The sequence below is a fragment of the Methylobacterium sp. yr668 genome (assembly GCF_900116245.1).
Taxonomy (GTDB): domain Bacteria; phylum Pseudomonadota; class Alphaproteobacteria; order Rhizobiales; family Beijerinckiaceae; genus Methylobacterium.
This window is the reverse complement of the sequence record NZ_FOZY01000003.1, coordinates 225,068-280,120: the sequence shown is the minus strand read 5'-3', so window position 1 is coordinate 280,120 and position 55,053 is coordinate 225,068. Positions and strand designations below refer to the sequence as shown.

Sequence of the window (55,053 nt, the reverse complement as noted above, 5' to 3'; positions counted from 1 at the left end):
GAGCCCGCGGTCACCGGCCGCACCGCGTGCGGGGCGAGCCGGTCCGGGGCGAACAGGTCGAGGGTGACTCGCTCGATCCCCGTCACGTGGGCGCGCAGATGGGTCTGATCGAGGTAGATCCGCCGCCGAGTCGGCGCCGCCCGCGTGCCGCCCGCATTGTCGCCGGCCACGTCGCCGGCCACGCCGCCCACCGTTTTGCCGGCCCTGTCGCCGCGGGCCGTCACGTCTGGCTCCGGCGCAGCGCGCCGGCGAGGTAGAGGCATCGGCGCACGAGGAGCGGCATCCGACGCCCGAAGACCATCTGCTTGGCCCGCCGCAGCCGGCGCACGAGCGGGCGCGAGACCGCCGGGACGGTGCCGGCCGCGCCCGCCCGCAGGTCCGCCGCGAACGGGAAGTGCCCGAGCATCCCGGGGGCGAAGCGCGGGCCCGTCGACGCGCTCGGCAGACCGTGACGCCGGAAGACCGCGTCCAGCGACAGCGCGGAGGCGGCCGGGCTGTAGCGGCTCTCCAAGGCGATGCGCGCGAAGGCGCCGAGCCGCGCGCGCGCCTCGCTGTCGCCGACCAGCGCCGCCAGCGCCTCGGCGAGGGCGCCCGGCCGCACCGGCACGAGGCGGCCCGACACGCCGTCGATCACGGCCGAGGTCAGGCCGGAGGTGCGGTAGGCGAGCGTCGGCACCCCGCACAGGCCGGCCTCGATCGGCGTCTGCCCGAGGGTCTCGTGACGGCTGGCGGTGACGTGGAGGTCGCAGGCCCCGTACCACGCGGCCAGGAGCGCCTCGTCGGCGATGAGGCCGGGCGCGTACAGGTTCGCGACGCCGAGCCGGGCCGGGTCGTCGAGCCGGCCGATCGCCACCACGCCGACGCCCGGGCCCGCCACGGCCTGGAGCGCGGCCCTGAGGTCGGCGAAGCCCTTGTCGGGCCCGTCGACGATGACCGAGGAGACGAGGATCAGGACGTCGTCGGCCGGCAGGCCGAGCGTGCCGCGCAACGCCGCGCGATCGCCGGGCCGGAACACGGCGGTCGGGAAGGCCAGCCGCACGGGCTCGATCACGCTGCCGGGCGGGGCGAGTTCGCGCGCCCGCGCCAGCGTCCAGTCGGAATTGGCCAGCAGCCAGGGCGCGGAGGGTCGCCTCGGGGATCCGGGCGCGGCGCCGGCGAGCACCGTGCGCTTGCGCTCGTGCATCCCGGCGATCCGGCCGGGCGCCAGCTCCGGGTACTCGTCCGGGCCGGGGCAGGCGGCGTCGCAGCCGGAGGCGGCGCGCCCGCAGTCGCGGGGGTGGGCGCACCGGCCCGTCAGGGGGAAGAGGTCGTGCAGCACGAGGCCGACCGGACCGTGCCGAGCCAGGCGGCCGACGACGTCGAGGCTGCGGGTGGCGCCGTGCAGGTTGCCGGCGAGGACGAGATCGGGGGCGGCCGCCGCGACCGCGGCCTCCGCCTGCGGGAAGTCGTCGCGCCACTCGGCGGCCTCCGGGCGTCCGCTCAGCGTCACCTCCGCGACCCGGTGGCCCGCGAGCGTCAGCGCCTCGGCGAGGCGGCGCTGGGCCACGCCCGCGCCCCCGCGGGTTCCGGTCCCGGTCAGCGACACGATCGACAGGCCGGCGGCGGGCGGGGGCGGCGGCGCGTCGAGCCTCTGGAGCAGGATCGGGCGGCCGATCAGGCTCCGCCGATCGGCGGGGATCGCCGACCAGGCGGAGGCGGCGTCGAGCGTCCCGTCGGCGTCGAGGATCGCGTGCGCGAGGGCGTCCCGCCGCCAGAGGATCCCGCCGTCCGCGGCCCCGGGGCCGTCGAGGCCGCGGACGGCGTCGTCGAACAGGACGCGCAGCCCCGCCACCGCGTCGGCGCCGGTGAGCGCGGCCTCCAGCGCCAGGGCGGTCAGCGCACCGGGCGCGAGCAGGTCGCCGGCGCGGAGCCAGAACAGGTGCTCCGGATCGGGAACCGACAGGATGCGCGCCGCCGCGGCGCGGCCGGCCGCCGGGTCGAGCAGGTCGTGCCGCAGTTCTGGGTAGCCCTGGCGCAGGACCGACGCGACGGTCTCGGTGAGCGCGGCATCCGCGCCGGCCACCGTGACGACGCGGATCCGCGGCCACGGACGCCCGTCGGGGAGCGACGCGGGACGGGCCGGCGCGCCGGCGCTGCGCCCGAACGGCCAGCCGGCGACGCCGTGGGCGGGCGGTGACATGTCTGCGGCGTCGGTCACGGCGGCTCTGGCGGCGGCTCGGGTCTCGTGCGGGGCGGCAGAGTGGACGGGAAGGTTGAAGATTGCCTCTCGGGGCGGGCGGCCCGTCAGGCCGCCACGCGGATCCGCGCCGGGCCGGCCTCGATCCGGCCGATCCGGGCCGCCGCCGGGTAGCCGGCCGCCCGGATGCGCGCCAGGATCGCGTCGGCCCGGTCGGCCGAGCAGGTCACCAGCAGCCCGCCCGAGGTCTGCGGATCGGTCAGGAGGTGGCGGCGCCACTCGGGGAAGTCGGCCGGCAGGTCCACGGCCTCGCCGAACGCCGCCCAGTTGCGGTGCGAGGCGCCGGTGACCGCGCCCGCGCGCGCCAGCGCCTCCGCCTGCGGCAGCAGGGGAAGGGCGTCGGCCTCGAGGGTGAGCGTGAGGCCGGCGCCGCGGGCGATCTCCAGGCCGTGCCCCAGGATGCCGAATCCGGTCACGTCGGTCAGGGCGTGCACGGCGGGCTCGGCGGCGAGATCGGTCCCGATCCGGTTGAGCAGCGTCGTGGTCGCGATGAAGTCGCGGTAGCCGGCCTCGTCGAGGGTCGCCCGCTTGATCGCCGCCGAGTAGACCCCGACCCCGAGGGCCTTGGTGAGCAGGACGGCGTCCCCGGCCACCGCGTCGGCGTTGCGCCGCACCGCCTCGCGGCGGCAGGTCCCGATCACCGCCAGACCGTAGATCGGCTCCGGCGCGTCGATCGAGTGGCCGCCCGCCACCGGGATGCCGGCCGCGGCGCATTGCTCCGCGCCGCCGCGCAGGATCCGCGCGACCACCTCGGGGTCGATCTTGCCGAGCGGCATCCCGAGGATCGCCAGCGCGAACAGCGGCCGGCCGCCCATGGCGTAGACGTCCGAGATGGCGTTCGTCGCGGCGATCCGGCCGAAATCGACGGGGTCGTCCACCATCGGGGTGAAGAAGTCCGTGGTGGCGATGAGGCAGGTGCCGTCCTCCAGTTCCCACACCGCCGCGTCGTCCGCGGTCTCGTTGCCGACGAGGAGCCGCTCGAACGGGCCCGCCGCCGGCTGCTGGGCGAGGAGCTGGCGCAGGGTGGCCGGATCGAGCTTGCAGCCGCAGCCGCCGCCGTGGGCGAGACTGGTCAGGCGGGGGGCATCGCTCATGGCCGAACTCCGTTCCGGATAACCTGGGGTCTTCGCGGGGTCTTCGCGGGGTCTTCGCGGGGTCTTCGCCGGGTCTTCGCGGAGTCAGTAGCGCGTCGTCACCGCGTTGAGCCAGTCCGGCGAGGCCGCGACGGCCGCGGCCTCGACCCGCTTGTCGAGGCCCGTCAGCACCAGCAGCCCGAGCACGACCATCACGGCGCCGAGCGCGGCCTTCGCGGCCCGACCGGCCGCGGCGAGGCCGCCGCGCCAGCGCAGCAGCGCCTCGCGGGAGACGAGGCCCAGGAGCATCAGCGGGGCCGCGGCGCCGATCCCGAAGGCCAGCATGGTCAAGGCGACGCCCCCGAGATGCTCGCCCCGCGCCGCCATGAGCGAGGCCGCCCCCAGGGTCGGTCCCACGCAGGGGCTCCAGGCCGCGCCGAGCAGCAGGCCCACGGCGAACTGGCCGGGCAATCCCCCGGAGCCGACGCCGCCGAAGCGATCCTCCACCCAGGCGCCGACCGGGCCGGCCGCCGTCGCGACCCGTGCCTGGAGCCGCGGCAGCATCAGCACGACGCCCAGGAGCACCAGGAGCACCGCGCCGGCGCGCCGGAACACGTCGCCGTCGAGCCCGACGGTGAAGCCGATCGTCGCGACGAACAGCCCGATGGTCGTGAAGGCGATGGCGAGGCCGGCCGCCAGAGCCGCCGGACCCAGGCGATGCTCGGCCGCCGCCGTGCCGAGCACGATGGGGATCAGCGGCAGCACGCAGGGCGAGAGCACCGAGAGCAGGCCGGCCAGGAACGCGAACCCCACCGTTCCCAGCATGCCCCGTGCCCTCCCGCTGGCGCCTCGCCCGACGAGGCTTCGACCCTGGCGCGCGGGCCGTCAACGCGCCAGGCGGACGCGGGCCGGCGGGAACAACGCGGCCGCGCGCCGCTTTCGGCGGCAGTCCGGCGGCGTTGCCGGGCGAGGCGCCGAGGAAGGCGCCGAGGAAGGCGCCCAGGAAGGCGCCGAGGCGAGGCGGAGCGGACCGGTGACCATCTTCTTCACGGGCGACACGCATTTCGGCGATCCGCGGGCGCTGCGCTTCGACCACCGGCCCTACCCGGATCTCGAGGCCCACGATGCCGGCCTGATCGCGGCCTGGAACACGACGGTCGCGCCCGGCGACACGGTCTGGCACCTCGGCGATTTCGCCCTCGGCCCGAGCGGTGACCGGATCCGCGCGATCCTCGCCGGACTGAACGGCGAGAAGCACCTGATCGCCGGCAACAACGACGGGCCGGACACGCTCACGGCGCCCGGCTGGGCGTCGGTCCGGCACTACGCGGAACTCGCCGTCGAGGGGCGGATGGTGGTGCTCTGCCACTACGCGTTCCGTACTTGGAACGGCATGAGCCGGGGCGCGCTGAACCTCCACGGCCACAGCCACGGCAAGCTCAAGCCGATGCCGAAGCAGTACGATGTCGGCGTCGATCCGATGGGTGCGGCCCCCGTGCCACTCTCCGCAATCCTGACCTCCCGACTGCGCCGGAAGCGGTGATTCGGGGCGGAACTTTCACGTCAGCTTCACTGTTTCAGCGGACAGAGAAGGAGTGGACCTGAGCCGCTCCGAGAAGCCCGGCAGGACCGCCCGCGGATCTGCCATCACGAACCGTGTGTGAGTGTTCCCGTGAGTGCCAAGTCGGTCACTCTGACCCGCTGCCTCGCCAGCCTGCTGGCAGGCCTCGCCCTGACTTCCGCCGCGTCGGCCCTGCCGTCCTGCATCGAAGCCCAGCGCAAGGTCGACGAGGCGAACGCCCTGCGCTTCCAGGCGCGTCAGGAAGCCCGCCTGGGCAACCATGACCGCGTCTGCGACACGCTCGACGAGGTGGGCGACCGCTACGACGATGCCCGCGACGCGTTCGAGCGATGCGGAGAGGGCGTCGTGGCCATCGACCTCCGCAGCGAGCTGCGGGGTCTGCGGATCGCCAAGAAAATCAACCGCTGCGACTGACCGGGTGCGCGATCGCACCTCGGCCGTCCCGTTCCTGAAGCATCACCCCGATACGCGCGACGCTGGTCGCCGAGAAGGTTCTGCGCCGATGACCCCCGCCACGCTCTCGAACGACATCGAGCCCACCGTCACCCGCACCGGTCCGTCCTTCGCGGCCGCCCTGTGCGGTTTCGTCAGCACCACCGTCGCCACGACGATGCTGCTCATGCTGATCGGCACGTTCTGATTAGGGTGCGACCGACCAGAATCTCTGGCGGTTGAACAGCATCTCCTGGGAGCCGATCTTCGGGGTCGGCTCCGTCCTCCGGCCGCAATCGGGCTCGGCCGGTTTCGTGACCGCCGCCAGGGTCGCCGGCGCCACCGGCACGAGGCCCAGTCGGGACTGCACTTCGGGTTGCCGTGCCGCCGCGATGGTCAGCACGCAGGCGATCAGGCCGCCGGCAACAGTTCCGAGAACGAAATTCAACATCGGGGTTGGGGTCCGGGGGCCGGTTCCTTTCGGCCGCACAGCGTCGTCGATAACCAACCCGGCGGCATCATGGCGGATGCGGCGCTCACGCGCTTTTAACTCCTGATCTGCGACAGCTACGCGCTAGCTTGCCTCAGTGGCAGGCCCGACGACGGGGCTGGACCGCCTATGAACTACGCCGCCAACGCCTACGCCAAGACCTCCCACAGCGCGCTGTCGCCCCGCGAAGCCGAATCCGCCGTGCTGCTCAAGGCAGCGCAGAAGCTGATCGGCGCCAGCCAGGGGCTCACCAGCGGCGACGCCGGGCGCATCAACGAGGCCCTGTCGTTCAACCAGCGGGTCTGGACGCTGCTGACCTCCGAGGCGACGTCCGCGGAGAACCCGCTCCCCGCCGACGTGAAGCAGGGCGTCGGACGCCTGGGCGTGTTCGTGCTCCAGAGCTGCATCGACACGATGATCGCTCCCACGCCAGAGAAGATCGCCACGCTGGTGTCGATCAACAATCACATCGCCGCCGGCCTGCAGGGCAATCCCGGCTGAGGCCGCGTACCGGTCAGCGAGCCGCCGCGGCGTCCGGCACCTCGGCCGGCGATTCGGCGCCGGCCGCCTCCCACTCGACGAGCTTGCGGCTCAGCTTGAGCGACCGGTAATACTCGCCGGCCTCGACGGCCTGGGCGATCGCGGCGATCTGCCCGGCGGCGGCCGGCGCGAGTCCCAGCAGATCCGTGGCCTGCCGGAAGAACAGGTCGATGCCCTGCGTCGGGTCGTCGGCGAGGTAGATGACCGTCAGCGTCAGGTGGAGACGCTTGCAGGCCGTGTCGGCCTCGCTCTCCGTGATGATCTCGCTCTCGCGCAGAAACTTGCACTGCGTCTCTATCAGGAAAGTCGAGCGACGGTCGCCGTTGCGGAGCAGCGCGCCGTTGATGATCAGCCGCTCGAACGGCTTGAGTTCCAGGCGCAGGGGCATCGGGTGTTCCTTTCTAGAAGACCCGGCGATCTCATTCGCGAACCGTTAACGTTTCGCGAATGGGGGACGGCCGCGTTGCCGTTGCCGCGGGTGGCCACCGTGATAAACTCAGACAAATTCCGGCCGGGCGAGCCACGTCGAGGAGGATCGATGACGGCGACGGGCGATCAGCGCGCGCGGTATCCCAGCCTCGCCGGCAAGCGCGTCCTCGTGACCGGCGGTGCCTCGGGCATCGGCGAGGGGCTGGTCGAGGCCTTCGTCGGGCAGGGCGCCCGCGTCCTGTTCTGCGATATCGCGGACGATGCGGCCCGCGCCGTGGTGGCGCGCCTCGCGCCCGGCGCCGCGCACGCCCCGCTCTACCGGCGCTGCGACCTGACCGATATCGAGGCGGTCCGCGCGCTGGTGGCCGATGCCGACACGGCCCTCGGCGGGCTCGACGTCCTGATCAACAATGCCGGCAACGACGACCGCCACGCTCTCGCGGACGTGACGCCCGCCTGCTGGGACGACCGGATGGCGGTGAACCTGCGCCACCTGTTCTTCGCGGCCCAGGCGGCGGTCCCACCCATGCGCCGCGCCGGCGGTGGCGTGATCCTCAATTTCGGATCGATCAGCTGGCATCTCGGGCTGACGGAGATGCCGCTCTACCAGACCGCCAGGGCGGCGATCGAGGGCATGACCCGGGCGCTCGCCCGCGACTCGGCCGCGACAACATCCGGGTGGCGGCGATCGTGCCGGGCAACGTTCAGACGCCCCGCCAGGAGCGATGGTACTCGCCGGAGGGCGAGGCGGAGATCGTCGCCGCGCAGTGCCTGGACGGTCGGATCCAGCCGGCCGACGTCGCCGCGCTGGTCCTGTTCCTGGCCTCGGACGATGCCCGGATGTGTACGGCCCACGCGTACTTCATCGACGCGGGCTGGCGCTAGGATCGGCGCCGGGCAACCAAGCGGCCGGGCAAAGGATCGGCCGGGCGGAGGCGTCGACGGCGCTCCGGCCCGGCCCGCTTCCCTGCCTCAGTCGCAGGTCTCCTTCTTGACGGTCTTCGAGTCGCCCATGTCGTTCTCCTTGCGCACCGTCTTGGTGACGCAGCCGTCGCCGTGGTCGTGGACGGTCACGGACTTCGACTCGGAGGCCGGGCGGTCGACGACGACGGCCGGGCGGTCGCGCTCGATCACCGTGGTCTGGGCCTGCGCGGCGGCGCCGAGGCTCAACAGGGCGGCGGTCGCGAGCAAGGTCATGCGCATGCTGAAACTCCAATACCGATTTCGGTAGCGGATAACGGCAATGCCAGCTTGGGCGTTCCGCGGCGTGTCGCGTCCTGAGGCGGGCCGAACCCGTAGAGAACTTGGCTCGGCCCGCGCGCCGTTCGGCATGAGGTGCAGCCGGAGCGACGGCGCCAATGACCGCGGAAGCCGACCCGAAGCAACCCCGGCGAACTACGTGCGCGGCGCGGCCGGGTCTCAGCCGCCGGTCATCGGCGGGAAGAAGGCGATCTCGCGGGCCCCCGCGATCGGCGCGTCCGACTTGGCGTGGGCCCGGTCGATCGCGGCACGGACGACGCCGGGATCCTCGAAGGCGTAGGCGTATTCCTCGCCCCGGCCCCGGAGCCAACCGACGAGATCGGCGACGGTGGCGACCTCCGGCGGCGGCGCCAGCTCCTCCTCGGAGCGGCCGATCCGCTCGCGGACCCAGGCGAAATAGACGAGCTTCATCGCATCACCGTACCGGAGACAGGGCAGGGACCGCGCGTCCCGGAGACGGATCCCTCAGCGCGGATCGTCGATGACGTGCTTGATCCCGGCCCGCATGTAGTCCCACCCGGTCCAGAGCGTGAGCGCGGCGGCGAGCCACAGGAGCGTCAGGCCGATCGGCTCGGTTCCCGGGAGCACCGTCTCGCCCGCCGGACCGGCCACCAGGAAGCCGAGGGCCAGGAGCTGCACGGTGGTCTTCCACTTCGCGATCCGGCTGACCGGCACGCCGACCTTCAGCTCCGCCAAATACTCGCGCAGGCCGGAGACCAGCACCTCGCGGCACAGGATCACGATGGCCGCCCAGATATTCGAGCCGACGATGGTGTGGTCCGCCGCCAGCATCAGCAGGCATGCCGAGACCAGGAGCTTGTCGGCGATCGGATCGAGCATCCGGCCGAGCGCCGAGCTCTGGTGGTAGGTGCGGGCGACGTACCCGTCGAGGTAGTCGGTGATCGCGGCCGCGACGAACACCCCCAGCGCCGTCCACCGCGCCGTGTGGGATTCGGGCCAGAACAGCAGCGCGACCATCACCGGCACGGCAACGAGGCGCCCGTAGGTCAGGCAATTCGCGAGCGTCCAGGCCGGCGACCGTCGTCGGGGAAGGACGGCGTTCATCGGAGGGGTGAAATCAGAGTGGGCCCCGGGCGTCAACGCCCCAGACTCCGCCTCGGCCATCGCGGCCGGGTTCTCAGGCGCCGGCATGAAAGAAGTCGTAGACCGCCCGCGCGGTAGCGGCGTTCACGCCCGGGGTCTTGGCCAGATCCTCGAAGGCGGCGCGCTCGATCGCCTTCACGGTCCCGAAGTGGTGCAGCAGCGCGCGCTTGCGGCTCGGACCGATGCCGGCGATCTCGTCCAACGGATTCTTCACCATCTCACGCTTCCGCTTGGCCCGATGGCTGCCGATGGCGAAGCGGTGCGCCTCGTCGCGGAGCCGCTGCACGAAGTAGAGCGTCGGGTCGCGCGGCGGAAGCTTGAAGGGTGGCCGGCCGGGCACGAAAAACGTCTCCCGGCCCGCATCCCGGTCGCGGCCCTTGGCGACGCCGACGAGCGGCACGCCCGCCACGCCGACCTCATCCAGCGCCGCCCGCGCGGCGTCGAGCTGGCCCTTGCCGCCGTCGATCAGCACGAGGTCCGGCCAGGCCGGGAACGCCTCGCTCTCCTCCGCCGGGGCCGGCACCGGCTCCGGCACGCCGCCCTCGGCGGCGGCCACGGCCGCCTCGCGCTCCGTGCGCGGCGCCTCCTTCACGAGCCGCTTGAAGCGCCGCTGCAGCACCTCGCGCATCATGCCGTAATCGTCCCCGGGGGTCAGATCCTCGGACTTGATGTTGAACGTGCGGTAATGCGCCTTCATGAAGCCCGTCGGGCCGGCGACGATCATGCCGCCGACCGCGTTCGTGCCCATGATGTGCGAGTTGTCGTACACCTCGATCCGGCGGGGCGCCCCGTCGAGCCCGAAGGCCTGGCCGAGGGCGGCGAGGAGCTTGCCCTGCGAGGCCGTGTCGGCGAGGCGCCGCGCCAGCGCCTCCTTGGCGTTGCGCTGGGCGTAGTCGACGAGGTTCTTCCGCTCGCCGCGGCTCGGCCTGTGAATCTCGACGCGGTACTCCACCCGGCTCGACAGGGCCGCCGCGACCAGCTCCGCGTCCTCGATCGCGTGGCTCGTCAGCACGGTCCGGGGGGCGGGCTTGTCGTCGTAGAACTGGCCGATGAACGAGCCCAGCACCTCGTCGGGTGTCATCGTCCGGTCGGCCTTCGGGAAATAGGCGCGGTTGCCCCAGTTCTGGAAGTTCCGGAAGAAGAACACCTCGATGCAGAACTGGCCGGCCTGCTCGTCCAGCGCGAACACGTCCGCCTCTTCGACGCCCTGGGTGTTGACCCCCTGCACGCCCTGGATCGCCGACAGGGCGGCGATGCGGTCGCGGAACCGGGCGGCGCGCTCGAACTCCATCGCCTCGGACGCCGCCTGCATCTCGGCGCGCATCCGGTCCTTCACGGCGTTCGACTTGCCGGCGAGGAACGCCCGGGCGGAATCCGCCATGGCGGCGTAGTCCTCCGCGGCGATCTCGCCCGTGCAGGGGCCGGAGCAGCGCTTGATCTGGTAGAGCAGGCAGGGCCGGGTGCGGTTCTCGTAGTAGCTGTCGGTGCAGGTGCGCAGCAGGAAGGCGCGCTGCAGGGCGTTCACCGTCCGGTTCACCGCCCACACGCTGGCGAACGGGCCGTAATAATTGCCCTTCCGGCGCCGGGCGCCCCGGTGCTTGACGATCTGCGGGGCGGGGCCGTCGTCGGTGACCAGGATGTAGGGGAACGACTTGTCGTCCCGCATCAGCACGTTGAAGCGCGGCTTCAGCTGCTTGATCAGGTTGGCCTCGAGGAGGAGCGCCTCGGTCTCGGTCGCCGTGGTGACGAACTCCATCGCCGCCGTCTGCGAGATCATCCGGGCGATGCGGTTCGAGTGCGCCTGGCCCCGCGCGTAGGAGCCGACCCGCGCCTTCAGGTTCTTGGCCTTGCCGACGTAGAGGACGTCGCCGCGATGGTCGAACATCCGGTAGACGCCGGGCGAGGACGGCAGGGTCGACCAGAACCGGCGGATCACCTCGGTTCCGGCCTGGACGGCGCCCGGCTCGAAGTCGAAATCGATCTCTGGCGCCTCCGTCTCGGGGAGGCCGGCTTCCGGCTCGTCGGCGGTCTCGTCCCGCTCGGCGTCGCGGCCGTCGTCGAAGGTGTCGGGGGGCAGGTCTGAGAGGGCTCTGCGGCTCATACCGCAGATCTAAGCGTTCCGGACCGCCAGGGGGACCGGGGCGGCGACAAAAATCGCGCGCCCGGTCGGCTCGATCAGTCGAACAGCGAGTCGATGTCGCTCTGGTCGACGTGGCCGATGTCGTGGTCGAGCTTGGGCCCGTTGAGGAGCGAGCTCTCGTCGTCCAGGGACGTCGGCACCGGCATGACGGTGATGAGCTCCTTGAAGCTGTCGAGTTCCGACCACGTGGCGATGAGCCGGTCGAGATGCTCCTCGATGAACTTCATCACGCTGACGATCTTGGTGATCCGCTGGCCGGTCAGGTCCTGGAAGTTGCAGGCCTCGTAGGCGGTGATCACGCGCTCGAGGATCACGTCGACGTGCTGCTTCGTGCCGGGCGGCAGCGTCGCGGCGTTGAGCATGCCGGCGTGGCTCTCGATCTCCTCGATCGCGCCGAGGAGCTGTGTCGTGGCGCGCTCCGTCGAGTCGACCACCGCGTCGAGCTCGTCGGCCGCCCGGCGCATGCCCTTGCCGGTGTTCTCGGTCCGGTGCAGCGTCGCCAGCTCCGACTTGGTGCGGGTGATCGCCTCCTTCATCACGTCGAGCTCGGTGCGCATCGCCAGCGCCTCGTGCAGCTCGCGGCGGCACGACTCGATGGTCTCGCTCGCGCTCATCTGCGTGACGCGGCGCAAGTCCTGGATGGCGTTGAAGATCTCCTCCAGGCGCTCGCTCGAGGCGGACGCCCCGGGTCCGGGAGGGGGAGCCGCGGGAAGCCCGAGACTGTCTTCGATGCGATAGCGCTTCTGGGTCATCGTCCGGGCGTGAGCGTTCGGGTTCCGTCGCCGCGACTGTCTACCATAACGGTTAGCGGACTGTGACTGCCGAGCTTCTTACCGCCAGCCGCCTGCGCCTGGGGGCCCAGGGTCCCGTCGGGGCTTAACCGCCGATTCACGCTGGTCGCGACGGGCCGGGGACGGGCCGGGCCGCCCCGGCGATTCACCACGTTCGTTCACCGGATTCGGTAAAATTCGACGGGATCGTTCGCGGGCCGGGAGCACGGGCACCGGCTCGGGAGCATGCGACGATGCGGCGTTCAGTCCGTCTGGGAATGGGTGTGGCCGCGGCCGCGTTCGTGCTGTGCGGCCCCGCCCGGGCGCAGCAGGCGCGCTACGCCGAGGGCGGCTACGGCGGCGGCCTGATCGAGTATCTCGTCACCGGCAGCGCCGGCGGCGCGCCCGGGCGCGGCTGGCCGCAGCGCGCGGCGCCGCAGCAGCGCGTCGCGGCCTATTCCGGCGAGCTGGTGCCGGTCGAGCCGGAGCCGGCGCAAGGTTACGGGCAGGCGTACGGGCAGGCTTACGGCCAACCCTATGGCCAGGCTTCCGGCGCCCCTCAGCCCTACGGTGCGCCGCCCGCGGCCGCCTACGGTGCGCCCCAGGGAGATCCGGGCCGGATCGGCCGCGCGGTCTCGCCGGAGTACCAGCGCCAGGAAGTGGCCTTCACGGGGCGGCAGAAGCCCGGAACGATCGTGATCGACACCGCCGGAAAGCATCTCTACCTGGTGCAGGCCGGGCAGCGCGCCCTGCGCTACGGGATCGGCGTCGGCCGCCCCGGTTTCGCCTGGAGCGGGCTGAAGACGGTCAGCCGTAAGGCGGAGTGGCCGGACTGGACGCCGCCGGCCGAGATGCTGGCCCGCCGTCCCGACCTGCCGCGCCACATGGCCGGCGGCCCGGAGAACCCGCTGGGCGCCCGCGCCCTCTACCTGGGATCGTCGCTCTACCGGATCCACGGGACGAACGAGCCCAACACGATCGGGCAGTCGGTCTCGTCGGGGTGCATCCGCATGATGAACGACGACGTCATCGACCTCTACGAGCGCGTGCCGGTGGGGACGCGGGTCGAGGTCCTCTGAGCGGCCGACGCGGCCCCGGTCGCGGATCGGACCTTCCGGATACGAGAAAGGCCCGGCCGCGCCTGACGCGACCGGGCCTTCCGCTGCGTCTCAGGGACGATCAGGTCCAGTCGCTGTCGTCGCCGCCGCCGAGGTCGCCGCCGAAATCACCGCCCGGATCACTGTAGCCGGCGTCCTGGAAGCTGCCCATGTCGCCGCCGCTGTTGTCGAGGGCCGAGCCGAGATCTTGGTTGCCGCCGCCATCGCCGTAGTAGTTGTTGACGACGGTCTCGCCCCCGCCGCCGAGACCGGCGGCCGCGGCGCTGCCGAGGCTCGAATGGCCGCCCGCGAAGGCGTTCGACAGGGCGCTGCCGAGGAGCATGCCGCCCGCAGCGCCGGCCGCCATGGGCAGGGCCGTCGCCATGAAGCCGCCGCCGCGCGCCGGGGCCTGGGGCTGGCCGCCCCACGGGCCGCCCTGCTGCTGCGGGTAGCCGCCCTGCTGCGGGTAGCCCTGCTGCGGATATCCCTGCGGCGGGCCGCCCTGATTGCCCCAGGGCTGGCCACCCGGACGCGGCTGCCCGTAGCCGGGCTGGGGCTCCTGGCGCTGCTGGCTGCCGCCGCCGAAGATGCTCGACAGGAAGCCGCCACCACCGGAGGACTGGGCCGGGGCCGCTTGGCTGCGGGCCTGCTCCAGCTGCTGGTTCAGGCTCTTGATCGCCTCTTCCTGCACGTAGATCAGCTGCGCCATCGCGTAGGGCGCGTAGGGCTGCGCGCGGAGCTTGTCGGCGATGAAGCGCTCCGCCTCCGCGTCGCGGGGCTGGGTCTGCGCCTGCTCCAGCCGCTGGAAGATTCCCGAAATGACGTCGCGTTCTTCGCTGTTCATGGAGTCGTCCTCCTCGAATCTCACCCGCGGGCCCGAACGCGCCGCATGGCAGCTAGGACATGGGTGCGCGGCGACGCTTTGTCAGGGGGATTGCGAAAACTTCATCCGCCTATCCGGAAACGCGAGAAGCCCGACCTGCCGGCCGGGCTTCCTGCATGCCGAGTGTGGGGCGCGGCCGCGGCCGCGCCGACGCGATCCTAGAACGTGCCGAACTTGTAGTTCAGGCCGGCGCGGACGACGGCGAACTGGTCGTCGCGGCGGCCGACGCCGCTGTAGACGACCGGGAAGTTGTTGGCGGCGTTGATGACGAACGCGCCCTGGTTGCGGGTGCCGCGGTCGAGGTTGACGTACAGGCCTTCGACCTTGAGCGTCACGGCCGAGGAGCGGAAGAAGTTCAGGAACGAGTCGGTGGGCAGGGCGTACTCGATGCCGCCGCCGGCGGCCCAGCCGGTGCGGAAGCTGTCGTTGCCGGGGTTGCCGGCGAAGTTGTGGTCGGCGCTGCCGGAGCCGTAGGCGAAGCCGCCGGTGCCGTACACGAGGGTGCGGTCGAAGGCGTAGCCGAGGCGGCCGCGCACGGTGCCGAAGAAGTCGAGGCTGGAGAGGCCGCGCGGGTCGGTGACGTAGTAGCCGGGGGCCAGCGCGCCGGAGATGAAGGCGCTGTTCCGGCTGCGGCCGAAGTCGAGGTACTGGGCGTCGGCCTCGAAGCCGATCACGACACCGGAGCCCGGGGTAAACTGGTAGTTGTAGCCGATCTGACCACCGCCGGAGAAGCCGTCCTGGCTGCGGTTGCGGAAGGAGGCGACGGTGCCGGGGGCGGCGTAGGGGAAGGGGACGGCGAAGGTGTTGCCGGTGTTGCGGTCGCTGGCGTCGAAGGCGTAGCCGGCGTTGATACCGAAGTAGGCGCCGGTCCAGGTGAAGACCGGGACGGGGGTGAACACCGGCGGCGGGGCGGCGCGGCGCGGCAGGTCGGCGGCGAAGGCCGAACCCGCGAAGGCGACGCCCGCGAGGGCCGTGGTCACACGGAGCATGGATTTCATGATCTGGTCCTCACTGGTGGTCCGCGCCGTCCCACGGGCGGACGGTTGCGGAACCGGATCTGGCTGCGTTCCAGCGGTTCCAGGGTTGCTTTGCGCTCCGCGGTGTCGCCGACCGCTCTCGCGGCCCCTTGTGGCAACCCGCCGTTTTCCCCGGCACCTTGACCCCTAAACGCGGTCGAATGGCCAAGGTTCATTTACGGCTACGCTTTTTTTCGGGCCGAGGATCGACAAAGTGTCGCAGCCCCTTTCCGAGGCCGCACTGGCTCGTCAGGGCACCAGCGTGATCGCGGAGATCAGGCGGCCGTAATCCGCCTCGCCGCGATGCGTGGTCCGCCGGTAGCTGTAGAACCGCTCCGGATCGGCGTAAGTGCAGAGATTGAGTGCGGTGGCCTCGCCGATCTCGGCCTCGCCGAGCCGGGCCAGGATGAAGCCCGGAAGATCGAACTGGGCGTGCCCCGGCTGCGTGCCGGGGCCGAGGAAGCGCTCCATGCCGGGGGCATCGCTCCCGAAGCGCGCGACGAAGTCCGGACCGACCTCGTAGGAGGCCTGACCGATCGTCGGTCCCAGGACGGCGACGATGCGGCTGCGCCGCGCCCCGAGCGCCTCCATCGCCGACACGGTCGCGCCGATCACGCCGGTGAGCGCACCCTTCCAGCCGGCATGGGCGGCGCCGACGACGCCGTTCTCGGGATCCGCGAACAGGATCGGCCCGCAATCCGCGGTGGCGATGCCGAGCGCCAGGCCCGGAACCCGCGTCACCATGGCGTCGGCCTTCGGCCGCTCCGCCGCGAAGGGGGCCTCGACCGTGACCACGTCGGCCGAGTGGACCTGATACAGGCTCACGAGCCGGTCCTGCGGCAGGCCGAGCTGCGCGCACATCCGCGCCCTGTTCTCGGCGACGCGCTCCGGCGCGTCCTGGGAGCCAAGGCCGCCGTTGAGCGACGCGTACAGGCCCTCGGAGACCCCGCCGACGCGGGTGAAGAAGGCGTGGCGGACGCCCGCATGGGCGGAGAGTTCCGGCGCCTCGATGAACATGCCTGCGGTCACGGTCGGCCTCGCGCTTGCCCCTGTCGCGCCCCGATAGCGCAAGGGCGGACCCTTGACGATGTCGTTCAACCGTCAGATTCTTGCTGCATTGCAGTACGGAGCCGATCCGGCCCCGCCTTGAGAAGGATCGCGATGTCACGAGGGATCGAGACCGACGCCCTGCCCGAGACGCCCGAGGCCGAAGAGCCCCGGATTCCGAGCGCGCCTGCCCACCCCGTCACGGGAGAGCCCGCCGCCTTCGACCCGACCGACCTCAACCCGCCCGCGCCGCCGACTCCGCGGCCCGCCAGCCAGACCGATTCCGGCTTCGGCTCCTTCGGCTGAGAGTAGCCGGCCCGTACGGGGCCGCGCATCGTCCCGGCGGCTCAGAGCCCCGGAAATCCCGGGAGCGGCCCGACGGACGGGCCGCTCACCGCCAGCACCTTGAACAGGCTTCCCATCCCGCCCCGGGCCGGATCGGTCAGGCGCGCGGTCGCAGCGTCGATCGCGGCGGCCTGCGCGGGGCTCGCCCGTGCCTTCAGACGCTCGGCACGGGCTCCGAGTCCGAGGGCGGCCAGGAAGTCGCCCTGATCGACGGGGCCGTGGATCGCGGCGCCCTCGGCCCGCGCCGCCTGGGCGAGGGCGGCGAAATCGACATGATGCGTCAGGTCCGCCTCGCCGGGCTCCGCCAGCGGGTCGGCGAAGCGATGTCCCGCCAGCGCCTGGAGGGTGTCGCCGAAGCCCGGACGCACATGGCCGTAATCGATGGCCAGCAGGGCGCCGCCTTCGGAACACAGCCGCCGCGCCAGCGCGCGGATCAGCGCGAGCCCGGCCGCCGGCACGCTCATCAGCGCGCCGTCCGGGCCGTCCGCCGCGAGGCCCGGGACCGGCTCCGGCGACAGGCCGAAAGCGAGGCCGCCCGCCGGATCGAGACCGATCTGCCGCTCGTGCCAGCCCGACGGCCGGCGCTCGAACTGGCGCACCGGCAGGCAGTCGAAGAACTCGTTGGCCAGGATGATCGCCGGCCCCTCGGGCAGCGTCTCGACGCTGTCGTGCCACGCGGCACCGGTCCCGGCGAGGGCGCGCGCCTGCGCGGCCCGCAGCACCGGGCTCGTCTCGACGAGGTGCGGTGCCACGCGCACCCCCGGGAGCGCTGCCCGCAGCGCGCGCAGCGCGTCCGCCATCAGCGTGCCGCGGCCGGGCCCCAGCTCCACCAGGAGGAGCGGATCCGGCGACCCGATCGGGCCGCGGACGTAGGCTGTCCAGGCACCGAGCAGTTCGCCGAACATCTGGCTGATCTCGGGCGCGGTGGTGAAGTCGCCCTGGGCGCCCAGGGGATCGCGGGTGCGGTAGTAGCCGTGGACCGGGTGGCCGAGGCAGAGGGCCATGTAGCGGTCGACGCCGATCGGCCCGTTCTGCCGGATCAGCGCCGCGATCTCGGTTCCGAGGGGGGTCACGCCTCGACGGCCGCCTTGCGGGCGGCCTCGGCGGCCGGCGCTTCCACCGGATGGCGGGGCCGTGTCCGGCCGGTCGCGGCCAGCACGATGTAGGTCAGGCCGACGATCATCATCGGCACGCACAGCAGCATGCCCATGGTCACGCCGCCGCCCATCGGACCGAGATGGTCGCCGAACAGGAAGCCGAGCTGGCGATCCGGCTCGCGGAAGAACTCGCAGACGGTCCGGGCCAGCGCGTAGCCGAGGACGAAGATGCCGCCGAGGAGCCCGGGCTTGCGGAAGCCGAACCGGCGGACGCTGACCGCCATCACGATGAACAGCAGCAGGCCCTCGGTGGCGGCCTCGTAGAGCTGGCTCGGGTGGCGCGGCAGCGGGCCGCCGCTCGGGAACACGATCGCGTAAGGGAAGTCCGGCGCCACGCGGCCCCAGAGCTCGCCGTTCACGAAATTAGCGATCCGGCCGAAGAACAGGCCGATCGGCACCACCACGGCGCCGATATCGAGGAGCGTGTAGGCGTTGAGACCTTTCCCGCGGGCGAACAGCACGAAGGCCAGGATGGCCCCGATGAAGCCGCCGTGGAACGACATGCCGCCGTTGCGGATCGCCAGGATCTCCCACGGATCGGCGATGTACATCGGCAGATTGTAGAACAGCACGTAGCCGATCCGCCCGCCGAGCACGACGCCGAGCGCCACCCAGACGACGAGGTCGTCGATGTCGACGACCTGCGGGCGCTTCACCACGCCCCAGAGGCTGTCGGCCATGACGAGGCGGCGCGCGTAATACCAGCCGCCGATCAGGCCGGCGATGTAGGCGAGCGCGTACCATTTGATCGTGATCGGCCCGATCGCGATCGCCACCGGATCGATGGCCGGAAAGGGCAGGGCGAGGAGCGGCATCTAACTCACCTCCGGGGCGGCCGGATTGGACGCCGGAGGGGCGACGCGTCAAGCCCGGAGCACGCTCGCGGCGCGGAGGCCTCAGCCGCGCACGAACAAGAAGCCGTGTCCGTCCGGGCCGGCGCAGTAGGCCGCCGCGCCGTCGGCGGAGGTCCGCGGCGTTCGCCCGCTCTCGCGCAGGCGCCGCGACAGGGCCCGCGGATCCGCTGCGGTGAACAGGTAGCGGGTGGCGGCCCGGTCGGCGGGCTCGACGACGAGCCGCCGCTCTGTCGCGGGCGTGCGGTAATGCAGGAGCTCCACGTGCGGCGCGGGGTCCGGCGGCGCCAGGGCGATCACGTCGACCTGCGGATCGTCGACGCCGTCGAGGCGCGCCTGCTCCGGCCCGCGGTTCAGGCCGCGCTCCGACACCGCCAGTCCGAGGGGGCCGGTCAGGAAGGCCAGGGTGGCGTCGAGGTCGGTGACGGTGATCGCCGAGTGATCGATCCCCAGGAACAGGCCCGGCGCGTCGCGCCAGCGGGCGGCTGCGGGGCCGTCGGGGAAGAAGATCAGCTCCAGGGGATGCCCGTCGGGGTCGCGGAACTTATAGGCGGTCACGCCCCCCGTGGAGGCCGGCAGGCGCTGCGGCCCGCCACGGCTGATCGGCGTCGGGGCGAGCCGTGCCAGTCGCGCGGCCGCGGCTTCCATGTCGCGGACCGGGATCGCGAGGTGCTGGAAGAACGGGTCGGTCGCCGCGGGATCGGCCGGGTAGGGCGCGCCGGGCGGATCGACCGCCAGGAAGGTCACGGTCTGCCCGCCGAGGCGCATGCGCAGCTGGGTGGCGCGCCGGTCCGCGAGCCCCATCGCCTCCGCCTGCGCGGCGGGAACCGGCTCCGGCGGGGCGGCCCGCGCGAAGCCGAGCCCGTCCCGGTAGAAGGCCTCCGTGACGGCGAGGTCCGCGACCGTGCGGCCGAACCCCGCGAGGGCCCGCACGCCGCCCTCGGGAGCGGTGCCGCTCACAGGAGCGGTGCTCCCCGCACGTTCACGTAGATCGCGTAGAGCGCCTGCGAGGCGCACAGGAACAGGCGGCTATTGTTGCGTCCGCCGAAGGTGAGGTTGGCCACCGTCGCGGGCACGAAAATCTTGCCGACCAGCTCGCCGCCGGGGTCGATGCAGTGGACCCCGTCCCCGGCGCTCGACCAGACATTGCCGTGCTCGTCGCACCGGATGCCGTCGGCGTTACCGGGCGCGATCTTGAAGAGGACCGCGCCGCCCGACAGGCTGCCGTCCTCGGCCACGTCGAAGACGCGCACGTGCTGGAGCGGATCGGTGTCGAACTGCAGCCCGGTCTCGACGATGTAGAGCCTGCGCTCGTCGGGCGAGAAGCAGAGCCCGTTCGGCCCCTGGAAGTCGTCGGCCACCACCCGCAGCGAGCCGTCGCGCGGATCGAAGCGGTAGACGGCGGCGGGCAACTCCGATTCCTGCTTGCCGCCCTCGTAGTCGGTCTGGATGCCGTAGGGCGGGTCCGAGAACCAGATCGTCCCGTCCGACTTGCAGACGATGTCGTTGGGCGAGTTCAGGCGTCGCCCCCGGTAGCGCTCGACCAGGCCGGTGACTCGCCCGTCGAGCTCGGTCCGATGGATGCGCCGGCCGCGGTGCGAGCAGGACAGCATCCGCCCCTGGCGGTCGCGGGCGTGGCCGTTCTCGAAGTCGCTCGCCTCGCGGTAGACGCTCAGGCCGGCGGATTCCGACCAGCGCATCACCCGGTTGTTGGGAAGGTCCGAGAACAGGAGCTCGTCGCGGTCGCCGAACCAGACCGGGCCCTCGGTCCAGCGGAACCCGTCCGCGAGCTTCTGCAGCGGCGCGTTCGGCAGGATGTAGGCCTTGAAGCGCGGCTGCGTGAGTTCGAAGCCGTCCATGGAACCGCCCCTACTTGAAGCGGCCGGGCTGATTGACGGTCGGCTCGACCTGGAGCCCGGTCACGATCATCGTGCAGGGCTCGTCGCCCACCGTGCCGGACAGGTGGCCCTTCCGGCCGTCGCGCGCCTTCGTGTTCTGGTCCTCGCCCATCATCAGCTCGCCCGGGCCCATCTCGACCCGGTGGCCGTCCATCGTCTCGACGAACCAGCGGCCCGACAGGACGGCGATCCATTGCGGCCGCGGATTCTCGTGCCACTCGCCGACCCAGCCGACCGGCAGGACCGTGAAGGTCACGACCGACGGCGCCGGGTCCATCTTGTCGTTCCACTGCGGCGCGGTCTCGGGGTTGATCCCCTCGAACTTGAACCGCTCGAGGTGGAACAGCTCCTGGCGGCTCACACCCTCCGCATCGGTGTAGACGTGCCAGTACGGCATCTTCGGAGGGGTCGGCTCGCTCATCGTCGCTCCTGCCGCGGCGGGACACACCCTCCCACAACGGCCGGGCTTGGCGATGGTTCGCGGCTCCCGACGAAGGCCAGAACGACCGGGACATCGCTCCAAGTCCTGGTCAGCAAAGCTCCTCACCGTCCTTGCGAGCGCAGCGAAGCAATCCAGCCGGCGCCACACTCGGCGATCGCGCGCCGGCCCGGCTCGCCTCGCCGCGCTCGCGATGACGGCGCGACGCTCACATCTGCTCGGGGATCCGGTCCGTCTGCGCGAGGTTCGAGAACCGGGTGATGTTCGCGTCGAACTGCAGCTCCACGGTGCCGGTGGGGCCGTGACGCTGCTTGCCGAGGATCACCTCGGCCTTGCCGTGGACGCGCTGCATCTCGGCTTCCCAGGCGAAGAACTCCTCGGTCCCTTCGCGGGGTTTCTTGTTCCCGACGTAGTACTCCTCGCGGAACACGAACATGACGACGTCGGCGTCCTGCTCGATCGAGCCCGATTCGCGCAGGTCGGCGAGCTGCGGACGCTTGTCGTCGCGGTTCTCCACCTGACGGGAGAGCTGGGACAGGCCGATGATCGGCACCGCCAGCTCCTTGGCGAGCGCCTTCATGCCCGTCGTGATCTCGGTCATCTCCTGCACGCGGTTGTCGCTGCGCTTGCCCGAGCCCGAGAGGAGCTGGAGGTAGTCGACGATCAGCAGGTCGAGGCCCTTCTGGCGCTTCAGGCGCCGGGCCCGGGCGGCGAGCTGGGCGATCGAGATGCCGCCGCTCTGGTCGATGTAGAACGGGATCGTCTGCATGTCCCGGGCCGCGTCGGTGATCTTGTAGAAATCTTCCGGACGGATATCGCCGCGGCGGATCTTGTACGAGGGCACGCCCGACTGCTCGGCGATGATACGGGTGGCGAGCTGCTCGGCTGACATTTCCAGCGAGAAGAAGCCCACGATGCCGCCGTTGACGGTCCGGGTCGTGCCGTCCGGCTGCTTCTCGCCGCGATAGGCCTTGGCGATGTTGAAGGCGATGTTGGTCACCAGCGAGGTCTTGCCCATGGCCGGGCGCCCCGCGAGGATGATCAGATCGGAGGGCTGCAGGCCGCCCATCTTGGCGTCGAGGTCGGACAGACCCGTGGCGATGCCCGAGAGCTTGCCGTCGCGCTGGTAGGCCTTGGCCGCCATGTCGACCGCGGCGGTCAGCGCGTCCGAGAATTTCTGGAAGCCGCCGTCGTAGCGTCCGGCCTCGGCCAGCTCGTAGAGCCGGCGCTCGGTCTCCTCGATCTGGTCCCGGGGCGCCTGCTCCACCGGCGCCTCGTAGGCGCCGTTCACCAGATCCTCGCCGATGGTGATCAGCCGGCGACGGATGGCGAGGTCGTAGATCGTGCGGCCGTACTCGCCGGCGTTGATCACCGTCGTCGCGTCGGCGGCGAGGCGCGCGAGGTACTGCATCACCGTCTGGCCGCCGAAATCGGCGTCGCCCAGATAGGTCTTCATGGTGATGGGCGTGGCGAGCTTGCCGGCCTTGATCAGGGAGGCCGCCACCGTGAAGATCTGCTGGTGGGCATCCTCCATGAAGTGCTCGGCCAGCAGGAAGTCCGACACCCGATAATAGGCGTCGTTGTTCACCAGGATCGCGCCCAGCAGCGCCTGCTCCGCGTCGATGTTGTGCGGGGCGACGCGGTACTCGGCCTGGACCGCTTCGAGCTTGGCCGTGAGCGCATTGGGCAAGGCCATCGGCGGACGACTCCGTATCAGGCGCCGCGGCGGGCGCGCCAGGATCACACCGCACGACCTTGGCGCCGGTATGGTTACCGAAGCCTAGCCGACGGCCGGTTCTCCCGGGCCGGGGCGCGGAAAAGCGGACGCCCGCCGACTCTCGCGAGGGGCGGGCGTCCATGCTGGAACAAAACTGGAACGTGTCAAGTCTCGGGGACCATCATCCCCAGTGTTCACCGGTATACACGGCGGGGTCGGCCTCGCGGCTCGGCCACGCCGCCGCAGGCCCGACCGGCCGGTTGGCCGGCCGGTCGAGCCTGCAACCGGGGATCAGCCGCGGTCGTCGGCGCCCTCGCCGGCATCGGCCAGCGCCTGACCGACCTCGAGGCCGAGGTCGTCGAGGTTGAACGCCTCGCGCTCGGTCACCGACTCGCCGCGGGCCTGACGCTCGGCCTCCTCGGGGCTGCGGGCGACGTTGACGGTGATCTCCACCTCGACCTCGGGGTGCAGCACCACCGGGACCGTGTGAAGGCCCAGCGTCTTGATCGGCTGGTTCAGGGTGAACTGACCGCGATCGACCGTGAAGCCCTCCTTCGCGACGACCTCGGCGAGGTCGCGGGTCGAGACCGAGCCGTACAGAACGCCGGTCTCGCCGGACTGACGGATGAGGACGAAGCTCTGGCCGTTCAGCTTCTCGGCGACGACCTCGGCGTCCTTCTTGCGGTCGAGGTTGCGAGCCTCGAGCTGGGCGCGCTGGGCCTCGAAGTGCTTCTTGTTGGCTTCCGTCGCGCGCAGGGCCTTGCCGCGGGCGAGCAGGAAGTTGCGGGCGAAGCCCGGACGGACATTCACGGTCTCGCCCATCTGGCCAAGCTTGGCCACGCGCTCGAGCAGGATCACTTCCATGGTCTTTCTCCTTCAGGTGTTCGGCCACGCGGGCCGGGGTCTCACGGCGCCGGATCGCCCTTGGGGCGTCGGCGGTCGAGGGCTGTGTCGGCGAGGCCGAACAGGGTCAGGGCGACCAGGGCGATGCCCTGGGTCACGAACAGGATCAGGTACATGCCGAACAGCATGAGCCCGCGCCCCGGCCGGCCGCGGGAGCGGTCGTGGAAGGCGGCGAGCCCCTGGAGGGCGAAGGCGGCGCTGAACGCGCCGAGCAGCGCGACCCCGAACACGCCGACATAGCCGGGCGCGAAGCACATCCCGACGGCCGCCGCGACCGCCACGAGCGTGCTGCGCGGCATGGCGGTCGAGGGGATGTCGGGCCAGGGCCGCGGCAGGCGGCCGGAGATCTTCACGATCCGGGCCGACGCCCAGAGGTAGAAGGCCAGCAGCAGGGCGAGGCCGTTCGCCGCGAAGGCGGGCACGACGCGGGCGAGGGCGTCCGCCACCTCGGCCCGCGTGACGTCCGCCGGGTCGGCGTCGGCCTGCGGGGCCGGACCGGGCGTCGCCGCCCCGTCCTTGCCGGCCGCCTCGCTGCCGGTCGAGGGCGCGTCGGCGCGCGGGGCATCTGCGCGCTGGGCCTCGGCGCGCGGGGTCTCGGGGGACGGGCGGGCGGAGGGCAGCCGCGTCTGGACCAGGGTCTGGGCGAGCCCGCGCAGCTGCGCGTCGAAGGCGGCGTGGTTCGGCGACGACAGGACCGCGATGGCGATGAAGGCGAGGGCGGCCGTGGCGGCGATCCAGCCGAGCAGGCGGCCGGTCGGGTACCATTCGAGGCCGGCGGGCGTCTCGCGCCCGAGGAGCGCGAGGTAGGCGAGCCACCAGGCGGGCAGGGCGATGTAGGCCGCGAAGGCTAGTCCCAGGAAGGGCGCGATCACCAGGACCAGCGCGAGGCTGCCGGCGGCGGCCGCGGCGAGCGCGGCCTTGTGGCTCCAGCCCAGGCCGACGATCAGGATCGGAAGCGGCGCCACGAGGTAGAGCAGGATCGCGAGCGGCGTCGCCTTCAGCAGCACCCCGAACAGGAGTGCGGAGACGAGGCCCGCGCCGATACCGATGCCGATGTGCTGTGCCATGAATTCCGCTGTCCCGCTGCCGGTACGGCAGGGTTAGAGGCGGCTACGCGCCCCAACGATCGGGCGGCGCGAGCCGCCCTCTGGGAGGGCCGGCCCGGGCAGATGCCGGGCCGGCGGGTTCTGATGGCCTACTTGATCACGTAGGGCAGCAGGCCGAGGAAGCGGGCGCGCTTGATCGCCTGGGCGAGTTCGCGCTGCTTCTTGGCCGAGACCGCGGTGATCCGCGACGGCACGATCTTGCCGCGCTCGGACACGTAGCGGGACAGGAGCTTGACGTCCTTGTAGTCGATCTTCGGCGCGTTCGCGCCGGAGAACGGGCAGGTCTTGCGACGACGGAAGAAGGGACGGCGTCCGCCGCCCGCACCAGCACCGAATGCCATGGGTTAGCCCTCCCCGCCGAAGCTGCGCTCGCCGCGGTCACCGCGATCGCCGCGGTCACCACGGTCGCCGCCGAAGCCGCCACCGCCGAAGCCCTCGTCATCGCGACGACGGCCGCGCTCGCGATCCTTGCGGTCGTCGCGGTCGCGCTTCTGCATCATGGCGGACGGCTCGGAATCGAGCTCCTCGACCCGGATGGTCATGAAGCGCAGCACGTCCTCGGAGATCTGCATCTGGCGCTCCATCTCGGCGATGGCGGCCGGCGGGGCGTCGATGTTGAGGAGGGCGAAGTGCGCCTTGCGGTTCTTCTTGATCCGGTAGGCGAGGGACTTCACGCCCCACATCTCGATCTTCTCGAGACGGCCACCGTTCTGCTCGATCACACCCTTGTAGGTGTCGATCATCGTCTCGACCTGCTGGGACGTCACGTCCTGGCGGGCCAAGAGCACATGCTCGTAGAGAGGCATTGTCGGGCCTTTCATCGTCAAAAGGAGCCCGGCCGCCGGAAGGCGGCTGATTCGGGCCGGTTCATCTCGCGCTACGCTCGGCGCCAAGCCCTTCGAGCCGATTTTCAGGCCCGAGCGGTTGATCGAAGGCGGAGACACCGGACGACGGGATCTGGGAGAGCCCTGTGCCGCGAGCGGCACCGTCCGTTCAGCCCCCGGCCGGAGCGAACGCGAGGGGCGGCGCATAGTCGGTTTTTCGCGACCTGGCAAGGTCGTGGCAAGGTCGCGGCGTGGGTCGCGGCGTAGGTCGCGGGCCCGAACTGCCCGCGGCCGCGGGGATCGGGCCGCGCGTCCCGTGCCGGGCCCTGCCGGGACGGCCCCGCCTGTTGTGCGTAACACGCCCACGGGCGCGTGCCGCGCCGCGGCGCGACCCTGTCCGGCACCGCTCAAGCTTGCCGCTCGGGCGGTTCGATGACACAAGCGCGGCGCGGCTGGGGATCCCCGGCCGCACTGGTTTTCGGTAATCCTCCAGATCCGCGATGGCAGAGGCCCCAGCTTCCGGCCCGTCCGAGGTCGGTCCCGTGCTGATCACCGGCGCGAGCGGCTTCCTCGGCTCAGCCCTGGTCGACGTGTTCCGCCGGGCCGGCTTCCCGGTGCGCATCCTCGTGCGCGCGTCGAGCCCCCGCCGCAACCTCACCTGGACCGACGTCGAGATCGCCGAGGGCGACATGCGCGACCCGGCCGCCGTGGCGGCGGCGATGCGCGGCCAGCGCTACCTGATCCACGCCGCGGCCGATTACCGGCTCTGGGCGCCGGACATGGAGGAGATCGTCCGCACCAACCGCGACGGCACGCGCCTGATGATGCGCGCGGCGCTCGAGGCCGGCGTGGAGCGTGTCGTCTACACGTCGAGCGTCGCGACGATCAAACCGCCGGCCGACGGCGTCACGCCCTCCGACGAGACCATGCCGCTGACGCCCGAGACCGCGATCGGCGCCTACAAGCGCAGCAAGGTCGTGGCCGAGCGGGTGGTCGAGGAGATGGTCGCCCGGGACGGCCTGCGGGCGGTGATCGTCAACCCGTCGACGCCGATCGGTCCCCGCGACGTCAAGCCGACGCCGACCGGCCGGATCATCCAGGAGGCGGCGCTCGGCAAGATGCCGGCCTTCGTCGATACCGGGCTCAACCTCGCCCACGTGGACGACGTGGCCCAGGGGCACCTCCTGGCGCTGCGCAGGGGCCGCATCGGCGAGCGCTACATCCTCGGCGGCGAGGACGTGTTCCTCTCGCAGATGCTCGCCGACATCGCCGGCATGGTCGGGCGCAAGCCGCCGACCGTGAATCTGCCCCGGGCCGCCGTCTACCCGGTGGCGTTCTTCGCGCAGCTCGCCGCGCGGGTCACCGGCAGGCAGCCCTTCGCGACGATCGACGGGATCCGCATGTCGCGCTACCGGATGTTCTTCTCGGACAGGAAGGCGCGCGCCGAACTCGGCTACACGGCCCGGCCGTACCGCGAGGGCCTGTCGGACGCGATCACGTGGTTCCGGGAGGCGGGCTACCTCGCATGAGCACCCTCGATTCCGCCACCGCGACGCGCTCCGGCAAGGGGCACCGCGACGAGAACTTCCCCGTCGCCTCGCACCTGATCCATCCCCGCCACCGGGGCGCGATCCTGGCGTTCTACAACTTCGTCCGCGCCGGCGACGACGTGGCCGATCACGCCGCCCTGTCGCCCGAGCGCAAGATCGAGCTGCTCGATCGCCTCGCCGACGCGCTCACCGGCGCCGGGCCGTCCGATCCCGAGGCCGAGCCGCTGAAGCGCGAGCTCGCGGCCCGCGGCCTGCCGCCCCGGCACGCCCTGGAACTCCTCGACGCGTTCCGCATGGACGCGCGCAAGAACCGCTACGCGGACTGGGACGGGCTGATCCACTACTGCCGCTACTCGGCGATGCCGGTGGGCCGCTACGTCCTCGACGTGCACGGCGAAGACCCGGCCCGGGTCTACCGGGCGTCCGACGCCATCTGCGCGGCGCTCCAGGTGATCAACCACCTCCAGGATTGCGGCAAGGACTTCGCGGCGCTCGACCGGGTCTACCTCCCGCAGGATTGCCTCGACCGCCACGGCGCCACCGTGGCGATGCTCGGCGAGGCCGAGGCGCCGCCGCAGCTCCGGGCCGCGATCCGCGAGCTGGCGCAGCGCTGCCTCGACCTCCTCGACGAGGGCGCGGTCCTGCCGGACCTGATCGACGACCTGCGCCTGTCGCTGGAGATCGCCGCCATCCACCGGCTCGCCGTCGTGCTGAGCCGGGGCCTGCTGGAGCGCGACCCGCTCTCGGAGAAAGTCCATCACGGCAAGGCCGCCTTCGCGCTGACGGCGCTGGGCGGCGTCGCCGCCACCCTGGCGCGCCGGCCCTTCCGCGGCCGGACCGTCCGGGCCGCGGCTCAGGGAATCCGCTCGTGACCGCCACCGCCACGCCCGCCCAGGACCACGCGAGCGCCGCCCCGGCGCTGCCCGCCGCCGGCTCCTCCTTCTACACGGCGATGCGCCTGCTGCCGAAGGAGCGGCGGGAGGCGATGTACGCCGTCTACGCCTTCTGCCGCGCCGTCGACGACGTCGCCGACGACGGCGGCACCCGGGCCGTCCGGCAGGTCGAGCTCGACCGCTGGCGGGCCGATATCGACGCGCTCTACGCCGGCCGCCCGGCCCCGCGGGTGCGCGACCTCGTGGAGCCCGTGCGCCGATTCGGCCTGAAGCGCGAGGATTTCCAGGCGGTCATCGACGGCATGGCGATGGACGCCGTCGAGGACATCGTCGCCCCCGACGCCGAGACCCTCGACCTCTACTGCGACCGGGTCGCCAGCGCGGTCGGCCGGCTGTCGGTGCGGATCTTCGGCATGCCGGAGGCGGACGGCATCCGGCTGGCGTGGCACCAGGGCCGCGCGCTCCAGCTCACCAACATCCTGCGCGACATCGACGAGGATGCCGAGCGCGGCCGCCTCTACCTGCCGCGCGAGAAGCTCCGGGCGATCGGCCTCACCGACCCGACGCCGGCAGAGGCGATCGGCCACCCCCGCATCGGCGAGGTCTGCATCTCCCTCGCCCGCGAGGCCGAGGACCATTACCAGGCGACCTGGGAGATCATCCGGCGCAGCCCCCGCAAGGCGACCAAGGCCGCCCGGCTGATGGCCGCCGCCTATCACCTCTACCTCAAGGCGGTCCTCGCGCGCGGCTGGGCGATGCCCCGCGCCCGGGTGAAGCCCGGCAAACTCGCGCTGCTGGGCGTCGTCGTCCGGCACGGCCTGATCTGATGGGCACCGTCCACGTCGTCGGCGCCGGCCTCGCCGGCCTCGCCGCTTCCGTCGCGCTCGCCGAATCCGGCGCCCGGGTGGTCCTGCACGAGGCCGCCAAGCAGGCCGGCGGCCGCTGCCGCTCGTACTACGACCCGGCCCTCGGCCTGACCATCGACAACGGCAACCACCTGCTGCTGTCCGGCAACGCCGATTCCCTCGGGTTCCTCCGGACGATCGGCGCGCCGGCCGACGCCCTGGTGGGGCCGGACGTGGCGGAGTTCGACTTCGCCGACCTGAAGACCGGCGAGCGCTGGCGGCTTCGGCCCAACGCCGGGCGGCTGCCCTGGTGGGTCATGAGCCCGGCCCGCCGCGTCCCCGGCACCCGGGCGCGGGACTACCTCGCGCCCCTCGGGATCCTGCGCGCGGCCTCCGGCAAGGCGGAGGGCGCGGGCGGCACGATCGGCGCCCACATGGCCTGCGAGGGCACGCTCTACCGGCGCCTCTGGCACCCGGTGCTGCTCGCGGCCCTCAACACCGAGCCCCGCGACAGCGACGTCGGGCTGGCGGCGCGGATCCTGCGCGAGACCCTGGGGGCGGGCGGCAAGGCCTGCCGCCCGCTCGTGGCCGTCGAAGGGCTGTCCTACGCCTTCGTGGATCCGGCGATCCGCTACCTCACGAGCCGCGGCTGCGAGATCCGCCTCGGCCGGCGCCTGCGCGGCCTCGACCTCGCGGACGGCCGCGTCGGGCAGCTCGTGTTCTCGGACGGTGCCGAGACCCTCGGTCCGGAGGACGGCGTCGTGCTGGCGCTGCCGCCGTGGGTCGCCCGGGAGGTGTTGCCCGGTCTCCTCGCACCGGTGGAATTCCGCTCTATCGTGAACGCGCATTTCGCGCTGGTGCCGAAGCCCGGCAGCCCGCTCGTCCTCGGCGTGGTCAACAGCCTCACGGAGTGGCTTTTCGCCTATCCCGACCGGTATTCGGTCACGATCAGCGGTGCCGACCGGCTCCTCGACCTGCCCCGCGAAGACCTCGCGCGGCAGATCTGGGCCGAGATCGCACAGTTGTGCAACCTTGCACCCGACCTGCCCAGCTGGCAGATCGTAAAGGAGAAGCGTGCGACCTTCGCGGCGACGCCGGCGGAAGCCGCGCGGCGCCCGAAGGCCGAAACCGCCTACGACAATCTCGTCCTGGCAGGCGATTGGACCGCCACCGGCCTGCCGTCGACGATCGAGGGAGCGATCCGCTCTGGTCAGACGGCCGCACGTTCCTTGCGTGCGGGATCTGCCGCGCGTGCTGGAACCCAGGTGCGCGGCGCAGCTTGAGGCATGGCGTCCGCCGCGAGGCGGTCGTTCGAGGCGAGGACTATGAGAGAGGCCGTTAGCAAAGTCGAGGCGCTGCAGCGCTCGAAGACTCAAGGGATCTCGCTCGAGGACGTCGAGCGCGGCGTGGCGCAGGCGACGCGCGCGCTGACCGCCCTGGCGCACGACGACGGGCACATCTGCTTCGAGCTCGAGGCGGATGCCACGATCCCGTCCGAGTACATCCTGTTTCACCATTTCCGCGGCACGCGGGTCCCCGGGGACCTCGAGGCCAAGATCGGCAACTACCTCCGCCGCACCCAGGGGCGGCACGGCGGATGGGCCCTCGTCCACGAGGGGCCGTTCGACATGAGCTGCACGGTCAAGGCGTATTTCGCCCTCAAGATGATCGGCGACGACATCGAGGCGCCGCACATGCGCCGGGCGCGCGAGGGCATCCTGTCCCGCGGCGGCGCGGCCAACGCCAACGTGTTCACCCGCTTCATGCTGGCCCTCTACGGCGAGGTGCCGTGGCGCGCCGTGCCGGTGATGCCCGTCGAGGTGATGTTCCTGCCGAAGTGGTTCCCGTTCCACCTCGACAAGATCAGCTACTGGGCCCGCACCACCGTGGTGCCGCTGTTCGTGCTGCAGGCGACCAAGCCCCGGGCGCGCAATCCCCGCGGCATCAGCGTGCAGGAGCTGTTCGTCACCCCGCCGGAGAGCGTCCGCTCCTGGCCGGGCTCGCCCCACGCCACGTGGCCCTGGACCCCGATCTTCGGCTTCATCGACCGGGTGCTGCAGCGGGTCGAGAACCACCTGCCGCGCAAGAGCCGGCAGCGCGCCATGGAGATGGCGCGCGCCTGGGTGAGCGAGCGCCTCAACGGCGAGGACGGCCTGGGCGCCATCTTCCCCGCCATGGTCAACTCGGTGCTGATGTATGAGGTGATGGGCTACCGGCCCGATCACCCGCAGGTCCGCGTCGCCTGCGACGCCATCGAGAAGCTCGTCGTCGAGAAGGCCGACGAGGCCTACGTCCAGCCCTGCGTCTCGCCGGTCTGGGACACGGCGCTCGCGAGCCACGCGCTGCTCGAGGCCGGCGGCCCCGAGGCCGAGGCCCAGGCCCGCGCCGGTCTGGACTGGCTGAAGCCTCGGCAGGTGCTCGACATCGTCGGCGACTGGGCGGCGCGCAAGCCGAAGGTCCGGCCGGGCGGCTGGGCCTTCCAGTACGCCAACGCGCATTATCCCGACCTCGACGACACCGCCGTGGTGGTGATGGCGATGGACCGGGCCATGCACCAGCACGGCCTCGTCGCCGGCATGCCGGACTACAAGGCCTCGATCGCCCGCGCCCGGGAATGGGTCGAGGGGCTGCAATCCGAGGACGGTGGCTGGGCGGCGTTCGACGCCGACAACAACCACATGTACCTCAACCACATCCCGTTCTCGGATCACGGCGCGCTGCTCGACCCGCCGACCGCGGACGTGACCGCGCGCGTGGTCGGGATGCTGTCCCAGCTCGGCGAGACCCGGGAGACCTCCCGCGCCCTCGACCGCGGCGTGAACTACCTCCTGAACGATCAGGAGGAGGACGGCTCGTGGTACGGCCGCTGGGGCATGAACTTCATCTACGGCACGTGGTCGGTGCTCTGCGCCCTCAACGCCGCCGGGGTCGACTCCGCCGATCCGCGCATCCAGAAGGCCGTGTCCTGGCTGATCCGGATCCAGAACCCGGATGGCGGCTGGGGCGAGGACGCCTCCTCGTACAAGATCGACCCGGCCTTCGAGCCCGGCTCGTCCACCGCCTCGCAGACCGCCTGGGCGCTCCTCGCCCTGATGGCGGCCGGCGCGGTCGACGACCCGGCCGTGACCCGGGGCATCAACTTCCTGACCCGCACGCAGGGCGCGGACGGGTTCTGGAAGGAGGAGCGCTACACTGCCACGGGCTTCCCGCGGGTCTTCTACCTGCGGTACCATGGTTACCCGAAGTTCTTCCCGCTCTGGGCGATGGCTCGCTTCCGCAACCTCAAGCGTGGCAACAGCCGGCGCGTCCAGTTCGGCATGTGACGTCCGCCGACGTCCTGGGGCCGGCCCGACGGGCCGGCTCCGCTCCGCCGGATCGCGGCGCGCTCGACCGTCCCGACAGCCGATCCGCGAGCCCCGGTACGAGACACGTGGCCTCCTCAGACAGCGATCCCGCGGGACCGGACGCACCGCCCCCCGCGCCGGATCCGGCCCGGACCCCGCCTCGGCGCTCGCGCCTTCTTGCGGACCTCGCCGGACTCGTCCACGAGCGCGCCATGATCGATCCCGCCGCACCCGTCCTGGCCGTCACCGGCCTCGCCCGCGAGCGCCGCATGGCGGCGGGGGAGGGGGTCGAGGCCGTGGGAGCCGGCGGCAACCCCCACCGTCTCCGCCAGCTCCTGGAGGCCCGCGGCCAGCCCGGCTGCCGGGCGGTTGTCAGCTTCGGCATCGCGGGCGGCCTCGATCCCTCGCTCCGGCCCGGCGACGTCGTGGTGGGCACCGGCGTGGTGAGCGAGGAGGGGCGGCGCGCCGCCGATCTCGACCTGTCGGCCACGCTGCTCAATATCCTGTCCGGCGTCGGGCCGCGGGTGATCCCGGCGGATCTGGCGGGCGTCGACACGGCGGTGCTCGCGGTCGACGGCAAGACGGACCTGCGGACCACCACCGGCGCCGCGGCCGTCGACATGGAATCGCACGTGGCCGCGTCCTTCGCGGGCCGGCACGGCCTGCCTTTCGCGGCCGTGCGGGTGATCTGCGACCCGGCCGACCAGGCCCTGCCGGCCTTCGCGGCCTCGGCCCTCACGCCGGACGGCGAGCCCGACATCGCCGCGGTGTTCTTCGCCTTCGCGCGCGGCCGGGCACGCCTGGGAGACCTCATGCGCCTCGCCCGGGACTCGAACGCCGCCTTCGCGGCGCTGGGACGGTGCCGGACGCGGCTCGGGCCGGGACTGGGCATACCGGTCCCGGGTCGCTGACACCCGCGAACGCGGTCAGGCGAGCCACGAAAAAGCGCCGGCCTGTGCGGCCGGCGCGAGTCGGAGGTCACCACGAGACGGCGCGGGGCGGACCCCGCGCCGGGAGAAACCGGCCTCAGCCGGCCTTCTTGTTGAGCGAGACCGCCACGAACCGGGTCTGGCCCTTGCCGCTCTTCACCCGCATCAGCACGGCCTTGCGCCCGCTCGACTCGGCCGCCCGGATCTGCGTCGCCACGTCCGACGGACGGGCCACGCTCTGGCCGCCGACGTCGAGGATCACGTCGCCCGCCTCGATACCCTTGGCTGCCGCCGGGCCGTCGGGATCGACCTGGACCACCGCGACGCCCTGATCCGACAGGCCGACATCGCCGGCCGGGGCGAGCTGCAGGCCGAGCCGCGGCTGGCCGTTGCCCGAGTCGTCGTCGCGGCTCGCCATCTTGGTGCCGTCGGTCGGCATCGTGCCCAGCGTCACCGTGGCGGTGTCGGTCTTGCCGCCGCGCAGGTAGCTCAGCTCGACCTTGGCGCCCGGCTTCAGGCCGGCGATCTTGCGCGACAGCTCGCGGGCGCTGTCCACCGTGTCGCCGTTGACCTTCTCGATCACGTCGCCCGCCTTCAGGCCGGCCTTGGCCGCCGGGGTGCCGTTCTCGGCGTGGTCGACGAGGGCGCCCTTGGCCTTGTCGAGGCCCAGGCCCTCGGCGATGTCCTGCGTCACGGGCTGGATCTGGACGCCCAGGTAGCCGCGGGCGACCTTGCCGTCGGTCCGGAGCTGGTCGACCACCGCCTGAACGGTCTCGGCGGGGATCGCGAAGGCGAGGCCGACGCTGCCGCCCGACGGGGACGCGATGGCGGTGTTCATGCCGACCACCTCGCCGTTGACGTTGAAGGTCGGGCCGCCCGAGTTGCCCTTGTTGATGGGCGCGTCGATCTGCAGGAAGTCGTCGTAGGGACCGGCGCCGATGTCGCGGCCGCGGGCCGAGACGATGCCGGCGGTCACGGTTCCGCCGAGGCCGAACGGGTTACCGATCGCCACCACCCAGTCGCCGACCTGCGGCGCGGCCTTTCCGAACTGGACGTACGGGAAGTTCGAGCCCTCGGTGATCTTCAGCAGGGCGACGTCCGTCTTGGAATCCTTGCCGATGACCTTGGCGTCGAGAGTGCGCCCGTCGTCCAGCGTCACCTGCACGGTCTTGGCATGGTCGACCACGTGGTTGTTGGTGACCACGTAGCCGTCGGCCGAGATGATGAAGCCGGAGCCGACAGCGCCGCGCGGGCCCTGATGCTGGGGCTGCATCCCGCCGGGGCCGTTCTGGCCGAAGCGCTTGAAGAACTCGCGCAGCTGCGGCGGCACGTTCTGGAGGTTGCGCCCCTGGCTCGGTCCGTCGTCGTCGTCGCTGCTCGCCGAGTCGTCGAGCTTCACCTTCACCGAGACGACGCCCGGCTTCACCTTGTTGACGATACCGGCGAACGAGCCCGGCGGGTGCTCGGGGGCCTCGATCGGCGACTTGGGCAGCGCCTGCGCGTAGGCCGGGGTCGCGGCCGGCAGATAACCGCTGCCGATGGCACCGCCGGCGATCAGCGCGGCGGCCGCCACGGAGGCGAGGGCGCGGCGCGAGGTGCGGCCAGTGGGACGGGTCTCGGTCATGGGGGGTCTCAACCTCTCGGGACTGATCGGGACGACGCCGGCGGTCGCGGCCATCGATGGGATCTGTCTAAGGGGCGGCGCCTGACCCGGGCGTGGCGATCAAATTACCGTTTGGACAGGTAGCCGAGCGCTCGCGGAGCCCCAGCGCGATCGCGGCGCGTGACCGAGACCGGAGGCCCGACGTCGCGGCGCTGGCCGAGCCGGATCCGGGCTCGTGCCGCCCAGCACCGCAGTTTCCGGGAGTCGATCTTAAATACCGCTCAGTTCGGCGGGCCGGCGCAATCTCGGTGCCGCCAGATCCGAGTGTGTAGGCAGAGGAATTGACAATGAAGGTGCTGTTGGCGGCCGCCATGTTCTTCGGATCGACTGTCGGCGCGCTGGCGGTCGAGTCGTGCGCGGATTACCGTGATTACTTCGACGCGAAGCCCGCCGTCGCAAGTCGCGCGCTGCGCAGCGTTTCCGAGAGAACGTACAGCGTCGATACGCGCCGCCCCGGAGATGAGCGCGTTGCGAAATCGGCGGCCAACTTCCGGCCCGGCTACTGGAACCAGTCGGGCGGCTACGTTCCACCGGACTATTCCCTGCATCCGCGGGGCGCGTCGCAGGACGGCTTCTGGACCCCGAACGACGCGTCCGCCGCCAGTTGGGGCGGGCCGCGGGCGTTCACCGGAACCCTCGGCACCCGACGCTGACGGGCGAGCCTCCGGGGCCGGGTCACCCCCGGGGCGGGCCTGACACGTCGGAGCGCTCCCGGACGGGCGCTCAGTCGCCGCTGAGCCGGACCAGAGCTTCCTCGATCTTCGCCAGCCGCGCCGACTCGCTCTCGCGGCGCTCCCGGTTCTCCTCGATGATCTCCTCGGGCGCCCGGGCCACGAAGTCGGCGTTGCCGAGCTTCGCGTCGATCTTCTTGATCTCGCCCTGCGCCTTGCCCTGCTCCTTCTTCAGGCGCGCGACCTCGGCCGCGAGGTCGACCACGCCTTCAAGGGGCAGCGCGGCGACGCTGCCGCGCACTAGGAGCTGCACCGAGTTCTTCGGCGGCGTCTCGGAGAAGGTGATCTCCGACAGCCGAGCGAGACGCAGGAGCGTGTCGCGCCACGCCTCAACCCGCGCTCTCACCTCCGGGGCGGCGCCGACCATCACCAGCGGGATCTGCGCGCCGGCCGGGACATTGGTCTCGGACCGCGCCGAGCGGATCTGGCTGACGAGATCGACCACGAACCCGACCTCGGCCTCCGCGGCCGCGTCGGCGAGGCCGCCGAGGTCCGGCCAGGCGGCCAGGGTCAGCAGGCCGCGCTCCGGCAGGTCGGCGCCCTTGATCGCCCACAGCTCCTCCGTGAGGAACGGCATGAACGGGTGGAGCAGCTTGGCGACCTGATCGATCAGGAACGCCACGCTCGCCTGCGTCTCGGCCCGGATCGCCGGATCGACGCCCTCGCCCTGGAGCACCGGCTTGGCGAGCTCGAGATACCAGTCGCAGAAGATGTTCCAGACGAAGCGGTAGGCCACCGCCGCCGCGTCGTTGAAGCGGAAGGCCTCGAGGGCGCCCGCGACCTCGTCGACCGCGCGGGCCGCCTCGGTGAGCGCCCAGCGGTTGATCGCGCCGGTGGCGGAGCGCGGGTCGAAGGCCGGGTCGAGGCGGCAGCCGTTCAGCTCGGCGAAGCGGGCGGCGTTCCAGAGCTTGGTCGCGAAGTTGCGGTAGCCCTGGACCCGGTCGGTGGACAGCTTGATGTCGCGGCCCTGGACGGCCAGGGCGCAGAGGGTGAAGCGCAGGACGTCGGCGCCGACCTGATCGATCAGTTCCAGGGGATCGACGACGTTGCCCTTCGACTTCGACATCTTCGCGCCCGACGCGTCCCGCACCAGCGTGTGCAGGTAGACCGTGTCGAAGGGCGCCCGGTCGGTGAGGTGCAGGCCCATCATCATCATCCGGGCGACCCAGAAGAACAGGATGTCCTTGCCGGTCACCAGGGTGTTGGTCGGGTAGAAGCGCGCGAGTTCCGGGGTCGTGTCCGGCCAGCCCAGCGTCGAGAACGGCCAGAGCGCCGAGGAGAACCACGTGTCGAGGACGTCCGCGTCGCGGGTGAGCGCGACCGGCCGACCGTGCTGCGCCTCGGCCACCGCCTGCGCCTCGGCCTCGCTCTCGGCGACGAAGATGCCGCCGGCGTCGTCGTACCAGACCGGGATCTGGTGGCCCCACCAGAGCTGGCGCGAGATGCACCACGGCTCGATGTTGGTGAGCCACTGGAAGAAGATCTTCTCGTAGTTCTCGGGCACGAACTTGGTCTGACCGTCGCGCACCGCCTGGAGGGCGCGCTCCGCGAGCGGCTTGACGTTCACGTACCACTGGTCGGTCAGGTAGGGCTCGATGACCACGCCCGAGCGGTCGCCGTGCGGGACCGCGTGGGTGTTCGGCTCGATCGCGCGCAGCCGACCGCGCGCCTCCATCAGCGCCACCACCTCCTTGCGGGCCTGCGCCCGGTCGAGGCCGTGGAGCGCCAGGGCCTCCGGCTCGGGCGCGACGCCGTCGAGGAACTCGGCGTTGCCGTCGAGCAGCATCCGGCCCTCGGGATCGAGGACGTTGATCAGGCCGAGCCCGTGGCGGCGGCCGACGTCGAAGTCGTTGAAGTCGTGGGCGGGCGTGATCTTGACCGCGCCCGTGCCCTTCTCGGGATCCGAGTAGGTGTCGGCCACGATCGGGATCAGCCGCCCGACCAGCGGCAGGCGCACGCGCTGGCCGACGAGCGCGGTGTAGCGCGCGTCCTCGGGATGGACCGCGATGCCGGTGTCGCCCAGCATCGTCTCGGGGCGGGTGGTGGCCACCGTGATGACGGCGCCGGTCTCGGCGCCGGCCTCGTCCACCACCGGGTAGTCGAAGTGCCAGAGATGGCCCCTGGTCTCGACCTGCTGGACCTCCAGGTCCGAGATCGCGGTCTGAAACTTCGGGTCCCAGTTCACCAGCCGCTTGTCGCGATAGATCAGGCCCTGCCGGTGCAGGTCGACGAAGGTCTTGAGCACGGCCCGGCTCAGCCCCTCGTCCATGGTGAAGCGCTCGCGGGACCAGTCGCAGGAGGCGCCGAGCCGCTTCAGCTGGTTGACGATCGCGCCGCCGGATTCCGCCTTCCAGGCCCAGACCTTCTCGACGAAGGCCGCGCGGCCGATCTCGCGGCGGCCGGGCTCCTGACGCTCCATCATCCGCCGCTCGACCACCATCTGGGTGGCGATGCCGGCATGGTCCGTCCCCGGCTGCCAGAGCACGTCCTTGCCGCGCATGCGCTCGAAGCGGCAGAGGATGTCCTGCAGCGTGTTGTTGAGGGCGTGGCCCATGTGCAGGGAGCCCGTCACGTTCGGCGGCGGGATCACGATGCAGTACGGCGGGGCCCCGGCGCGCTCGGGCCGGCCGGCACGGAAGGCGTCCGCCTCGGCCCAGGCGGCGGAGATCCGCGCCTCGACGGAGGTGGGCTCGAAGGTCTTGTCCATCATCGCGGGTACGGGCCGGCGCTTGTCCAAACGGGGGTGGCCCCGCTTTCGACCGTCACGCCGCTCCCGTCAACACGCGGACGGCGGCCCGCGGCCGCCGTACCCAGGCCGCCGGCTCAGCGGCCGCGCGACACCCGCTCGATCTCGGCGCGCACGAGGCGCTCGACCACGGCCGGGAGGTTGTCGTCGAGCCAGGATTTCAGCATCGGCCGGAGCATCTCCTTGACGAGATCCTCCAGGGTCCGGGCGTTCTGCGTCAGCACGGTGTGGGCCAGCAGGTTGAACGCGCCGCTGACGCTGGCATCCGTGGCCGGAGAGACCAGGGCCTCGGGCTCCGGCTCGGGCGCGCGGGCGGCCTGGAGCACGGGCTGCGGGGGCGGAGGCGGTGGGGGCGGCGGCTCCGGGGCCGGCTCGGGCTCGGGCTCGGGCTCCGGCTCGGGCGCGGCGGTCACCGGGTCCTCGAAGTCGATCGCGTCGAAGTCGAGCAGGTCCGGGGCCGGCTCGGGTTCCGGCTCCGGCTCGACGACGCGCGGGCGCATCACCGGCTCGGCGACCTCCGCGAGGTCGAGCACGTCGTCGGGCTCCGGAGCGGGCGCCGCGACCTCGGCCGGCTTGGCGGCCTGATCGTCGGCGATGATCCTCCGGATCGACGCGAGGATCTCTTCCATCGAAGGCTCGTGCGCCTTATCGGCAGCCTTGTCCTGGAATTTCGAGTCCGGGATCTTGGGGCTTGCTGCACTCATCGGCAGGCGCACTCGGGCATGGGAGACTGGAAAGCGACCCGAATGGATCGATGTTCAATCAGTATTCCATGCCGTTTCATGACGGCAAGCGCGCCCACAACACACTCCCCGTGGAAAAGCCGTCAGCGACCGTCCGGGGTGCGCAGGCCGAACCAGAGATCCTTGACCTGATCGTAGTGAACCTTGGCGCTGTAGTATTCGACCGGGAGCGCCGTGAAGCGCGCGGTCAACTGTCCGATCGCCTGGACCACCCCGTAGGAGAAGATGACCCGGTCACGCTGGGCGACGATGAGGTTCACCCGGGAGTTCAGCAGTTCCTGCTGCGCGTTGAGCACGTCGAGGGTCGTGCGCTGGCCGACGCGCGCTTCCTCGCGCACGCCGTTCAGCGCCACCTCGTTGGCCTGGACCTGGGCCTGGGCGGCGATGACCTGCGCCTTGGCGGCCTCGAGCCGGCCCCAGAAATCGACGATCTGGGCGCGGACCTGATCGCGGATCTGGTCGACCTGGATGCGGGCCTGGCCGACCGACTCCTTGGCCTGCCGGATCTGCGCGTAGGTCTGGCCGCCCTCGTAGATCGGGATCGAGAGCCGTCCGCCGACGAAGCCGACGAAGAAGCTCTGGTTCGGTCCGTTCTGGTCGTAGAGCTGGCTGAGCGAGCCCTGCAGGCTGAGCTGCGGGGCGAGCTGGCCTTCCAGGACTTTCACCTGGGCCTCGCTCGCGTCGACGTTGTGGATGGCCGAGACGACCTGCGGGTGCTCGCGCAGGCCGACGGCGATCGCCTGATCGAGGCTGCGCGGCACGAACCGGTCCAGCGGCCGACCCGGCGCGAGCTGGCGCGGCTCGACGCCGATGTTCTGCCGGTAGACGCCGATGCTCGTGCGGAGGGTCGATTCGGCCTGGGCGACCTGCGATCGCGCGCCGGCCAGTCGGGCCTCGGCCTGCGCGACGTCAGTCCGGGTCACCTCGCCGACGTTGAAGCGGTCCCGGGTCTGGCGGAGCTGCTCTTCCAGAACCTCGACGTTGTTCCGGTTCAGCTCCAGCGTCGCCGTGTTGCTGAGCACGTTCATGTACGCCTGGACGGCGCTGTACAGAACCGACAGCTCGGTGAAGCGCAGGCTCTCGCGCTGGCTGTAGACCTGCGACTCCGCGCGCCGGACCGTGTTGTCGGTCTGGAAACCGTTGAAGATCGTCTGCGTGACGTTGAGGCTGGCGGAGCTCGGCAGGTAGGTGGTGCGCGTCGTCCGCCGGGAGGTGATGACCTGGCTCGCGATGTCGGAGGTCGCGCCGCCGGACAGGCCCTCGCCGCCGGTCGCGGATCCCGCCGCCCCGGCACCTGAGGTTCCGATGCCGGTGGTGCCGCCCGCGGTCCCGATCCCCGTGGACCCGATCCCCGTGGTCGTTCCGGTCCCGGTCGTCCCGGCGCCCGCCGTTCCGCCCAGGCCGCCGCCCGTCGTCCCGAGGGCCGATCCGGCGGTGGTCGCCGCCGTGCCGCCGGTGGCCGCCGTCGCGACCGTGCTGGACGAGCGCGTCTGAAGGTACTGGACGCCGATCGCGGCGTTGACGTTGACGGTCGGCCGGTAGCCCGACTGCGCGATCGCCACGTTCTCGTCGATAGCGCGCACGCCCGCACGGCTGGCGTTCAGGCTCGGATTGCCCTGATAGGCCTTCGCGAGAGCGCTCTCCAGAGTCTCGGCCGATGCCGGCATGGCAGCCAGCATCGCGAGTCCGGACACCATCCCGGCCAGGCGGAACGTCGGGCAACTCGCTGGTGGACGTCGTGTCACGATGAACAAGCCCTTGCGGTCTCTTTCGGTCCGGAAGTCCGAGACGAAAACGGCCAAGGTACGGCGTTTCGCTCGTCTCCGATCAAGCCCGCCCCACCGTCACGCTTAGCGCAAACCGGGCGCTTTGGCTCGCCTCGGTGCGGGTCTGGCGGCGGAATGTGCGGCGTTGGGGCATTAAGGTGACACACCCGGCGCGGACAGCGCGGCACGCGAGCGAATTGAGTTGTTAAGTCGCATAAATACGCTCTTCCAAAGACTATTGCCGGCGTGCAGCCACGCGAGACTTGGGAGCCGACGCGTCGCCCCCGGCCGGGCAGGGTGGCCCGTTCCGCGTCTGGCCCTGCGGTCGACACCGGTCCGCGCCTAGTAGCGGTCCATCCCGCCGCCGCCGGCGTCGGGCTCCAGATCCAGCGGTCCCTCGGGCGCGGATTCCGGCTCGGGTGCGCGGCGCGCCCGCGCCGGCGGCCGCGGCTTCGGCGCCGGCCCTGCCAGCGCGGCCGACGGGTTCGGTTTCGGCGCGGCGCTCGGGGAAGCCGGCTGCCCGCGGGTGCCGCCGGGCGGGCCGGGCGGGCCCATGGCCCCCATCAGCCCCGGTGCGCCGGCCATGCCGATGGGGCCGCGCTCGCCCGGCGGGCCCGGCGGTCCGGCGACGCCCTCCGCGCCGGCTGGCCCCTGGGGTCCGGGCGGCCCGGGCGGTCCCATCGCGCCCCGCTCGCCGGGAGGCCCGGCCTCGCCCCGCGGACCCGTCTCGCCGCGCGGGCCGGCCGGGCCGGCGAGCCCGGGCGCCTGCGGCCCCTGCTGGCCGCACTCGCCGACCACGATGCTGCGGGTCTGTTTCGGCGTCCGCAGCGTCGCGATGCAGGTGGCCGGATGATAGACGACGCGAAACTCGAAATAGCCGCGGCTGTCGGTCCGGTGGGGGAACTGGCCGTCGAGCGTGATCTCCACCCCCGGATCGTCGGCGTAACCGATGATCCAGAGATCACCGCCGGTGATCTTGGCGGCCTCGATGCGCATGTCCGCCGCCCGCGCCGGCAGCCCGCAGGCGGCCGACAGGGCCAGCATCGAACACAGCGCCCAGCGCTCGCGCCACAGGCGTTTGGCAGATCTCATGGCAGGTCACGCAGTCTTTTAGACGGTCAGAATGCCATAGCCCGCAAACTAAGCAATAAATTGCGGAGAAAGTTGGATGTGGAAAAGCGCGGCCGGTCGAAGGCCGTAGTCCGAAATGGGTATTCGAAGGGCGCGCGGCGGGGCCTGTAGCGTGACCGCGCTGGACCCGGTCAGGCGTGTGCGGACCGGGCCGGCAGAGGAGTGACGCGGACCGACTCACCGGTCACCGCCGCGCGAGCGCCCCGGGCCGCATTCGGACCCGCGGTGGAGGGTTCTGCCGTGGACAACGACGATCCGCCCTGGGACACGGACCCGCTCTGGTACGACCGGACCGAGTCCGGAACGCCGCCGGGGCCCATCCTCGAGGCGCTGGCCTGGCTGTTCCTGCTGGCGATCGCCGGGTGCGCGGCGCTCGTGTGGCTCTACGGGATTCCGGACCGCCTGTGGCGCGCGGCGGCGCGCCGGCTGATGCGCCGCGATCCGGCGGATGCCGGGCGGTTCTGAGCCGCGCGCGCGGGCCCGACGGCTCCGCGCGCCGGCACCGGCTCAGGCCGCGGCGATGCGCGTGCTGAGCAGGGTGGCTTCCAGATCTTCCACCGGCATCGGGCGGCCGAGATGGTAGCCCTGCAGGAACGGGCAGCCCATCGCCTGCAGGATGTTCAGGTCCTCGGCCGACTCGACGCCTTCCGCCACCACGTCGAGCCCGAGCAGCCGGCCGAGGCCAAGGACGGCGAGGACGAGCCCGCGCTTGTCGTCGCTCGCCCCGAGGCCGGTCACGAAGCTCCGGTCGATCTTGATCCGGTCCGCCTTGAGCTGGCGCAGCGAGGAGAGCGACGAGTAGCCGATGCCGAAATCGTCCAGGGCGACCCGGATGCCGGCGCGGGACAGCGCCTGCAGCTTGCCCTGCACCGCGCCGATGTCGAGAGCCGTCTCCTCGGTGATCTCGATCTCCAGCATGGTGGGCGGCAGGCCGAGGAGGTTCAGGCGCCCGATGACGATCTCGTCCACGGGGACCTGCGCCATCTCCCGGGGTGAGACGTTCATCGCCACGCGCACGCCGCTCAGGCCGCGGCGATGCAGGATCTCCAGCATCGCGCAGACCTGCTCGAGGATGTAGCGGAGCAGCGATTCGGTCAGGCCGGCCATCGCGGCGGCGGCGATCAGGTCCGGGGGCGCGATCCAGCCGAGCCGCGGATGCTCCCAGCGGATCAGGGCTTCCAGCCCGACCAGGGTCCGGCCATCGGCCGCGTAGATCGGCTGGAACCAGACCTTCGGGGCGTTCTCGACCAGGGCCTGCGACAGGTCGCGCTCCAGGTCCCGCCGCATCTGCAGCCCCTCGCGCAGGCCCGAATCGAACACCCGGTAGCGGTTCCGCCCGGCGGCCTTCGCGGCGTAGAGCGCCTCGTCGGCGCAGCTCAGCATCTCGGTGAAGCTCGGCTCCGCGCTCGCGTGGACGCCGATGCTGACCCCGAGGCGGCCCGCGTCGAAGCCGTCGAACGGCTGGGACACCGCGGCGATGAGGTTCGCCGCCATGACGTCGTCGGGCACGCCCGACGTCACGGGATCGTACAGCACCGCGAACTCGTCGCCGCCCAGCCGGGCCGCGAGACCGTTCTCCGGCAGCGCGTCCTTCAGCCGGCGCGCCACCTCGACGAGCACCCGATCGCCCGCCTTGTGGCCGTAGACGTCGTTGACGAACTTGAACCCGTCGAGGTCGAGCATCAGCAGGCTGAGGGTCCCGGTGCGGAGCCGGTTCTCCGTCGCCTGGAGGAAGCCCGCGCGGTTCAGCAGGCCGGTGAGATCGTCGTGCGTGGCGCGCCACCGCATCTCGTCCACGAGGGCGCTGGCGCTGGCATGGGCCTCGGCGCGGGACCTGGCGAGGGCGTGGGCCTCGTTCTTGAGCCGGCTCGCCTCACGAAATACGGACTCGCTGCGGAACGCCGTGTGCGTCAGGGCGAGGAAGTAGAGCAGCACGCAGGCCGCGAGGCAGTTCCGGTCGAAGTCGCCGGCATAGGCGAGGCAGGCCACGACGGACAGCAGCGGAAGGGCGATGAAGGCGAGGGGGATGCGCGCGTACGCGATCCCGTGCGTCACCGCCCCCGCGGTCACGCCGCAGGTGATGGTCAGGTAGAACAGGGTCTCGGCGGTCGTGTAGCCGTCGCACAGGAGCGGCTGACAGGCCCAAACCAGTCCGGAGAGGAACGCCGCGACCGTGAAGACGCGCAGGTGCCGGTCGACGGAGCGCGCGGCGGCCGCGGCCAGGCTCGGCGTCATGTCGGCGGTCAGCGCCAGGCCGAGGCAGGGGATCCGGCAGAGGGCGATTCGCAGGAGGTTGACGCTGGTCGACGCCGCGAACCAGATGGCCCCCACGGTGCCGTGCCCGCTCCTGTAGGCGACGAGCATGCTCGCCACGCCGAGCAGCATGTTGACCGGGATGGCCGCCAGCACGCTCCCGCGCATGGCCTCCAGCTGATCCCGCCGGATCAGCGCGCCCCACCTCGGATCTGCAGGGTCGAGAGATTCACCGGAGCCGGGTGAGCCCGGCTCGGATCTCTCCTGGTCCCGAACGATCATCGCACGTCCACTCGAAGATGAGGGACTCATGGCACCGAATCGTAAGATATCGTTGAACGATCAACGCGCGCCGCGCCCGATCCCGAGCTTTTCGCGCGCCGCTCGAAGAGAGACTCCGGGTCGCAAGGCATTCCGGCCGCGTCGCCGCGCACCATATCGGGTCCCGGGCCGCTTCCGGGCCCCGGATCGTCCATGGCCCTGACCCGCGACCTGCTCGATATCCGGACGATCTATCACGAGCCCACTGTCGGCGACTTCCCGCTGGGCCGGGACATCCTGGCGCGCTTTCCCGACGCCGCGCGCATCGTCGTGCCGTCGCACTGGAACATCCCGGAACTCCACGGCAACGCCGGCTCGGTGGAGGATTGGGTGCGGATCAAGCGCTCGACGCTGGTCCTCGGCGTGAAGAAGGGCCTCGCCATGCGCCCCAACGGCCGCAGCGCCCACTTCATCGCGCCCTCGACCTCCAACGGCTGCGCCATGGCCTGCGCCTACTGCTACGTGCCGCGCCGCAAGGGCTTCTCCAACCCGATCTCGCTGTTCGTGAACCTCGAGCAGGCCTGCGCGGCGATCGCCCGCCACGCCGGCCGCCAGGGGCGCCTGCCGGAGCCGGACCCGATCGATCCGGAGCACTGGGTCTACGATATCGGCGAGAACGGCGACCTCTCGGTCGACGCGGCGGTCAGCGACGGAGTCCGCGCCCTGGTCGCGCTGTTCCGCACCCTGCCCAACGCCAAGGCCTCCTTCGCCACCAAGGCCGTCAACCGCGACCTCCTCGCCTACGATCCGCAGGGCAAGACGCGCGTCCGCTTCTCGCTCATGCCGGCGCGGATCGCCCGGATCGTGGACGTGCGCACCGCCCCGATCGCCGAGCGGATCGCCGCCATCGACGAGTTCGTGGCCGCCGGCTACGAGGTCCACGCCAACTTCTCGCCCGTGATCCTCTACGAGGGCTGGGAGGCCGACTGGCGGGCGCTGTTCGCCGAGATCGACGCGACGCTGTCCGACGCCGCCAAGGCGCAGCTCAAGTGCGAGATCATCATGCTGACCCACAACGCGGATCTGCACGCGGTCAATCTCGGCTGGCACCCCAAGGCCGAGGACCTGCTCTGGCGGCCGGACATCCAAGAGGCGAAGGTCTCGGAGGGCGGGGGCACCAACCTGCGCTACCGGGCCGGCTGGAAGGGCCGCTGGCTCACCCGCTTCAAGGCCCTGCTCGCCGAGACGATGCCCTACTGCACGGTGCGCTACGCGTTCTGAGCGCGGAGCGCTGAACTTCCGGCCGCGCGCGGCGTTGGCGCGCCAGCGGAGGAAAGCTCAGCCATGTCGAGCCCGTCCATGTCGAGCCCATCCATGTCGACGCACGAGGACCATATCGGCGAGGCGGTGGCCCTCGCCGCCGCCAATGTCGAGGCGGGCGGTGCGCCCTACGGCGCGGTCATCGTGCGGGAGGGGACCGTGCTGGTCCGCGCGGCCAACACCGTGCACGCGACCAACGACCCCAGCGCCCATGCCGAGATGGTGGCGCTGCGCGAGGCCAGCCGCCTCCTCGGCCGCCGCGACCTCGGCGACTGCGTGATGTACGCGAGCGGCCGACCGTGCCCGATGTGCCACGCCGCGATGCGTCTGGCCGGCTTCAAGGAGGGCTACTTCGCCTTCTCGGCCGAGGAGGCCGAGACCTACGGCGCCGGCAGCGCGTCGATCTACGCCGAGCTCTGCCAGCCCCTCGACGCGCAGCCGATGCGCGTCACGCAGCTGCGTCCGCCGGGCGATTCGCCCTACCCGGCGTGGAAGGCGCGCCGCGAGGCCTGACGCGGCGGCGACGGCCTCAATGGGTCCAGGGCGCCGTGCGGTTGAACTTGAAATTGTCCGAGTAGGACAGGCCCTTGCGCTGGACGGGCTTGGCCGGCTGCTCGACGCGGTAGGCGATTCCCTCGCGCTTCGCGTAGGCCACGGCCTCCTCCTCGGTGTCGAATTCCAGGCGCACCTGCTGGAGCATGTCCGAGGACCCGTTCCACCCCATCAGCGGATCGATCTCGCGCGGGCTGGTCCGGTCGAACTCCAAGATCCACTGCTTGGTCCGGGCGAGGCCCGACTGCGTGGCGTCCCGAGACGGACGGAAGATGCGGGCGCTCGGCATCTGACTCGACAAGCTCCTGATCGAATGGTCGGGGCGATAGGATTCGAACCTACGACCCCCTGGTCCCAAACCAGGTGCGCTACCAGACTGCGCCACACCCCGACTGCCACACGGCCTCAATGCCGTAGCGGTTCCGCCGTTCCCCCGCAAGGCGCGGCGCGGTGCGCGCCGACGCTTCCGGGATCGGCCCTTCGCGGCGGCCTGGCCGTCGCGTACCACTTGTCAGACAAATTGGGGCGCGGTAGCGTTCGGGCCGGGACGAGGGCCGAACCGCCCCGCTGTCGAACCGGCGCCTGCCATCACTGGGGGGTGGAGGATGGTGCGCCCGGATCGCCGTGCCGGGCGCTTCCGGCCCTCGTCGCCGCAGCGTCGCCGCGGTGCTGCGCCCGCGTCCGCGCGGCGGGCCTTGCCGGCCCGCGCCGGAACGGTGACGATCGCCGCGAGTGACAGGGACCTGCCCGTATGGACACCGAGCCCGCGCTACCCGGACCCGGCGGTCGAGATTCTCGACGCCGCCTTCGCCCGCTACCGGGTGTTCAACGCGGCGGTCGAGCGCCTCGCGACCGGCTTCCGCTGGTGCGAGGGGCCGGTCTGGTTCGGCGACGGACGCTACCTGCTCTGGAGCGACATCCCCAACGACCGCATCCTGCGCTGGGACGAGGAGAGCGGGGCGGTCGGCCTCTACCGGCGGCCGTCGGGCTTCGCCAACGGCAACACCCGCGACCGGCAGGGGCGGCTCGTCACCTGCGAGCACGGCGGCCGTCGGGTCACCCGGACCGAGCATGACGGCGCGATCACCGTCCTGGCGGACGCGTTCGAGGGCCGCCGGCTCAACTCGCCCAACGACGTGGTGACCGCGGCCGACGGCGCGGTCTGGTTCACCGACCCACCCTTCGGGATCGGCGGGTTCTACGAAGGCGTGCGCGCCGAGCCCGAACTGCCGCAGAACGTCTACCGGCTCGACCCGGTCACCGGTGCGCTGGAGGCCGTGGCCACCGACCTCGCCGGCCCCAACGGCCTGTGCTTCTCCCCCGACGGCCGCGTGCTCTACCTCGTGGAATCGCGCGGGCAGCCGACCCGGCGGATCGTCGCCTACGACGTGGTCGCCGGCCGCACGCTCCGCGACCGGCGGGTCCTGATCGATGCCGGGCCGGGCACGCCGGACGGGCTGCGCTGCGACGTCGACGGCAATCTCTGGTGCGGGTGGGGCATGGGCGACGACGCCCTGGACGGCGTCATGGTGTTCAACCCCGACGGCCGGCCGATCGGCCGCATCCGGCTGCCGGAGCGCTGCGCCAACCTCTGCTTCGGCGGCCGGCACCGCAACCGCCTGTTCATGGCGGCGAGCCAGTCGCTCTACGCCGTCCACGTCGACGTCCAGGGCTGCGCCGGCGGGTGAGGCCCGGATGCCCAGCCCTGCGTGCGCCGCCGGCGTCGTCGCCGGCACCATGCTTGACCGGAGCGGCGCGCCGACCCACTTCCCGTCCGCCGGGGGCATAGCGGGACACCAGCCCATGATCGAACTCCATTACTGGCCGACGCCGAACGGCCATAAGATCACGATGTTTCTCGAAGAAGCGGGCGTTCCTTACCGCATTCATCCCGTCAATATTGGCAAGGGTGAGCAGTTCAACCCGGATTTCCTCAAGATCGCGCCCAACAATAGGATGCCGGCGATCGTCGACGACGAGCCGGCGGGCGGCGGCGCGCCGGTCACGCTGTTCGAGTCGGGGGCGATCCTGCTCTACCTCGCCGAGAAGACCGGGCGCTTCATCCCGGGTGACCCGCGCGGCCGGGCCGAGGTGCTGCAATGGCTGTTCTGGCAGATGGGCGGCCTCGGCCCGATGCTCGGCCAGAACCACCACTTCTCGCAGTACGCGCCCGAGAAGATCGACTACGCGATCAAGCGCTACGTCAACGAGACCAACCGGCTCTACGGCGTCCTCGACCGGCGGCTGGCCGACCGCGCCTTCGTCGCCGGGCCGGACTACTCCATCGCCGACATGGCCTGCTATCCCTGGATCGTGCCGTGGGAGAAGCAGGGGCAGAACCTCGACGAGCACCCGAACCTCAAGCGCTGGTTCACGGCGATCGCCGAGCGGCCCGCCACCAAGGCGGCCTATGCCCGCGCCCCGGAGGTCAATCCCGATTTCGGCAAGACCATGAGCGAGGATGCCAAGAAGGTGATGTTCGGCCAGACCGCCGCCAGCACCAAGCGCTGACCGGATCATGGTCGAGATCCCGCCCGCCCTGCCGCTGCAGGTGATCCACCGCGGCTGGAACACCTTCGGCATCGCCACGCTGACGCTGCAGGACGGCAGCACCGTGCGGCGGGCGCTGGAGGACCACGGGCAGGCGGCCTGCGTGCTGCCCTACGATCCCGAGCGGCGCGTGGCGCTGCTCGTCCGTCAGGCGCGGGTCGGGCCCGCCTTCTGGGGTGAGTCGGCCGAGTTCGACGAAGCCCCGGCGGGCGGCCTCGACGGGGGCGCCCCCGAGGCGACGGCGATCCGGGAGGCGATGGAGGAGGCGGGCGTCCGGCTGACCCGGCTGGAGCCGGTCGCCCACGCCTACAGCATGCCGAGCGTGTCCTCGGAGCGCCTCTGGCTCTACCTGGCGCCCTACGCCGCGGGCGACCGGGTCGGCCCCGGCGGGGGCCTGCACGCGGAGGGCGAGCAGGTGGTGGCCGTGGAGATGCCGCTGGCCGCGCTGGCGGAACAGGCCCGGGCCGGCCGCCTGCCCGATCTCAAGACCCTGGTTCTCGTCCAGGCCCTGATGCTCCGAAGCCCCGAACTGTTCGCCGCATGACCCTCTCGCCCACCGCACCCGCGCCGGATGTCCTCGCGGCGATGCTCGCCTTCGCCGAGGAGGCGGCCCCGCTGGCCCTCGCCATGCGGGCGGGAGGCCTCGCGATGAGCAACAAGGGTCCGGATCTCGGCCAGGCGCTGACCGAGGCCGACCTCGCCGTCAGCCGGTTGATGCACGCGCGGTTCGGCCCCGACCTGATCGAGGAGGAGACCGCCGAGGATCTCGGACAGGCGGCGGCCCGGGCGCTGCTCGCCCGCGACGCCTGGACCTTCGTGGGCGACCCGATCGACGGGACCCGGCCCTTCGCGGGCGGCCTGTCGGGCTGGGGCGTGATGGTGGCGGCCTGCAGCGGTGGCTGGCCCCGGGCCTGCGTCATGAGCCTGCCGGCCTGGAACGAGGACCGCTCCGCACCGGCCGGGGGCGTACCGGCGGAAGCCACGGAGGGTCTCCTGCTGGCGGCGAGCGAGGGCCGCGCCTACTGGGCCCCGACCCGCGGCGGCCGCACGACGACGGCGCTGCGCCCGCTCGAGCGCCCGGAGCGCCGGACCGGCCATGTCGGCTGGCTGTCGGTCACGGCGCAGCGCTACACCCTGGATTACGGCCGCGGCTGGTTCCCCTGGAGCGAGGGCGGGGCGATCTCGGACGCCGCGCTCCTGGCCACCGGGCGCCTCGACGCGACCCTGAGCAACAACCGATTGTGGGACCTGGGCCCGATCCTCCCGCTGTTCGAGGCGCTGGGCTTCCGCCTGTTCCACTGGCCCGATCTCGGGGATCCGCCGGCGGACTTCGTGGACCTGTTCGACGCCGAGCTGTCGGCCCACGACGACCTCTGGCTGGTGTGCCGGGATCGCGCGCAGGCTGCCGATCTGGCGACGGCCATCCGCCCCGCCTAGGACAGGGCCCTGCCGGGCCGCGTCCGGGTCGCGTCCGGGCCGGGATGGCCGTCGATCGGGCGGTCCCGGATCGCGCGGGGATCCGGGACCGCTCTCAGAGCGCCGCGATCAGCGACCGGATCCGCGCCTGCGACGCCCTGAGCCCGTCCTCGGCCTGGGTCCGGGCGGCATCGAGCTTCGCCAGCTCGTCCTCCTGGGCACCCATGCGGCTGAGATAGCGGCGCGCCAGCTCGCTGTCCTTCGGAACGGCGCCGAGATTGCTGCGGATGCGCTCCTGCTCCGCCTGCACCTTCGCCGCGCGCTCGCCGATCTCCTCGACGGTCCGGGTCGCCGCGGCGACCTCGGCGCGGGCCTGGGAGAGGGTCTTGAGCTTGCCGCCCAGCTCCGGGTCGGTCGCCAGGGAGGCCCACCGGACGAGCAGCGCCTCGTCGGCGTCGACGAGGTCGTAGGCGTCGATCCGGACGCGCTCGAGCACGGCCCGGGTCTCGGCCGTCCCGCCGGCGGAAACCGCGACCTTGAGGCGATAGGCCGAGGGGGTCTCGCCGTCGCGAGCGGACGCGGTGAGGGTCCAGCCATCCCGTCGGGGATGCTCGATGATCACGGAGCGGGCGGCGTCCGGCGCACCCTTGATCGTGTAGGTCGTGACCTCCCGGGCGATCACCGTCGCGCGCGCCACGCCGTCGACCACGGTGATCTTGGTCAGGGCGTCGCTCGGCGCGGTCTCCGCCTGGACGGCGACCTTGCGGTCGAGGGCGAAGCTGGCGAGCCGCTGCTCGCCGACGGGCGTCGCGGGCAGACGGGCGTCCCCCAGGTAGCCGGCCTTGCGGTCGTAGAGGGTGATGAGGCCCGCCGGCAGGGTCGCGCCGGCGCTGTTGCGGATCCGGAGGGCCGCGATCGGGTGAACCCCCTGGCCTGGCTTCCAGAGGGCGACCCGCTCGGCCTCGATCTCGGTATCGAGGAACGGCACCGACAGCGTGCCGCCGGCGCGCAGATCGACCGGATGCGGCAGCGTGAAGTTCGCCGCGACATCCCCCTCGCTGGCGGCGGCGCCCGCGGTGGCGGCCGCGGCGTCGTAGCTCGGTTCCGCGGCCTCCATGCGGCTGTCGCGGGTGTCCATCCGCGCCATCGGGGCCGGAAGAGGCGCGGCGGCGGGGGCCGGGGCGCGCAGGCGCGCGACCGACTTCGACGCGACCGTGCCCGGGTCGAGGTCCGGCATGCCGACATCCTCGACCATTACCGGCGCCTCCGGTCTCTTGCGCCAGTAGCGCTTGTGCAGGCGCTGGAGGAGCGCCACCGGCGACCCGGACGAGAGGGTGACGTCGACGCCCGTCCAGTCGGCGCCCAGCGCGTTCTCGATGATGGCCCAGGCCTGCAGGTTCGCGCGGCCGCCGCCGCCATCGACGATGCGGTAGCTCGTCTTCCAGACGGGCGCGGCGACGACGTAGGTCAACCGGACCTCGCGCTGGCCCTGCCCGGAGACGGCGATCTCGACCCGGTGGGCGTCGCCGACCTTGGTCTTCCCGGCCGCCGCGATCGCCTCGGCGATCTTGGCCGCCATGGCCGGGTCGAGGATCGTCACGGAGGCGCCGTCCTCGATCGGCACGGATTCGAGCGTGCCGGTCGCGGTCAGGACGGTCAGGATCGAGACGTCGCCGGTCTCAGTCCCGGCATTCCGCTCGGAGACGCCGAGCACCCGCCCTTCGAGCGTGCGCCCGCCGCTCTGGACCCGGATCGGGACGCCCTGCAGCTTGCCCACGAGGCGGGTCGGCGCGGACAGGTCGTCCGCGGTGAACGGCATCGTCCGCAGGGTCTCGTCGGCCTGATCCACCCCGTCCAGGCGCAGGGCGCCGACGGTTCCGACGGGATCGCGCACGACGAGGCTCTTGAGGATGTCGTCGACCTGCTCGGGCCGGACGCTGAGCCCGATCGTCCCGTCGCCGTCGACGGCATGGACCAGGGTCACTTCGGCCAGGCCGCCGCTCGACAAGGTCACCGCGCGGATGCCGTCGGGCGCTGCCATCAGGGGCGGTGCGGCTGCAATCATGGACACGAGGACTCCGGCTAAGGTCAGATGCGATCGGATCAATTCGTCTGGCTCCAGTCAGGGCGCGCCCGCCGCACGCGGTCCCACCCTGGCCGACCGCGCGCCGTCCGGCAAAGGCTTCGTGACGCGCGCGGGCGTGAACCGATCGCCGGGGGCCCTCCCGTGCTGTCCGCGCCGGGGCGCGCCGGGTCGCGGCGCCGATGCGGCGGGATGGGAACGACGGCGCGATGGGGGAAGGCTGCGGTCCGCGGATGCACCCTACCGTGTCCGGCCGAATGTCCTGCCGTTCCAGACGGCGATCGCGCCGCACGGATCCTGCCCGGATCGTCCGCACGTCGCCCCGGTCATATCGACGATGACCGCCGGGCGGCCTCCCACCGTGCGGAATCGGAGGTCGTGGGCGACGGCGTCGAAGGCGTCCACGAACCCGTCCGTCGTCGAGGCGAAGACCTGCATCTCGCAGCCCGCGGTGCCGCACGCGGCGGACTCGTCATCGCCGCATTGGACGGCCGCGAAATCCAGGATGAAGTCCGGTACAGCGTCGCCGTTCACGTCCTGGCGGGTGATGAAGCCCGGCTTGAGCGTGGTCGGCTCGGACCCGCAGGACGCCTCGGCCCGCGCGGCCGCCGCCGCGACCGGCTGCGGGAGATCGTCCGCCGCGGCGGTGAGCGGGACGGCGGGCGGGAGGGCGAGAGCCAGGGCGGCGAGGGCGCGACGCATGCGGCCAGGATCCTCAGGCCCGTCCGCCCTGTCCAGCGCACTAGCTCATCGCGGCCCCGATGGAGGCTACGCCCCGGGCCTTCCTCCGACCCAGGCGCGCAGCGCGTTCGCGCCGTCCGGACGGATGGTGACCGCGACGCTGGGGGCACGGTCGACAGCGGGAATGAGGGCGCCGCTCGACAGGGCGACGTCACCGGCGAGGGCGCCGAAGCCGTATCGGACATCCGCGCATCCAGCGAGGGTGGGCGACCGGTCCTGTGCTCTCCCGGCGCTTCTCGGAGCGTCGACCCGGGGAGCGACCGCCTGCCTGCGGCGCCGGAGAGCCAGACAACCTCTACTCGGCGCAGGCGAAGCGCGTCCCGTCCCACAGGAAGGTCGTGCGGCCCGGCCCCCCCCGGACCGAGCCGCAATTCCATCCCTCGTCGTTCGCCGAAGCCGCCGGCCGGCCATTCAGCGCGCGAAACCGGAGGTCGTGCGCGTAGATGTCCAGCACCACGACGAACCCGTTCTTCGAGGATGCGAGGACGATCTTCGGGCATCCCATGAGGCCGCACTGGGAGACTTCTTCGTCGCCGCATCGGAGGCCGCCGACGTTGAGGATGAAGTCCGGCACCCTGTCACCGTTCACGTCCTGCCGGTCGATGACGAACGGATCGAGAGTCGCCGGCGCGGATCCGCAGGCGGCCTCGACCTCGGCGATGGCCGCGGCCACCGGCGGCGGGAGATCGTCCGCCGCTGCGGCGAGCGGCACGGCGACGAGAAGGGCGGCGACGGCAGGGCGCATGGCGCCAGGATTCGGGCACCCGTCCGCCCTGTCCAGCGCACTAGCTCATCGCGGCATCGACGGTCGATGCGGCGCGCCCGTCCTCCCGCGGGGGCCGCCTCGTGAGGGCCCGTGTCCGAGAGGCGCAACGGACCGGGCGGCGCACCTGAGTGCCGGTGCGCCGCCCCTCGCCCGTCCGGCCGATCAGTTCAGCGTCGCGTTGACCGGGCGGCGCTCGGCCCCGACCGTCACGTCGCCGATCATCAGGCCCATCGGCCCGAGGCGGACCGGCACCGTCTCGCCGTCGTGGACCTTGCCGGAGAGCACCAGCTCGGCCAGCGGATCCTGGACGTTCTTCTGGATCACCCGCTTCAGCGGCCGCGCCCCGTAGGCCGGGTCGTAGCCCTTGTCGGCGAGCCAGTTCTTGGCCTCCTCGTCGACCTCCAGGGTGATCTTGCGATCGTCCAAGAGCTTCTGAAGGCGCCCGAGCTGGATCTCGACGATCGCACCCATCTCCGACCGCGCGAGGCGGTGGAACAGGATGATCTCGTCGACCCGGTTCAGGAATTCCGGCCGGAAGTGCCCCCGCACCACGCCCATCACCTCCTCGCGGACCGCGTCGGTGTCCTGGCCCGCGGGCTGGTTCACCAGATACTCGGCCCCGAGATTCGAGGTCATGATCAGCAGCGTGTTGCGGAAGTCGACCGTCCGCCCCTGGCCGTCGGTGAGCCGCCCGTCGTCGAGAACCTGCAGCAGGACGTTGAACACGTCCGGGTGCGCCTTCTCGACCTCGTCGAACAGCACGACCTGGTAAGGCCGGCGCCGCACGGCCTCGGTGAGGGCGCCGCCCTCCTCATAGCCGACGTAGCCCGGAGGCGCGCCGATCAGCCGGGCGACCGCGTGCTTCTCCATGTACTCGGACATGTCGATGCGCACGAGCGCCGTGTCGTCGTCGAACAGGAAGCCGGCGAGCGCCTTGGTCAGCTCGGTCTTGCCGACGCCCGTCGGGCCCAGGAACATGAACGAGCCGATCGGCCGGTTCGGATCCTGAAGCCCGGCGCGAGCGCGCCGGACCGCGGTCGAGACCGCCTCCACCGCCTCGCGCTGGCCGACGACGCGCTTGGACAGCGCCTCTTCCATGGCCAGCAGCTTCTCGCGCTCGCCCTCCAGCATCTTGTCGACCGGCACGCCGGTCCAGCGGGAGACGACCCCGGCGACGTGGGCGGGCGTGACCGCCTCCTCCATCATCGCGTCGCGGCCGTTCTCCGCCTTCGCCTCGATCTCGGCGAGCTGCTTCTCCAGGCCCGGGATGACCCCGTAGGCGAGCTCACCCGCGCGCTGGTACTGGCCCTGGCGCTGCGCCGCGGCGAGGTCGTTGCGGGCCTCGTCGAGCTTCTTCTTGAGGCCGGCCGCCGTCCCGAGCTTGTCCTTCTCGGCCTTCCACCGGGCGGTGATCGCCGCTGAGCGCTCCTC

At 71.9% G+C, this 55,053-nt stretch carries 55 protein-coding genes, 1 tRNA gene and 1 pseudogene (2 of these 57 only partly in view); 21 read left to right on the top strand and 36 right to left on the bottom strand.

What is annotated here, in order from left to right; all coding sequences use genetic code 11:
• The 4 genes from BM419_RS05910 to BM419_RS05895 all read right to left on the bottom strand — a co-directional run.
• Positions 1-224, bottom strand: partial view of a glycosyltransferase gene (locus tag BM419_RS05910; protein WP_244540708.1) — the beginning only. Its footprint begins 952 nt before the window's first position; the window shows 224 of its 1,176 coding nt (coding positions 1-224); its start codon is at positions 222-224; the stop codon falls past the left edge of the window.
• On the bottom strand, positions 221-2,197 hold the full coding sequence (locus tag BM419_RS05905; protein ID WP_244540707.1) for a glycosyltransferase: 1,977 nt from the start codon (positions 2,195-2,197) through the stop codon (positions 221-223). The genes BM419_RS05910 and BM419_RS05905 overlap by 4 nt, the downstream gene beginning before the upstream one ends.
• 86 nt (positions 2,198-2,283) lie before the next feature.
• A complete protein-coding gene (selD, locus tag BM419_RS05900) occupies positions 2,284-3,330 on the bottom strand; it encodes a selenide, water dikinase SelD (RefSeq protein ID WP_020090658.1) in 1,047 nt (348 codons plus the stop codon).
• Between the two features lie 84 nt (positions 3,331-3,414).
• Entirely contained in the window at positions 3,415-4,134 is a 720-nt protein-coding gene (locus BM419_RS05895) for a cytochrome c biogenesis CcdA family protein (RefSeq protein WP_091925418.1), read from the bottom strand.
• Positions 4,135-4,342: 208 nt separating this feature from the next.
• Here BM419_RS05895 and BM419_RS05890 point away from each other — a divergent pair, with 208 nt between their 5' ends.
• The 3 genes from BM419_RS05890 to BM419_RS32280 all read left to right on the top strand — a co-directional run bounded on the left by BM419_RS05890 (position 4,343) and on the right by BM419_RS32280 (position 5,531).
• Positions 4,343-4,852 carry a metallophosphoesterase gene (locus BM419_RS05890; RefSeq protein ID WP_091679162.1) on the top strand — a complete coding sequence of 170 codons (510 nt, stop codon included), beginning with the start codon at positions 4,343-4,345 and terminating at the stop codon, positions 4,850-4,852.
• 129 nt (positions 4,853-4,981) lie between these two features.
• Positions 4,982-5,305 (top strand): hypothetical protein, encoded by a 324-nt coding sequence (locus BM419_RS05885; protein ID WP_012322287.1) that lies wholly within the window; start codon positions 4,982-4,984, stop codon positions 5,303-5,305.
• 88 nt (positions 5,306-5,393) lie between these two features.
• Positions 5,394-5,531, top strand: a complete 138-nt coding sequence (locus BM419_RS32280; RefSeq protein WP_020090654.1) for a hypothetical protein — start codon at positions 5,394-5,396, stop codon at positions 5,529-5,531.
• On the opposite strand, the gene BM419_RS05880 is transcribed toward BM419_RS32280, so the two are convergent.
• Positions 5,532-5,774, bottom strand: coding sequence for a hypothetical protein (locus BM419_RS05880; RefSeq protein WP_020090653.1), 243 nt, complete (start codon positions 5,772-5,774; stop codon positions 5,532-5,534). It lies immediately after the preceding gene.
• 168 nt (positions 5,775-5,942) lie between these two features.
• Here BM419_RS05880 and flaF point away from each other — a divergent pair, with 168 nt between their 5' ends.
• A complete protein-coding gene (flaF, locus tag BM419_RS05875) occupies positions 5,943-6,314 on the top strand; it encodes a flagellar biosynthesis regulator FlaF (protein ID WP_091679159.1) in 372 nt (123 codons plus the stop codon).
• Positions 6,315-6,327: 13 nt separating this feature from the next.
• Here flaF and BM419_RS05870 read toward each other — a convergent pair whose 3' ends face one another.
• Complete coding sequence (locus tag BM419_RS05870; protein ID WP_056531717.1) at positions 6,328-6,741, bottom strand: flagellar biosynthesis repressor FlbT; 414 nt, start codon at positions 6,739-6,741, stop codon at positions 6,328-6,330.
• 150 nt (positions 6,742-6,891) lie between these two features.
• Between BM419_RS05870 and BM419_RS05865 the strand changes: the two are divergent.
• A pseudogene (locus tag BM419_RS05865) lies at positions 6,892-7,667 on the top strand (SDR family oxidoreductase).
• 87 nt (positions 7,668-7,754) lie between these two features.
• On the opposite strand, the gene BM419_RS05860 reads toward BM419_RS05865, so the two are convergent.
• From BM419_RS05860 to BM419_RS05840, 5 genes are all read right to left on the bottom strand, one after another.
• Positions 7,755-7,985 carry a hypothetical protein gene (locus BM419_RS05860; RefSeq protein ID WP_020090649.1) on the bottom strand — a complete coding sequence of 77 codons (231 nt, stop codon included), beginning with the start codon at positions 7,983-7,985 and terminating at the stop codon, positions 7,755-7,757.
• Between the two features lie 216 nt (positions 7,986-8,201).
• Positions 8,202-8,453, bottom strand: a complete 252-nt coding sequence (gene moaD / locus BM419_RS05855) for a molybdopterin converting factor subunit 1 (protein WP_091925415.1) — start codon at positions 8,451-8,453, stop codon at positions 8,202-8,204.
• A 54-nt stretch (positions 8,454-8,507) separates the two neighbouring features.
• Positions 8,508-9,107: a CDP-diacylglycerol--glycerol-3-phosphate 3-phosphatidyltransferase gene (gene pgsA, locus BM419_RS05850; protein WP_020090647.1), complete on the bottom strand. Its 600-nt coding sequence runs from the start codon at positions 9,105-9,107 to the stop codon at positions 8,508-8,510.
• A gap of 73 nt (positions 9,108-9,180) precedes the next feature.
• Entirely contained in the window at positions 9,181-11,247 is a 2,067-nt protein-coding gene (gene uvrC, locus BM419_RS05845) for an excinuclease ABC subunit UvrC (RefSeq protein ID WP_091925413.1), read from the bottom strand.
• 74 nt (positions 11,248-11,321) lie between these two features.
• Complete coding sequence (locus BM419_RS05840) at positions 11,322-12,038, bottom strand: protein phosphatase CheZ (protein ID WP_020090645.1); 717 nt, start codon at positions 12,036-12,038, stop codon at positions 11,322-11,324.
• Positions 12,039-12,310: 272 nt separating this feature from the next.
• Here BM419_RS05840 and BM419_RS05835 point away from each other — a divergent pair, with 272 nt between their 5' ends.
• Positions 12,311-13,135, top strand: a complete 825-nt coding sequence (locus BM419_RS05835) for a L,D-transpeptidase (protein ID WP_091925410.1) — start codon at positions 12,311-12,313, stop codon at positions 13,133-13,135.
• 100 nt (positions 13,136-13,235) lie between these two features.
• Here the strand turns inward: BM419_RS05835 and BM419_RS05830 are convergent, their stop codons facing one another.
• The 3 genes from BM419_RS05830 to pgeF all read right to left on the bottom strand — a co-directional run bounded on the left by BM419_RS05830 (position 13,236) and on the right by pgeF (position 16,069).
• A complete protein-coding gene (locus tag BM419_RS05830; RefSeq protein WP_091679149.1) occupies positions 13,236-13,997 on the bottom strand; it encodes a DUF2076 domain-containing protein in 762 nt (253 codons plus the stop codon).
• Positions 13,998-14,194: 197 nt separating this feature from the next.
• A complete protein-coding gene (locus BM419_RS05825; protein ID WP_091925408.1) occupies positions 14,195-15,034 on the bottom strand; it encodes an outer membrane protein in 840 nt (279 codons plus the stop codon).
• 267 nt (positions 15,035-15,301) lie between these two features.
• The gene (gene pgeF / locus BM419_RS05820) at positions 15,302-16,069 is read right to left on the bottom strand and encodes a peptidoglycan editing factor PgeF (protein WP_091925405.1); all 768 of its coding nucleotides are present in this window, start codon (positions 16,067-16,069) and stop codon (positions 15,302-15,304) included.
• 144 nt (positions 16,070-16,213) lie between these two features.
• On the opposite strand from pgeF, the gene BM419_RS05815 reads away from it, so the two are divergent.
• Positions 16,214-16,405, top strand: a complete 192-nt coding sequence (locus BM419_RS05815) for a hypothetical protein (RefSeq protein WP_012322302.1) — start codon at positions 16,214-16,216, stop codon at positions 16,403-16,405.
• A gap of 41 nt (positions 16,406-16,446) precedes the next feature.
• Here BM419_RS05815 and BM419_RS05810 read toward each other — a convergent pair whose 3' ends face one another.
• From BM419_RS05810 to rpsF, 10 genes are all read right to left on the bottom strand, one after another.
• Positions 16,447-17,517 (bottom strand): class I SAM-dependent methyltransferase, encoded by a 1,071-nt coding sequence (locus BM419_RS05810; RefSeq protein ID WP_091925402.1) that lies wholly within the window; start codon positions 17,515-17,517, stop codon positions 16,447-16,449.
• On the bottom strand, positions 17,514-18,416 hold the full coding sequence (gene lgt / locus BM419_RS05805; RefSeq protein ID WP_056531735.1) for a prolipoprotein diacylglyceryl transferase: 903 nt from the start codon (positions 18,414-18,416) through the stop codon (positions 17,514-17,516). The genes BM419_RS05810 and lgt overlap by 4 nt, the downstream gene beginning before the upstream one ends.
• 81 nt (positions 18,417-18,497) lie before the next feature.
• Positions 18,498-19,412, bottom strand: a complete 915-nt coding sequence (locus tag BM419_RS05800; RefSeq protein WP_091925399.1) for a VOC family protein — start codon at positions 19,410-19,412, stop codon at positions 18,498-18,500.
• Positions 19,409-20,311, bottom strand: coding sequence for an SMP-30/gluconolactonase/LRE family protein (locus tag BM419_RS05795; protein WP_091925397.1), 903 nt, complete (start codon positions 20,309-20,311; stop codon positions 19,409-19,411). The genes BM419_RS05800 and BM419_RS05795 overlap by 4 nt, the downstream gene beginning before the upstream one ends.
• Before the next feature lie 10 nt (positions 20,312-20,321).
• Positions 20,322-20,771 carry a cupin domain-containing protein gene (locus BM419_RS05790; protein WP_020090636.1) on the bottom strand — a complete coding sequence of 150 codons (450 nt, stop codon included), beginning with the start codon at positions 20,769-20,771 and terminating at the stop codon, positions 20,322-20,324.
• Between the two features lie 226 nt (positions 20,772-20,997).
• Positions 20,998-22,485, bottom strand: coding sequence for a replicative DNA helicase (locus tag BM419_RS05785; RefSeq protein WP_020090635.1), 1,488 nt, complete (start codon positions 22,483-22,485; stop codon positions 20,998-21,000).
• A 312-nt stretch (positions 22,486-22,797) separates the two neighbouring features.
• Positions 22,798-23,370: a 50S ribosomal protein L9 gene (gene rplI, locus BM419_RS05780; protein ID WP_020090634.1), complete on the bottom strand. Its 573-nt coding sequence runs from the start codon at positions 23,368-23,370 to the stop codon at positions 22,798-22,800.
• Positions 23,371-23,411: 41 nt separating this feature from the next.
• Positions 23,412-24,476, bottom strand: a complete 1,065-nt coding sequence (locus BM419_RS05775; RefSeq protein ID WP_091925394.1) for a DUF2232 domain-containing protein — start codon at positions 24,474-24,476, stop codon at positions 23,412-23,414.
• A gap of 128 nt (positions 24,477-24,604) precedes the next feature.
• Positions 24,605-24,856 (bottom strand): 30S ribosomal protein S18, encoded by a 252-nt coding sequence (rpsR, locus tag BM419_RS05770; RefSeq protein WP_007561044.1) that lies wholly within the window; start codon positions 24,854-24,856, stop codon positions 24,605-24,607.
• A gap of 3 nt (positions 24,857-24,859) precedes the next feature.
• The gene (gene rpsF / locus BM419_RS05765; protein ID WP_020090632.1) at positions 24,860-25,321 is read right to left on the bottom strand and encodes a 30S ribosomal protein S6; all 462 of its coding nucleotides are present in this window, start codon (positions 25,319-25,321) and stop codon (positions 24,860-24,862) included.
• A 518-nt stretch (positions 25,322-25,839) separates the two neighbouring features.
• Between rpsF and hpnA the strand changes: the two genes are divergently transcribed.
• The 6 genes from hpnA (at position 25,840) to BM419_RS05735 (ending at position 32,882) form a co-directional block, all read left to right on the top strand.
• Complete coding sequence (hpnA, locus tag BM419_RS05760) at positions 25,840-26,868, top strand: hopanoid-associated sugar epimerase (protein WP_091925391.1); 1,029 nt, start codon at positions 25,840-25,842, stop codon at positions 26,866-26,868.
• The gene (gene hpnC / locus BM419_RS05755; RefSeq protein ID WP_091925388.1) at positions 26,865-27,761 is read left to right on the top strand and encodes a squalene synthase HpnC; all 897 of its coding nucleotides are present in this window, start codon (positions 26,865-26,867) and stop codon (positions 27,759-27,761) included. Before hpnA ends, hpnC begins: the two co-directional genes overlap by 4 nt.
• Positions 27,758-28,609: a presqualene diphosphate synthase HpnD gene (hpnD, locus tag BM419_RS05750; protein ID WP_020090629.1), complete on the top strand. Its 852-nt coding sequence runs from the start codon at positions 27,758-27,760 to the stop codon at positions 28,607-28,609. Before hpnC ends, hpnD begins: the two co-directional genes overlap by 4 nt.
• The gene (gene hpnE / locus BM419_RS05745; protein ID WP_091925385.1) at positions 28,609-29,910 is read left to right on the top strand and encodes a hydroxysqualene dehydroxylase HpnE; all 1,302 of its coding nucleotides are present in this window, start codon (positions 28,609-28,611) and stop codon (positions 29,908-29,910) included. The genes hpnD and hpnE overlap by 1 nt, the downstream gene beginning before the upstream one ends.
• Positions 29,911-29,952: 42 nt before the next feature.
• Positions 29,953-31,950 (top strand): squalene--hopene cyclase, encoded by a 1,998-nt coding sequence (gene shc / locus BM419_RS05740; protein WP_091925383.1) that lies wholly within the window; start codon positions 29,953-29,955, stop codon positions 31,948-31,950.
• A gap of 233 nt (positions 31,951-32,183) precedes the next feature.
• A complete protein-coding gene (locus BM419_RS05735) occupies positions 32,184-32,882 on the top strand; it encodes a phosphorylase (protein WP_091925381.1) in 699 nt (232 codons plus the stop codon).
• Positions 32,883-32,997: 115 nt separating this feature from the next.
• Here BM419_RS05735 and BM419_RS05730 read toward each other — a convergent pair whose 3' ends face one another.
• Entirely contained in the window at positions 32,998-34,524 is a 1,527-nt protein-coding gene (locus BM419_RS05730; protein ID WP_020090625.1) for a Do family serine endopeptidase, read from the bottom strand.
• Between the two features lie 326 nt (positions 34,525-34,850).
• On the opposite strand from BM419_RS05730, the gene BM419_RS05725 reads away from it, so the two are divergent.
• Entirely contained in the window at positions 34,851-35,216 is a 366-nt protein-coding gene (locus BM419_RS05725) for a hypothetical protein (protein WP_091925379.1), read from the top strand.
• A 70-nt stretch (positions 35,217-35,286) separates the two neighbouring features.
• Here BM419_RS05725 and BM419_RS05720 read toward each other — a convergent pair whose 3' ends face one another.
• The 4 genes from BM419_RS05720 to BM419_RS05705 all read right to left on the bottom strand — a co-directional run bounded on the left by BM419_RS05720 (position 35,287) and on the right by BM419_RS05705 (position 41,641).
• Positions 35,287-38,004 carry a valine--tRNA ligase gene (locus BM419_RS05720; protein WP_091925376.1) on the bottom strand — a complete coding sequence of 906 codons (2,718 nt, stop codon included), beginning with the start codon at positions 38,002-38,004 and terminating at the stop codon, positions 35,287-35,289.
• A gap of 113 nt (positions 38,005-38,117) precedes the next feature.
• The gene (locus BM419_RS05715; protein ID WP_020090622.1) at positions 38,118-38,669 is read right to left on the bottom strand and encodes a PopZ family protein; all 552 of its coding nucleotides are present in this window, start codon (positions 38,667-38,669) and stop codon (positions 38,118-38,120) included.
• Positions 38,670-38,866: 197 nt separating this feature from the next.
• The gene (locus tag BM419_RS05710) at positions 38,867-40,480 is read right to left on the bottom strand and encodes a TolC family outer membrane protein (protein WP_056531760.1); all 1,614 of its coding nucleotides are present in this window, start codon (positions 40,478-40,480) and stop codon (positions 38,867-38,869) included.
• Between the two features lie 411 nt (positions 40,481-40,891).
• Entirely contained in the window at positions 40,892-41,641 is a 750-nt protein-coding gene (locus BM419_RS05705; RefSeq protein WP_244540706.1) for a collagen-like domain-containing protein, read from the bottom strand.
• A 279-nt stretch (positions 41,642-41,920) separates the two neighbouring features.
• On the opposite strand from BM419_RS05705, the gene BM419_RS05700 reads away from it, so the two are divergent.
• On the top strand, positions 41,921-42,145 hold the full coding sequence (locus BM419_RS05700) for a hypothetical protein (RefSeq protein WP_020090619.1): 225 nt from the start codon (positions 41,921-41,923) through the stop codon (positions 42,143-42,145).
• A 42-nt stretch (positions 42,146-42,187) separates the two neighbouring features.
• Here the strand turns inward: BM419_RS05700 and BM419_RS05695 are convergent, their stop codons facing one another.
• On the bottom strand, positions 42,188-44,101 hold the full coding sequence (locus BM419_RS05695; RefSeq protein WP_175556273.1) for a putative bifunctional diguanylate cyclase/phosphodiesterase: 1,914 nt from the start codon (positions 44,099-44,101) through the stop codon (positions 42,188-42,190).
• 306 nt (positions 44,102-44,407) lie between these two features.
• Here BM419_RS05695 and BM419_RS05690 point away from each other — a divergent pair, with 306 nt between their 5' ends.
• Entirely contained in the window at positions 44,408-45,475 is a 1,068-nt protein-coding gene (locus tag BM419_RS05690) for a spore photoproduct lyase family protein (RefSeq protein ID WP_020090617.1), read from the top strand.
• Positions 45,476-45,568: 93 nt separating this feature from the next.
• Complete coding sequence (locus tag BM419_RS05685; protein ID WP_091925371.1) at positions 45,569-46,027, top strand: nucleoside deaminase; 459 nt, start codon at positions 45,569-45,571, stop codon at positions 46,025-46,027.
• A gap of 16 nt (positions 46,028-46,043) precedes the next feature.
• Here BM419_RS05685 and BM419_RS05680 read toward each other — a convergent pair whose 3' ends face one another.
• On the bottom strand, positions 46,044-46,355 hold the full coding sequence (locus BM419_RS05680) for an ETC complex I subunit (protein WP_020090615.1): 312 nt from the start codon (positions 46,353-46,355) through the stop codon (positions 46,044-46,046).
• A 25-nt stretch (positions 46,356-46,380) separates the two neighbouring features.
• Positions 46,381-46,457: transfer RNA gene (locus BM419_RS05675), tRNA-Pro, on the bottom strand.
• A gap of 325 nt (positions 46,458-46,782) precedes the next feature.
• On the opposite strand from BM419_RS05675, the gene BM419_RS05670 reads away from it, so the two are divergent.
• The 4 genes from BM419_RS05670 to BM419_RS05655 all read left to right on the top strand — a co-directional run bounded on the left by BM419_RS05670 (position 46,783) and on the right by BM419_RS05655 (position 50,053).
• Positions 46,783-47,754 carry an SMP-30/gluconolactonase/LRE family protein gene (locus BM419_RS05670; RefSeq protein ID WP_165923045.1) on the top strand — a complete coding sequence of 324 codons (972 nt, stop codon included), beginning with the start codon at positions 46,783-46,785 and terminating at the stop codon, positions 47,752-47,754.
• 115 nt (positions 47,755-47,869) lie between these two features.
• On the top strand, positions 47,870-48,577 hold the full coding sequence (locus BM419_RS05665) for a glutathione S-transferase N-terminal domain-containing protein (protein WP_091925368.1): 708 nt from the start codon (positions 47,870-47,872) through the stop codon (positions 48,575-48,577).
• Positions 48,578-48,584: 7 nt separating this feature from the next.
• Positions 48,585-49,160 (top strand): NUDIX domain-containing protein, encoded by a 576-nt coding sequence (locus tag BM419_RS05660; protein WP_091925365.1) that lies wholly within the window; start codon positions 48,585-48,587, stop codon positions 49,158-49,160.
• Complete coding sequence (locus tag BM419_RS05655; RefSeq protein ID WP_091925362.1) at positions 49,157-50,053, top strand: inositol monophosphatase family protein; 897 nt, start codon at positions 49,157-49,159, stop codon at positions 50,051-50,053. Before BM419_RS05660 ends, BM419_RS05655 begins: the two co-directional genes overlap by 4 nt.
• Before the next feature lie 94 nt (positions 50,054-50,147).
• Here the strand turns inward: BM419_RS05655 and BM419_RS05650 are convergent, their stop codons facing one another.
• From BM419_RS05650 to clpB, 4 genes are all read right to left on the bottom strand, one after another.
• Positions 50,148-52,097, bottom strand: coding sequence for a DUF4139 domain-containing protein (locus BM419_RS05650; RefSeq protein WP_244540705.1), 1,950 nt, complete (start codon positions 52,095-52,097; stop codon positions 50,148-50,150).
• 258 nt (positions 52,098-52,355) lie between these two features.
• Positions 52,356-52,817 (bottom strand): hypothetical protein, encoded by a 462-nt coding sequence (locus tag BM419_RS05645; RefSeq protein ID WP_091925356.1) that lies wholly within the window; start codon positions 52,815-52,817, stop codon positions 52,356-52,358.
• A gap of 334 nt (positions 52,818-53,151) precedes the next feature.
• A complete protein-coding gene (locus BM419_RS05640) occupies positions 53,152-53,601 on the bottom strand; it encodes a hypothetical protein (RefSeq protein ID WP_091925353.1) in 450 nt (149 codons plus the stop codon).
• 183 nt (positions 53,602-53,784) lie between these two features.
• Positions 53,785-55,053, bottom strand: partial view of an ATP-dependent chaperone ClpB gene (gene clpB / locus BM419_RS05635; protein WP_091925350.1) — the end only. 1,356 nt of this gene lie beyond the right edge of the window; the window shows 1,269 of its 2,625 coding nt (coding positions 1,357-2,625); the start codon falls outside the window, past its right edge; the stop codon is at positions 53,785-53,787.

Excerpts from the sequence above, each read along its gene's own strand:
- selD (WP_020090658.1), bottom strand. The coding sequence starts at position 3,330 with ATGAGCGATGCCCCCCGCCTGACCAGTCTCGCCCACGGCGGCGGCTGC.
- BM419_RS05895 (WP_091925418.1), bottom strand. The coding sequence starts at position 4,134 with ATGCTGGGAACGGTGGGGTTCGCGTTCCTGGCCGGCCTGCTCTCGGTG.
- BM419_RS32280 (WP_020090654.1), top strand. The coding sequence starts at position 5,394 with ATGACCCCCGCCACGCTCTCGAACGACATCGAGCCCACCGTCACCCGC.
- BM419_RS05880 (WP_020090653.1), bottom strand. The coding sequence starts at position 5,774 with ATGTTGAATTTCGTTCTCGGAACTGTTGCCGGCGGCCTGATCGCCTGC.
- flaF (WP_091679159.1), top strand. The coding sequence starts at position 5,943 with ATGAACTACGCCGCCAACGCCTACGCCAAGACCTCCCACAGCGCGCTG.
- BM419_RS05870 (WP_056531717.1), bottom strand. The coding sequence starts at position 6,741 with ATGCCCCTGCGCCTGGAACTCAAGCCGTTCGAGCGGCTGATCATCAAC.
- BM419_RS05860 (WP_020090649.1), bottom strand. The coding sequence starts at position 7,985 with ATGCGCATGACCTTGCTCGCGACCGCCGCCCTGTTGAGCCTCGGCGCC.
- moaD (WP_091925415.1), bottom strand. The coding sequence starts at position 8,453 with ATGAAGCTCGTCTATTTCGCCTGGGTCCGCGAGCGGATCGGCCGCTCC.
- pgsA (WP_020090647.1), bottom strand. The coding sequence starts at position 9,107 with ATGAACGCCGTCCTTCCCCGACGACGGTCGCCGGCCTGGACGCTCGCG.
- uvrC (WP_091925413.1), bottom strand. The coding sequence starts at position 11,247 with ATGAGCCGCAGAGCCCTCTCAGACCTGCCCCCCGACACCTTCGACGAC.
- BM419_RS05840 (WP_020090645.1), bottom strand. The coding sequence starts at position 12,038 with ATGACCCAGAAGCGCTATCGCATCGAAGACAGTCTCGGGCTTCCCGCG.
- BM419_RS05835 (WP_091925410.1), top strand. The coding sequence starts at position 12,311 with ATGCGGCGTTCAGTCCGTCTGGGAATGGGTGTGGCCGCGGCCGCGTTC.
- BM419_RS05830 (WP_091679149.1), bottom strand. The coding sequence starts at position 13,997 with ATGAACAGCGAAGAACGCGACGTCATTTCGGGAATCTTCCAGCGGCTG.
- BM419_RS05825 (WP_091925408.1), bottom strand. The coding sequence starts at position 15,034 with ATGAAATCCATGCTCCGTGTGACCACGGCCCTCGCGGGCGTCGCCTTC.
- pgeF (WP_091925405.1), bottom strand. The coding sequence starts at position 16,069 with ATGTTCATCGAGGCGCCGGAACTCTCCGCCCATGCGGGCGTCCGCCAC.
- BM419_RS05815 (WP_012322302.1), top strand. The coding sequence starts at position 16,214 with ATGTCACGAGGGATCGAGACCGACGCCCTGCCCGAGACGCCCGAGGCC.
- lgt (WP_056531735.1), bottom strand. The coding sequence starts at position 18,416 with ATGCCGCTCCTCGCCCTGCCCTTTCCGGCCATCGATCCGGTGGCGATC.
- BM419_RS05795 (WP_091925397.1), bottom strand. The coding sequence starts at position 20,311 with ATGGACGGCTTCGAACTCACGCAGCCGCGCTTCAAGGCCTACATCCTG.
- BM419_RS05790 (WP_020090636.1), bottom strand. The coding sequence starts at position 20,771 with ATGAGCGAGCCGACCCCTCCGAAGATGCCGTACTGGCACGTCTACACC.
- BM419_RS05785 (WP_020090635.1), bottom strand. The coding sequence starts at position 22,485 with ATGGCCTTGCCCAATGCGCTCACGGCCAAGCTCGAAGCGGTCCAGGCC.
- rplI (WP_020090634.1), bottom strand. The coding sequence starts at position 23,370 with ATGGAAGTGATCCTGCTCGAGCGCGTGGCCAAGCTTGGCCAGATGGGC.
- BM419_RS05775 (WP_091925394.1), bottom strand. The coding sequence starts at position 24,476 with ATGGCACAGCACATCGGCATCGGTATCGGCGCGGGCCTCGTCTCCGCA.
- rpsR (WP_007561044.1), bottom strand. The coding sequence starts at position 24,856 with ATGGCATTCGGTGCTGGTGCGGGCGGCGGACGCCGTCCCTTCTTCCGT.
- rpsF (WP_020090632.1), bottom strand. The coding sequence starts at position 25,321 with ATGCCTCTCTACGAGCATGTGCTCTTGGCCCGCCAGGACGTGACGTCC.
- hpnA (WP_091925391.1), top strand. The coding sequence starts at position 25,840 with ATGGCAGAGGCCCCAGCTTCCGGCCCGTCCGAGGTCGGTCCCGTGCTG.
- hpnC (WP_091925388.1), top strand. The coding sequence starts at position 26,865 with ATGAGCACCCTCGATTCCGCCACCGCGACGCGCTCCGGCAAGGGGCAC.
- hpnE (WP_091925385.1), top strand. The coding sequence starts at position 28,609 with ATGGGCACCGTCCACGTCGTCGGCGCCGGCCTCGCCGGCCTCGCCGCT.
- shc (WP_091925383.1), top strand. The coding sequence starts at position 29,953 with ATGAGAGAGGCCGTTAGCAAAGTCGAGGCGCTGCAGCGCTCGAAGACT.
- BM419_RS05735 (WP_091925381.1), top strand. The coding sequence starts at position 32,184 with ATGATCGATCCCGCCGCACCCGTCCTGGCCGTCACCGGCCTCGCCCGC.
- BM419_RS05730 (WP_020090625.1), bottom strand. The coding sequence starts at position 34,524 with ATGACCGAGACCCGTCCCACTGGCCGCACCTCGCGCCGCGCCCTCGCC.
- BM419_RS05725 (WP_091925379.1), top strand. The coding sequence starts at position 34,851 with ATGAAGGTGCTGTTGGCGGCCGCCATGTTCTTCGGATCGACTGTCGGC.
- BM419_RS05720 (WP_091925376.1), bottom strand. The coding sequence starts at position 38,004 with ATGATGGACAAGACCTTCGAGCCCACCTCCGTCGAGGCGCGGATCTCC.
- BM419_RS05715 (WP_020090622.1), bottom strand. The coding sequence starts at position 38,669 with ATGGAAGAGATCCTCGCGTCGATCCGGAGGATCATCGCCGACGATCAG.
- BM419_RS05710 (WP_056531760.1), bottom strand. The coding sequence starts at position 40,480 with ATGGTGTCCGGACTCGCGATGCTGGCTGCCATGCCGGCATCGGCCGAG.
- BM419_RS05705 (WP_244540706.1), bottom strand. The coding sequence starts at position 41,641 with ATGAGATCTGCCAAACGCCTGTGGCGCGAGCGCTGGGCGCTGTGTTCG.
- BM419_RS05695 (WP_175556273.1), bottom strand. The coding sequence starts at position 44,101 with ATGCGCGGGAGCGTGCTGGCGGCCATCCCGGTCAACATGCTGCTCGGC.
- BM419_RS05690 (WP_020090617.1), top strand. The coding sequence starts at position 44,408 with ATGGCCCTGACCCGCGACCTGCTCGATATCCGGACGATCTATCACGAG.
- BM419_RS05685 (WP_091925371.1), top strand. The coding sequence starts at position 45,569 with ATGTCGACGCACGAGGACCATATCGGCGAGGCGGTGGCCCTCGCCGCC.
- BM419_RS05680 (WP_020090615.1), bottom strand. The coding sequence starts at position 46,355 with ATGCCGAGCGCCCGCATCTTCCGTCCGTCTCGGGACGCCACGCAGTCG.
- BM419_RS05665 (WP_091925368.1), top strand. The coding sequence starts at position 47,870 with ATGATCGAACTCCATTACTGGCCGACGCCGAACGGCCATAAGATCACG.
- BM419_RS05660 (WP_091925365.1), top strand. The coding sequence starts at position 48,585 with ATGGTCGAGATCCCGCCCGCCCTGCCGCTGCAGGTGATCCACCGCGGC.
- BM419_RS05655 (WP_091925362.1), top strand. The coding sequence starts at position 49,157 with ATGACCCTCTCGCCCACCGCACCCGCGCCGGATGTCCTCGCGGCGATG.
- BM419_RS05650 (WP_244540705.1), bottom strand. The coding sequence starts at position 52,097 with ATGATTGCAGCCGCACCGCCCCTGATGGCAGCGCCCGACGGCATCCGC.
- BM419_RS05645 (WP_091925356.1), bottom strand. The coding sequence starts at position 52,817 with ATGCGTCGCGCCCTCGCCGCCCTGGCTCTCGCCCTCCCGCCCGCCGTC.
- BM419_RS05640 (WP_091925353.1), bottom strand. The coding sequence starts at position 53,601 with ATGCGCCCTGCCGTCGCCGCCCTTCTCGTCGCCGTGCCGCTCGCCGCA.